Annotated in this window: 45 protein-coding genes and 1 other annotated feature (2 of these 46 cut by a window edge); of the genes, 13 read left to right on the forward strand and 32 right to left on the reverse strand. The window is 57.2% G+C overall.

The features are described from left to right. Positions 1-96 carry the beginning of an MFS transporter gene (locus D7M11_RS24635; RefSeq protein ID WP_120749923.1) on the reverse strand. It extends 1068 nt beyond the left edge of the window, so only the first 96 of its 1164 coding nucleotides appear in the window; it begins with the start codon at positions 94-96; its stop codon lies off the left edge, out of view. A 206-nt stretch (positions 97-302) separates the two neighbouring features. Between D7M11_RS24635 and D7M11_RS24640 the strand changes: the two genes are divergently transcribed. The 4 genes from D7M11_RS24640 to D7M11_RS24655 all read left to right on the forward strand — a co-directional run bounded on the left by D7M11_RS24640 (position 303) and on the right by D7M11_RS24655 (position 5105). Continuing rightward, positions 303-2225, forward strand: a complete 1923-nt coding sequence (locus D7M11_RS24640; protein WP_120749924.1) for an ABC-F family ATP-binding cassette domain-containing protein — start codon at positions 303-305, stop codon at positions 2223-2225. A gap of 39 nt (positions 2226-2264) precedes the next feature. After that, complete coding sequence (locus D7M11_RS24645) at positions 2265-3083, forward strand: helix-turn-helix domain-containing protein (RefSeq protein WP_120749925.1); 819 nt, start codon at positions 2265-2267, stop codon at positions 3081-3083. A gap of 191 nt (positions 3084-3274) precedes the next feature. Then, complete coding sequence (locus D7M11_RS24650; protein WP_120749926.1) at positions 3275-4243, forward strand: Gfo/Idh/MocA family protein; 969 nt, start codon at positions 3275-3277, stop codon at positions 4241-4243. A gap of 28 nt (positions 4244-4271) precedes the next feature. After that, positions 4272-5105: a sugar phosphate isomerase/epimerase family protein gene (locus tag D7M11_RS24655; RefSeq protein ID WP_120749927.1), complete on the forward strand. Its 834-nt coding sequence runs from the start codon at positions 4272-4274 to the stop codon at positions 5103-5105. Between the two features lie 75 nt (positions 5106-5180). Here D7M11_RS24655 and D7M11_RS24660 read toward each other — a convergent pair whose 3' ends face one another. Then, positions 5181-5885 carry a DUF554 domain-containing protein gene (locus D7M11_RS24660; RefSeq protein WP_120749928.1) on the reverse strand — a complete coding sequence of 235 codons (705 nt, stop codon included), beginning with the start codon at positions 5883-5885 and terminating at the stop codon, positions 5181-5183. 220 nt (positions 5886-6105) lie between these two features. On the opposite strand from D7M11_RS24660, the gene D7M11_RS24665 reads away from it, so the two are divergent. Together D7M11_RS24665 and D7M11_RS24670 are read left to right on the forward strand one after the other, a co-directional pair. Continuing rightward, positions 6106-8064, forward strand: coding sequence for an LTA synthase family protein (locus tag D7M11_RS24665; protein ID WP_120749929.1), 1959 nt, complete (start codon positions 6106-6108; stop codon positions 8062-8064). A gap of 114 nt (positions 8065-8178) precedes the next feature. Continuing rightward, the gene (locus D7M11_RS24670; protein WP_120749930.1) at positions 8179-9735 is read left to right on the forward strand and encodes an ABC-F family ATP-binding cassette domain-containing protein; all 1557 of its coding nucleotides are present in this window, start codon (positions 8179-8181) and stop codon (positions 9733-9735) included. A gap of 69 nt (positions 9736-9804) precedes the next feature. On the opposite strand, the gene D7M11_RS24675 is transcribed toward D7M11_RS24670, so the two are convergent. The 8 genes from D7M11_RS24675 to D7M11_RS24710 form a co-directional block, all read right to left on the reverse strand. Continuing rightward, entirely contained in the window at positions 9805-9999 is a 195-nt protein-coding gene (locus D7M11_RS24675; RefSeq protein WP_120749931.1) for a hypothetical protein, read from the reverse strand. 78 nt (positions 10000-10077) lie between these two features. Continuing rightward, the gene (locus tag D7M11_RS24680) at positions 10078-10824 is read right to left on the reverse strand and encodes an ABC transporter substrate-binding protein (protein ID WP_158606812.1); all 747 of its coding nucleotides are present in this window, start codon (positions 10822-10824) and stop codon (positions 10078-10080) included. 180 nt (positions 10825-11004) lie between these two features. Continuing rightward, positions 11005-11826, reverse strand: coding sequence for an AraC family transcriptional regulator (locus D7M11_RS24685; protein WP_120749933.1), 822 nt, complete (start codon positions 11824-11826; stop codon positions 11005-11007). Between the two features lie 349 nt (positions 11827-12175). Further along, a complete protein-coding gene (sigW, locus tag D7M11_RS24690) occupies positions 12176-12823 on the reverse strand; it encodes an RNA polymerase sigma factor SigW (RefSeq protein WP_120749934.1) in 648 nt (215 codons plus the stop codon). Positions 12824-12965: 142 nt separating this feature from the next. After that, on the reverse strand, positions 12966-13646 hold the full coding sequence (locus tag D7M11_RS24695; protein ID WP_120749935.1) for an ImmA/IrrE family metallo-endopeptidase: 681 nt from the start codon (positions 13644-13646) through the stop codon (positions 12966-12968). Next, a complete protein-coding gene (locus tag D7M11_RS24700) occupies positions 13643-13990 on the reverse strand; it encodes a helix-turn-helix domain-containing protein (protein ID WP_120749936.1) in 348 nt (115 codons plus the stop codon). The genes D7M11_RS24695 and D7M11_RS24700 overlap by 4 nt, the downstream gene beginning before the upstream one ends. 74 nt (positions 13991-14064) lie before the next feature. Continuing rightward, positions 14065-15723: a glutamate--tRNA ligase gene (gltX, locus tag D7M11_RS24705; RefSeq protein WP_120749937.1), complete on the reverse strand. Its 1659-nt coding sequence runs from the start codon at positions 15721-15723 to the stop codon at positions 14065-14067. Between the two features lie 67 nt (positions 15724-15790). Then, positions 15791-16032: a binding site (T-box leader), on the reverse strand. Positions 16033-16298: 266 nt separating this feature from the next. Beyond that, positions 16299-17708 carry an extracellular solute-binding protein gene (locus tag D7M11_RS24710; protein WP_158606813.1) on the reverse strand — a complete coding sequence of 470 codons (1410 nt, stop codon included), beginning with the start codon at positions 17706-17708 and terminating at the stop codon, positions 16299-16301. A gap of 370 nt (positions 17709-18078) precedes the next feature. Between D7M11_RS24710 and D7M11_RS24715 the strand changes: the two genes are divergently transcribed. Both D7M11_RS24715 and D7M11_RS24720 read left to right on the forward strand, forming a co-directional pair. After that, complete coding sequence (locus D7M11_RS24715; RefSeq protein WP_120749939.1) at positions 18079-19383, forward strand: ABC transporter substrate-binding protein; 1305 nt, start codon at positions 18079-18081, stop codon at positions 19381-19383. A gap of 38 nt (positions 19384-19421) precedes the next feature. After that, on the forward strand, positions 19422-21140 hold the full coding sequence (locus tag D7M11_RS24720) for a hypothetical protein (protein WP_120749940.1): 1719 nt from the start codon (positions 19422-19424) through the stop codon (positions 21138-21140). A 143-nt stretch (positions 21141-21283) separates the two neighbouring features. On the opposite strand, the gene D7M11_RS24725 is transcribed toward D7M11_RS24720, so the two are convergent. Together D7M11_RS24725 and D7M11_RS24730 are read right to left on the reverse strand one after the other, a co-directional pair. After that, positions 21284-22690, reverse strand: a complete 1407-nt coding sequence (locus D7M11_RS24725) for an extracellular solute-binding protein (RefSeq protein WP_120749941.1) — start codon at positions 22688-22690, stop codon at positions 21284-21286. Between the two features lie 126 nt (positions 22691-22816). Continuing rightward, complete coding sequence (locus D7M11_RS24730) at positions 22817-24235, reverse strand: extracellular solute-binding protein (RefSeq protein WP_120749942.1); 1419 nt, start codon at positions 24233-24235, stop codon at positions 22817-22819. A 293-nt stretch (positions 24236-24528) separates the two neighbouring features. Between D7M11_RS24730 and D7M11_RS24735 the strand changes: the two genes are divergently transcribed. Then, positions 24529-25521, forward strand: a complete 993-nt coding sequence (locus D7M11_RS24735; RefSeq protein WP_158606814.1) for a hydroxyacid dehydrogenase — start codon at positions 24529-24531, stop codon at positions 25519-25521. 100 nt (positions 25522-25621) lie between these two features. On the opposite strand, the gene D7M11_RS24740 is transcribed toward D7M11_RS24735, so the two are convergent. From D7M11_RS24740 to D7M11_RS24750, 3 genes are all read right to left on the reverse strand, one after another. Beyond that, the gene (locus D7M11_RS24740) at positions 25622-26605 is read right to left on the reverse strand and encodes an SGNH/GDSL hydrolase family protein (RefSeq protein WP_120749944.1); all 984 of its coding nucleotides are present in this window, start codon (positions 26603-26605) and stop codon (positions 25622-25624) included. 319 nt (positions 26606-26924) lie between these two features. Continuing rightward, positions 26925-28286 carry a UDP-N-acetylmuramoyl-tripeptide--D-alanyl-D-alanine ligase gene (locus tag D7M11_RS24745; RefSeq protein ID WP_158606815.1) on the reverse strand — a complete coding sequence of 454 codons (1362 nt, stop codon included), beginning with the start codon at positions 28284-28286 and terminating at the stop codon, positions 26925-26927. 205 nt (positions 28287-28491) lie between these two features. Then, complete coding sequence (locus D7M11_RS24750) at positions 28492-29046, reverse strand: helix-turn-helix domain-containing protein (protein ID WP_120749946.1); 555 nt, start codon at positions 29044-29046, stop codon at positions 28492-28494. 157 nt (positions 29047-29203) lie between these two features. Here D7M11_RS24750 and tdh point away from each other — a divergent pair, with 157 nt between their 5' ends. Beyond that, positions 29204-30247, forward strand: coding sequence for an L-threonine 3-dehydrogenase (gene tdh / locus D7M11_RS24755; RefSeq protein WP_120749947.1), 1044 nt, complete (start codon positions 29204-29206; stop codon positions 30245-30247). A 14-nt stretch (positions 30248-30261) separates the two neighbouring features. After that, positions 30262-31449 carry a glycine C-acetyltransferase gene (locus D7M11_RS24760; RefSeq protein WP_240041296.1) on the forward strand — a complete coding sequence of 396 codons (1188 nt, stop codon included), beginning with the start codon at positions 30262-30264 and terminating at the stop codon, positions 31447-31449. Between the two features lie 431 nt (positions 31450-31880). Here the strand turns inward: D7M11_RS24760 and D7M11_RS24765 are convergent, their stop codons facing one another. From D7M11_RS24765 to D7M11_RS24780, 4 genes are all read right to left on the reverse strand, one after another. After that, positions 31881-33341 carry a VOC family protein gene (locus tag D7M11_RS24765; protein ID WP_158606816.1) on the reverse strand — a complete coding sequence of 487 codons (1461 nt, stop codon included), beginning with the start codon at positions 33339-33341 and terminating at the stop codon, positions 31881-31883. 113 nt (positions 33342-33454) lie between these two features. Next, positions 33455-35128: an RNA polymerase sigma factor gene (locus D7M11_RS24770; RefSeq protein ID WP_158606817.1), complete on the reverse strand. Its 1674-nt coding sequence runs from the start codon at positions 35126-35128 to the stop codon at positions 33455-33457. 184 nt (positions 35129-35312) lie between these two features. Next, positions 35313-36623 carry an ABC transporter substrate-binding protein gene (locus D7M11_RS24775; protein ID WP_120749951.1) on the reverse strand — a complete coding sequence of 437 codons (1311 nt, stop codon included), beginning with the start codon at positions 36621-36623 and terminating at the stop codon, positions 35313-35315. A gap of 302 nt (positions 36624-36925) precedes the next feature. Further along, positions 36926-37864: a helix-turn-helix transcriptional regulator gene (locus D7M11_RS24780; protein ID WP_158606818.1), complete on the reverse strand. Its 939-nt coding sequence runs from the start codon at positions 37862-37864 to the stop codon at positions 36926-36928. A gap of 105 nt (positions 37865-37969) precedes the next feature. On the opposite strand from D7M11_RS24780, the gene D7M11_RS24785 reads away from it, so the two are divergent. Next, a complete protein-coding gene (locus tag D7M11_RS24785) occupies positions 37970-39997 on the forward strand; it encodes a hypothetical protein (RefSeq protein ID WP_147433488.1) in 2028 nt (675 codons plus the stop codon). A gap of 165 nt (positions 39998-40162) precedes the next feature. Beyond that, positions 40163-42268, forward strand: coding sequence for an AMP-binding protein (locus D7M11_RS24790; RefSeq protein WP_120749954.1), 2106 nt, complete (start codon positions 40163-40165; stop codon positions 42266-42268). 74 nt (positions 42269-42342) lie between these two features. Here the strand turns inward: D7M11_RS24790 and D7M11_RS24795 are convergent, their stop codons facing one another. The 13 genes from D7M11_RS24795 to D7M11_RS24855 all read right to left on the reverse strand — a co-directional run. Further along, entirely contained in the window at positions 42343-43347 is a 1005-nt protein-coding gene (locus D7M11_RS24795; protein ID WP_120749955.1) for a FecCD family ABC transporter permease, read from the reverse strand. After that, positions 43344-44339 (reverse strand): FecCD family ABC transporter permease, encoded by a 996-nt coding sequence (locus D7M11_RS24800; protein WP_120749956.1) that lies wholly within the window; start codon positions 44337-44339, stop codon positions 43344-43346. Before D7M11_RS24800 ends, D7M11_RS24795 begins: the two co-directional genes overlap by 4 nt. 88 nt (positions 44340-44427) lie before the next feature. Next, positions 44428-46407 carry an AraC family transcriptional regulator gene (locus D7M11_RS24805; protein ID WP_120750007.1) on the reverse strand — a complete coding sequence of 660 codons (1980 nt, stop codon included), beginning with the start codon at positions 46405-46407 and terminating at the stop codon, positions 44428-44430. A 291-nt stretch (positions 46408-46698) separates the two neighbouring features. Then, on the reverse strand, positions 46699-47469 hold the full coding sequence (locus tag D7M11_RS24810) for an ABC transporter permease (protein ID WP_120749957.1): 771 nt from the start codon (positions 47467-47469) through the stop codon (positions 46699-46701). After that, positions 47470-48231 carry an ABC transporter ATP-binding protein gene (locus D7M11_RS24815; protein ID WP_120749958.1) on the reverse strand — a complete coding sequence of 254 codons (762 nt, stop codon included), beginning with the start codon at positions 48229-48231 and terminating at the stop codon, positions 47470-47472. After that, the gene (locus tag D7M11_RS24820) at positions 48228-48599 is read right to left on the reverse strand and encodes a DUF1048 domain-containing protein (RefSeq protein WP_120749959.1); all 372 of its coding nucleotides are present in this window, start codon (positions 48597-48599) and stop codon (positions 48228-48230) included. The genes D7M11_RS24815 and D7M11_RS24820 overlap by 4 nt, the downstream gene beginning before the upstream one ends. Continuing rightward, a complete protein-coding gene (locus D7M11_RS24825; protein ID WP_193556274.1) occupies positions 48592-48924 on the reverse strand; it encodes a PadR family transcriptional regulator in 333 nt (110 codons plus the stop codon). The genes D7M11_RS24820 and D7M11_RS24825 overlap by 8 nt, the downstream gene beginning before the upstream one ends. Before the next feature lie 304 nt (positions 48925-49228). Further along, on the reverse strand, positions 49229-51106 hold the full coding sequence (locus D7M11_RS24830) for an ABC transporter ATP-binding protein (protein WP_120749961.1): 1878 nt from the start codon (positions 51104-51106) through the stop codon (positions 49229-49231). Positions 51107-51116: 10 nt separating this feature from the next. Further along, positions 51117-52880, reverse strand: coding sequence for an ATP-binding cassette domain-containing protein (locus D7M11_RS24835; RefSeq protein ID WP_240041297.1), 1764 nt, complete (start codon positions 52878-52880; stop codon positions 51117-51119). A gap of 271 nt (positions 52881-53151) precedes the next feature. After that, positions 53152-54021 (reverse strand): carbohydrate ABC transporter permease, encoded by an 870-nt coding sequence (locus D7M11_RS24840; protein WP_120749962.1) that lies wholly within the window; start codon positions 54019-54021, stop codon positions 53152-53154. A 12-nt stretch (positions 54022-54033) separates the two neighbouring features. Next, positions 54034-54966, reverse strand: a complete 933-nt coding sequence (locus D7M11_RS24845; protein WP_120749963.1) for an ABC transporter permease — start codon at positions 54964-54966, stop codon at positions 54034-54036. A gap of 61 nt (positions 54967-55027) precedes the next feature. Next, entirely contained in the window at positions 55028-56575 is a 1548-nt protein-coding gene (locus D7M11_RS24850) for an extracellular solute-binding protein (RefSeq protein ID WP_120749964.1), read from the reverse strand. Between the two features lie 204 nt (positions 56576-56779). Continuing rightward, positions 56780-57671: the end of a helix-turn-helix domain-containing protein gene (locus D7M11_RS24855; RefSeq protein WP_158606819.1), read on the reverse strand. Its footprint extends 1376 nt past the window's final position; only the last 892 of its 2268 coding nucleotides appear in the window; its start codon lies off the right edge, out of view; the stop codon is at positions 56780-56782.

Consider the following 57671-nt stretch of genomic DNA (forward strand, 5'->3'; position numbering starts at 1 on the left):
CCTGAACCAAAATCCGAGAAACGGCGAATACGAGGCCGCCGCCGCGAAAAAAAAGAAATAGTACACATGCGGCGCATAAGTGTGCAAACGATTCATGGTGTTTCAGCTCCCTGCAGGCGTCCATCATTGGCACCTAACGATACCACGCGGGTTCGCAGCCCGTCAACGGACCCTCCTCCGATAGTTCGGCTTCCGACTTTTATGCGATTTCCCTGGCTCCCGCCCATCGTTCGGAGTGTCTAATTCGGAGAAATATGCTATGCTTTACCTTACAACAACTATACTTTGAAGGAACTTAAGCGATGAACCTACTTACAGCGGAACGATTAAGCAAAAGCTTCGGCATGAAGATGTTGTTCGAGCAAATATCGCTCGGCATCGCCGAAGGCGATAAAATCGGCCTGATCGGCGTCAATGGTACCGGCAAGTCGACGCTGCTCAAAACGATAGCAGGCGCCGAGCAGCCGGATGAAGGCTCGATTTCCATCCGTAACGGCATTACGATCGAATATTTGCCGCAAAATCCCGCCATCGACGACGACGCGACCGTTCTTGGACATATATTCAGCGGACGCTCTCCGCTCATGCAGGCGCTGCGCGATTACGAAAGCCTGATGGAGCGGCTGGAGCGCGGCGAGGACAGTCCAGAGCTGCAAAAGCAGCTCGTGGAGCTGAACGGGCGGATGGATGCGCTGGACGCCTGGCAGCTCGAGCACGAGGCGAAGCGCATTCTCGGCAAGCTTGGCATAAACGACTTCGGCGCGCTAATGGGCACTTTGTCCGGGGGCAAGCGGAAACGGGTCGCTCTCGCCGGCGCGCTCATTCGGTCGGCGGACCTGCTCATTCTGGACGAGCCGACGAACCATATCGACACCGAAACGGTCGACTGGCTGGAGACGATGTTGTCCAAATCGAAATCGGCGCTGCTCATGATTACGCATGACCGTTATTTCCTCGACCGGGTGGCGACCCGCATCCTCGAGCTGGACAACGGGAAGCTGTTCGGCTATACCGGCGGCTACAGCGTGTTTCTGGAGCAAAAGGCCGAACGGATGGCGCAGCAGCATGCCTCCGAGGAGAAGCGGCAAAACCTGCTGCGCCGCGAGCTGGCCTGGATCAGACGGGGAGCCAAAGCCAGATCGACGAAGCAGAAGGCGCGGATCGAGCGGTTCGAAAAACTGCAGCAAGCCGGGCCGCAAACGAATGGGCAGGAAATGGACATGGCCCTGCCCAGCTCGCGGCTCGGCAAAAAGGTCATCGAGCTGACGGACGTAACGAAACGGTACGGCGAACGCGACATCGTCCGCGCGTTCAGCTATATCGTGCAGCCCGGCGACCGGATCGGCATCGTCGGCCCGAACGGCGCAGGCAAATCGACACTGCTGAAGCTGATCGCAGGCAAGCTGACTCCCGACGCAGGCTCGATCGATACCGGACTCACGGTCAAAATCGGCCTGTTCTCGCAGGAGAACGAAGAGCTGGACGAATCGGCGCGTGTCCTCGAATATATTCGCGATGCGGCCGAGAACGTCCGCACGACGGACGGCGAGCTGATCAGCGCCTCGCAAATGCTGGAGCGTTTCCTGTTCCCTCCGTCCGCGCAGTGGTCCAAAGTCGCCGATCTGTCGGGCGGCGAGAAGCGCAGGCTGTTCCTGCTCCGCATCCTGATGGGCGCGCCGAACGTGCTGCTGCTGGACGAGCCGACGAATGACCTGGACATTCAGACGCTGACCGTCCTGGAGGACTATTTGGAGCATTTTCCCGGTTCGGTGCTTATCGTTTCGCATGACCGCTATTTTCTCGACCGCACTGTCGATGCTCTGCTCGTCGCCGAAGGCGGCGGCGTATTCTCCCAACACGAAGGCAACTTCTCGGAATACCGGGAGCGCACGAAGCAAGCCGAGTCGACGGCCGACAACAAAGCGGGCAAGCCGGCGCAAGCCGCACCCGAGCCACCAAGCGACAACAGGCCGAAAGAAAAGCCTCTACGATTCTCTTTCAAAGAACAGAAGGAATACGAAGAAATCGACCAGCGGATCGCGGAAGCGGAGCAATCGCTTGCCGGGCTCGCTGAAGAGCTCGCCGCCGCACACGACGATTACGAGAAGCTGATGAAGCTTACCGCCCGTCACCGGGAGCAGGAGCTGTCGCTGGACGAGCTGCTTGAGCGCTGGACGTATTTGAACGATCTGGCCGAACAGATCGAACGGCAGAAGAAGGGCTAACGTTTGACGGAAGCTATCGCCCTTGGGAGGATAAGATTCATGGAACAAGCGCCGTTCCATATTCGCAGCTTTATCGGCACGTTTAACGAAGATTGGTATGACGTCGGTTTCCACCAGAATACGACGCTGGAGATCGAAGTCACGCTGGAAGGCCGGGGGCTGTTCGAATGGCCGGAGCGTAAAGTGTTTGTCGAGACCGGGCATATCGTCGTCATCCCGCCCGGCATCTCGCATCGGTTCGCCGCCGTGACGAAGGTTCGGTTCGGCGTGATTCATATGCAAGGCATGCCTCCCGCGCTGCAGGAAGTAGCCGACAAGCTGACCAGGGGGTGCCTTACGCCGCGTATATTCGCTATGTCCCGAATCGACGGCGACCGCTTTGAGAAGCTGTTCCGCGAATGGCTCCGCGTGCTTGCATCGCCGCTGAAGGAGCAGGAGCGCACACGCGCCGTCTGGGCCGAGCTGCTGCTGCTGTACTTGCACGAGCATGCGCAAACGGATATGCAGGCGATGACGATCACGAAAGCGGCCGACTACCTCCGCCAAAATTTGCGCGAGAGCGTTCAGATGACCGACCTCGCGGAGCTAAGCGGCCTTTCCGTCGCCGGGTTTCGGCGGACGTTCGAGAAAATATACCGGCTGTCGCCGAAGCAGTACCAGCAGCAGTGCCGGATGCAGGAGGCCAAATGGCTGCTCAGCGCAACAGACAAAGATCTGAACGAAATCGCCGAGCAGGTCGGGTTTTACCGGCTCCATTCCTTCTCGCAATGGTTCAAAAGCGTCGAGGGCACCTCCCCTTCCCTATGGCGCAAACGGCAAAAAACGATGCGCGGCAGCGATTTGCAAACAACCCCGTAGGCAAAACCGCGCCTGCGATTTATATGTGTTTGGCCCCGACACCTGTCCAAGGTGTCTTTTTGCGTAAATTCCGGTTCCATTTCAATAAATACAATTCCGCTCCCATCCACTATCCTTGTTCGTGTAACGTAAACAACCCCAATACGATAACCTTTGCGGGGAGCCCCGAAATTTAAGGAGGAGAGCCATACATGAACAAAGTGAGAATCGGATTTATCGGAGTCGGCGGCATGGCCGAACATCACATCAAAACGCTGCAAAAGCTGGACAACGCCGAGTTGACAGCCGTATTTGACATTAACGCGGAACGCGCCAAACAAATTAGCGACAGCTACGGCCCCGAAGTGTTCGCGAGCGAGCAGGAGCTGCTGGACTCGGGCAAGATCGACGCCGTTTTCTTGTGCACGCCCCCATTCGCCAGAGGCCTCATCGAGGAGCAGATTGCCGCCAGAGGCATCCATTTGCTGTCGGAGAAGCCGGTCGGGCTCGATATGGATACGGCGAGACGCGTCAGCAAAGCGATTACCGCATCAGGCATCATTAACTCTTCCGGCTATTGCTTGCGGTATCTGGAAAATGTACAGAAGGCGAAAAGCTATCTGGAAGGCAAACAAGTGAACATGGTGCTCTCCTATCGGATCGGCGGATTGCCGGGAGCCAAGTGGTGGGCGCAGCTGGACAAATCCGGCGGCCAAATTATCGAGCAGGCAACGCATCAGATCGACCTGATCCGTTATTTGGCGGGCGATTTCGCCGAGACTCAGTCGTTCTACGCGCAGCGCACGATTCAAACCATCAACCCGGAAGCGACGATTCCGGACGTCGGCGTTGTCGCCTTCACGATGCAATCGGGAGCGGTAGGCTCGTTCGTTAACACCTGCATGTCGCCGCACTTCGGACGGGGCGATGTGGAGTTCATCGGCGCAGATTTTTATCTCGCCATCAAGGGCAGCAGCATCACGATTCACGACGCCGGGCAGAAGCAAACGGACAAATGCGAAACCGACTTCTACCTCGAGCAGGATCGCGCCTTCATCGAAGCGGTCCGCACGGGACGCCAGGAGCTGGTGCTCGGCAGCTTCGCCGATGCCGTCGACACGCTCGAAGCTACGATAAACTTCGGCGAAATCAACTTCACAAAACCTTCGGTCACAGCCTGATTCTAACCAGTGGGAGGAATAAACGTCTATGCTGAAAAGCGTCAATCAATGGTGCTTCCCCGAAGGAACGCCGCTTCCGAAACTGTTCGAAATTAGCCGCGACGCCGGGTACGATGCCGTCGAGCTGAACGTTTACCCGACTGGGCACACGGCAGGCTTCACGCTGGAGACGACACCGGCCGAGGCGGATGCGATCGCGAAGCTGGCCGCCGACTACGGTCTGCAATTGCGAAGCGTGTCCACCGGCCTGATGGGCCGCAACCCGCTCTCTTCACCGGACCCGGCCGTCCGCGAGCAAGGCAGAGCCGTCGTAACGAAGCAGCTCGAAATCTGCGAACGAATCGGAGCCGATACGGCGCTGGTCGTGCCTGGCGTCGTGAATGCCACCTCTTCGTACGACACTTGCTACGAGAACAGCCGGGCCGAACTGGAGAAACTGGTCCCAGAGGCGGAGAAACGCGGCGTCAAAATCGGCATCGAAAACGTATGGAACAAGTTTTTGCTGTCCCCGCTCGAGATGAAGCGGTATGTCGACGAGCTGAACTCGCCCAATCTCGGCGTTTATTTCGACGTCGGCAACATTTTGCTCTACGGCTTCCCGCAGCAATGGATCCGCATTCTCGGCAGCCGCATTTTCAAAGTGCACGTCAAGGACTTTAAGGCGACTGTCGGCAACTACGGCGGCTTCGTTCCGCTGATGGCCGGCGAAGTGAATTGGACGGAAGTCGTCGCCGCGCTGAATGAGATCGGTTACACCGACACGCTCACCGCCGAGATCGGCATTTACGGCTCGAATCCTTATCAGGCGGTATACGATACGGCCCGGCAATTAAACGCCATCATTACCGGCACTGCCGGCTAAAACAGCGGTTTGAAAAAACAAGGAGCCAAGCGGCATTCTCGCTTAGCTCCTTGTTTTTCGCTATCCGTACACACCCTAATGCATAAGGCGCATAACCGCCATAATCGCCGCCATTATGACCACGGACGGCAGCATAGCCGCCACCCCGATTTTTTTGATCTCGAGCAGATTGATGCCGACCCCGATAATAAGCACGCCGCCCACGGCGGATATTTCCTGCGTCATCTGCGCGATCGCCTCGGCGCTGAACAGGGAAGCGAGCAGCGCGGCAAGCAGCGCAATGGCTCCCTGATAGACGAGAACCGGTATAGCCGAGAACGCCACGCCGACTCCGAGCGCCGATGCAAAGAGGATCGACAGAAAACCGTCCATCAGCGACTTGGCGTACAAAATCGTATGATCGTGGCGGATGCCGCTGTCGATCGACCCGAGAATCGCCATCGCCCCGATGCAATACACAAGCGTAGCGGTGACGAACGCTTTGCCCACCTTGCCCTCTCCCCGCACCGCCACTTTGCTTTCCAGCCATTCGCCAAGCCGCTCCAGCCTGCCCTCGAGTCTGAGCAGCTCGCCTGCGATGCCGCCGATGACCAGACTAACGACCATAGCCAAATATTGCTCCGACTTCAGTGCCATCGTAAGCCCGAGCACACAAAGCGCCAGCCCCATCCCCTGCGTCGCGATCGTCCGCAAATTGGCGTGAAGACGCGGCAGAAGCAGGCCGGCGAACGTCCCCGCCGCGATAGCGGCGGCGTTTACAATTGCTCCCCATAACACCATAAACGATGCATTCCCCTAACTGAGCCTGTATGAAAAAACTACTATTCAAAACTGTTGCAAGCGATCCTACCTTATTGTACATCGGCCCGTCCGAATGTAAAGGGCGGAATTGCACGGCGGTCACAGGCAAAGATTGCCTTTCTTAAGGTTATATTAAGGTCTCCTTTCTACAATAGACAAATAGGCTTCAGGCTTTTCGGAAAGGAGACTTGGATTACTGATGTTCGATCTATATTTACTGCGAAGACGGATGACGCACCGTCTTACGGGGAAACGTACAACCAAATACGCTATCATTACGGCCGCTCTGGTCTTGTACCCTATTATGCTCGCGTATGGCGTGGAAACGATCTCGCGCGGCTCCTTCGCGGATGCGTGGACGTGGATCGCCTCCAGTCCCGCTTTATTCGCGCTTAATGCGCTGTTGTACGCATTCCTTTTCCTTCTTGTGTATTGTGTGTTCGGATCCTTACTTCCATCGGCCGGAATGTCGATGGCGATCCTGTTTATCGCCGCGCTTATTACTTATTTCAAGACAAAACTGATCGGCCAGCCCTTCTACCCGTGGGATATTTTCCTTCGCAAAGAAGGCACTAACATTATTCCGATCGTCACGAGCCGCACCGTTGTCATCCGGGTGGCGGTCGTCGCCGCCATTGTCGCGGCCGTGTTCCTGCTCAGGCTGCTGCTCCCCCGGTTCCGCCTTCCCGTATGGAGCCGGATCGCGTTAGGCGTTCTGTCGATCGCGGCGTTATACGGAATGGCGGAACGCTCGCCTATGGCCCAGCGTTTGTTCGACCGGGCCGGCGTCGGCGAGATCGTCTGGAACCAGCAGCTAAACTATGGCAGCAACGGATTCGGCATCGCCTTCACGCTTAATATCCAGAATGCGGTCGTGTCGAAGCCGCCGGGTTATTCGGACGCGTCGATCGCTACTGTGGCGCAGCAAATTACCGATTATCGGGACCGCATCCCGGCCAAAAGCGCTGATAAACAGCCAAACGTCATCTTCATTATGAACGAGGCGTTCTGGGACCCTACACTGCTGCCCGGAGTCACGTTCAGCGAAGATCCGGTGCCGACCGTCCATAGGCTGCAGCAGGACTCTACGTCAGGCTATCTGCTCTCCTCCCAGTTCGGCGGGGGCACGAGTAATGTGGAATTCGAGGTGCTGACCGGCAATTCCATGAGCTTTTTGCCCAGCGGTTCGGTTCCGTACCAGCAATATATTCGTCAGCCGGTTCCGTCGCTGGCCAGCTATTTTGGTTCAATGGGTTATAAAAGCATGGGCATCCACTCGTACGACGGCTGGTTTTGGAACCGGGATACGGTGTACAAGTGGCTAGGCTTCGAAAGCTTCAAGAGCAAGGAGTATTTCACCGATCCTGAAATCAATGGAGCGTTTATCTCCGACGACGAAGTATCGCGCAGCATTATTCAAGCGGTCGACGAATCGGAACGCCCGATGTTCATCTACGCGATCACGATGCAGAACCACGGTCCGTACGACGATAACCGTTATGGCGTCAACGATATTTCCGTGAGCGGCGATTTGACGCCCGATGCCAGAAACATCCTCGAAACGTACACGCAGGGGGCCCGCGACGCCGATCGAAGCCTGCAACTGCTGATCGATCATTTCGAGCAATCCGACGAACCGACGATGATCGTGTTTTACGGCGATCATCTGCCGATGCTTGGGCTTGATTACGACGTTTACAAACAAGGCGGCTTCATTAGCACGGGTGACTCGAACCAATGGACGCTTGACGAAATGAAGAGCATGCACAGCGTTCCTTTCGTCACCTGGTCGAACTTTGCGCTCCCGGCGGAGCAAATCCCGATTTTGAGCGACTCGTTTCTCGGCGGTTATATACTCGACCGGCTGGACCTGGATCTTCCCGCCAACTTCGCGTTCGGTTATAACGTTTCGCAGCAAATTCCGGGACTTATGTCCGGCCTCGTCGTAGATAGCGAATCGAATCTGAGCAGAACCGTGCCGGAAGCGGTACAGCCGCTTATCGATCAATACCGCGATTTGCAGTACGATCTGCTGTTCGGCAAACGTCTTCTCGCCGGCTACGTGGATGCCGATTATTTGAACCAGATCGAGAGATCCGATTACAATGAAGAGTTCAAAGCGCCGAAGGACCCTGCCCCGGTAGACGAATCGGCGTGATGGAAAGCGGCGTCCTAAGCTTGAATGGCCATTGTGTTCATAGCCCGGCACAGACTATAATAGGTGAGTGAAAAAACCAGAAAACATTCATTACGATCATGCAAAGGGTGCACAATGAGCATACTAACTGTTAAAAACTTGAGTCATGGGTTCGGCGATCGCGCAATTTTCAATGACGTCTCGTTCCGGTTGCTGAAGGGCGAGCATATCGGGCTGATCGGGGCAAACGGCGAAGGCAAATCGACGTTTATGAATATCGTTACCGGCAAGCTTCAGCCGGATCAAGGCAAGGTGGAATGGGCGAAGCGAGTCCGGGTCGGCTATCTGGACCAGCATGCCGTTCTGCAAAAAGGTATGTCCATCCGCGACGCGCTCAAAACGGCGTTCGGCTATTTGTTCGGGATGGAAGCGGAAATGAACGGCCTTTACGAAAAAATGGGCGAGGCTACGCCGGAACAGCTCGAGAAAATGCTAGAGGAAGTAGGGACGATTCAAGATACGCTGACGAATCACGACTTCTACATGATCGATGCCAAGGTTGAGGAGATTGCCCGGGGTCTCGGCCTGGAGGATATCGGCCTGGAGCGCGACGTTCACGATTTGAGCGGCGGGCAGCGGACGAAGGTGCTGCTCGCCAAGCTGCTGCTCGAGAAGCCGGACATTTTGCTGCTGGACGAGCCGACCAACTATTTGGACGAGCAGCATATCGAATGGCTGAAGCGGTATTTGAACGAATACGAGAACGCCTTTATTGTGATTTCCCACGATATTCCATTCCTGAACAGCGTCATCAACCTGATCTACCATATGGAGAATCAGGAACTGAACCGCTACGTCGGCGACTACAACGTATTCCAGCAGCAGCACGAAGCGAAGATGCTTCAACTCGAATCGGCCTACAAAAAGCAGCAGCAGGAAATCGCCGATCTGAAAGATTTCGTCGCCCGCAACAAGGCCCGCGTCTCGACGCGGAATATGGCGATGTCGCGCCAGAAGAAGCTCGACAAGATGGACGTTATCGAGCTGGCGAAGGAAAAACCGAAGCCGGAGTTTCATTTCAAGGATGCGCGCGCATCCGGCAAGCTTGTAGTGGAGACGAAGCAGCTTGTTATCGGCTACGACGAGCCGCTGTCGCGACCGCTCGATCTGCGCGTGGAGCGCGGGCAGAAGATCGCGCTAGTAGGCTCGAACGGCATCGGCAAAACGACGTTGCTGCGCAGCATTCTCGGCGAAATTGCGCCAATCGGAGGTACGGTCGAGAAAGGCGAATATTTGTACATCGGCTACTTCGAGCAAGAGATGAAAGGTTCCAACAGCCATACGTGCATCGACGAGGTGTGGAGCGAGTTCCCGTCCATGTCGCAGTTCGAGGTGCGGGCGGCCTTGGCCAAATGCGGGCTGACGACCAAGCATATCGAAAGCCGCATCGACGTGCTGAGCGGCGGCGAGAAGGCGAAGGTAAGGTTGTGCAAGCTCATCAACAAGGAAACGAACCTGCTTGTGCTCGACGAGCCTACGAACCATCTGGACGCCGATGCGAAGGACGAGCTGAAGCGGGCGCTGCGCGCTTACAAAGGAACGATTCTGCTCATCTCCCACGAGCCGGAATTTTACCGCGACGTCGCCACCGAGGTATGGAACTGCGAATCTTGGACGACGAAGCTGTTATAGGAACAAAAAAAGACCTCGGTTTCCGCAAATAGCGGAGACTGAGGTATTTTTGTTCTGCTGTTGCGAGAGTTATTTCCCCATGGCCTGGATAAGCGTTTCCAGCCCGTATTGCTGACCGATCGGACCCAACCCCATGGCAAGCTCGCCGTTTAACGAGTATACATGGTTGTTCTTCACCGCCTTGAGCGATTTCCATACCTCGCTCTTCTGCCACTCTTCCGTCAAGGCCGGCGCTTTGTTCGTGTAATTGAAGAAGCCCAGCACGAGATGATCCGGATTGATAACGCTTAATCCTTCCAGTGTAAGCTGTCCGTTCGGCGGAATATTTTCCGATATTTTGGGCTACGTCAAGCCCAGTCCGTTATAATATTGCAGCAGCGTGTTCGGCTGCATGACGTAAACCGCTTTTTCCCGAACCTGGACGAACAACACCGACTCGCCCTGTTTCGGAGCGAGCTTTTGCTTGCCCGCCTTCTGTATGTCCTCCATTTTTGCGATCAATTGTTCCCCGTTCTTCTCTTGTCCCAGCACACTGCCGATCAGCTTTACGACTTTCGGCCATTCCGTCCGTGTATTGATCGCTTCCTCGTCAAGCCAGACCGTCTGGGCGATTTGCTCCAACTGCTGCTTGATCGCCTCATTCGTTTTGCTGCCCGCAATAATCAGATCCGGACCGAAGCTCAACAGCGCCTCCAGATTGACCTTCGTCCCTTCGCCGACAATTTTGAATTCCTTGAACTTACTGACATACGGCTTGAGCTGCTCGGATTCCAGTACCGAGTTGGCCGCGGCGAAAGGAAGCGTAACGCCCACAGACGGCAAATCGTAAGGCATAATCATTTCTACCAGCTGCCAGGAAGCCAGCGCGACCTTCTGAGGCCGCTTCTCTATCGTAACGCTGCCTCCGGCGCTTTCCACCTTGCGAGGAAAGGCATCATCCTTCTTCGCGGCCTCCTTCGCCTGCCCCGAGGTTCCCCCGCTTCCCATTGTCGTATCGTTCTGCTTCTGTGCTTCCTGATCGGATGAGCACGCAGCCACCAGCATAATCATCATGATCCATACAAGCATTCCGGTCCATTTCCGCCTCATGTTCCCTCTCCTGCCCCCTCTGCTCCCAAAAAGCTCAATAATGATAACCATTCTCATTATCGATATTAGCGCACAGAAGCCCGAAATGGGAATGGCATATTTGCTGCAATTTTGATGTGAATAACGCGGTAACGGTTTCGCCGCCGGCGAGCCTTCTCGGCTGAGGCACTACAGAAACGATCAGTTCGATCGGCCCGCCGTTTTCAGCTCGCTCGGCGACACTCCCCTGTATTTCTTGAATATTTTGCTGAATTGATACGGATCGCTGTAGCCTACGCTTTTCCCGATTTCCCGGATCGACGCGTTTGTCGTCAGCAGCAGCTTCTCCGCCAGATGAATCCGATGCCGTATAATATAATGAATCGGGCTTACTCCGGCCACCTTATAGAACAGTTCGGCAAAATATTTCGGACTCATCCCGCAGCGGCTGGCCAAGCTGAACAAGGAATGCGTTTCCTGGATATGAAGATGAATGTAGGCGATCGTTTCTTCGATCAGATCCCGGTGCTCCCCCGCCTGCAGCTTCCGGGAAGCGAGCCGTATTTCGTTGAGGAACTGGTAAAACAGGGCTTTGAGCTGCAGCTCGGACTGGATGTCTCCCCGCTCCGCCGTCTCGCACATTTGATCCAGCAGGGCATACAAATGCGGGCACTCCCCAATCTCGAGCCGGTAATGCTTGTAAGCCTCCTTGCCCTGCCAGCCGGGAGGGAAATACCCCGTATATAACACTCGGTAACATTCGAAGGTTTCGTCTCCTATATTGCAGGCATGAACCCGCATATCGGCAGAGCCGTGAACGACGGTACCCGGCGCCATCTCATAAGTAATCTGGTCAAGCGTATGCTTGCCATGCCCGCGCTTCGTAATCGTAAAGGACGGGGTTGCGCTCACATAAGTGGTGGACAAGGCGTTCGGTCCTATAACAAAATGGGCGATCGGACCGACCTGGAAGCTGTAGTCGGCCCACATTTTCGAAAGCACGTTCCAATCCAAAACCGTCATTCCATACGCCGCCTTTCATCAGCCTCGTTACTTCAATTATAAATGATAACAATTCTCATTCAAAGACAAACAGGAGGTCATCGCGAAAAAAACGAGTCCTTTTTTTGGCAAAAGCGAGCAGCTTCGCCAGAAACTCCGCTTTTCGAAAAAAAGACCTCAGCCTCCGCTTTGCAGCGGAATTTGAGGTCCCCTCTTTTGAATGTTTGGCAGGCTTCCATTTTGTGTGCGAAGCAGAGACTGGGAGCGGAAGTGAAAGTTCCGCTAAGCCGCCGTCGCTCATCACTGAATTACGTCGATAGACGTTTTCTTTTATAGGTGCGGATCTTCCTTGGATGCGCTATGGGCCGGGCTATGCTCGAGCCGGCATGCCGCCGCCGCCGCTCCAATCGAGCTGGAACAGCATGCCGAAGGCGATCATCATAACGCTGACGGTTAGCGTCATGCCCCACTTCTTGCGCAGCTGTTCCCTGCCGCGGTACAGGCGGGTTTTGACCGTAGTAACCGGCAAGCCGAGCACTTCGCTGATTTCCTCCAAAGTAAGCTCATTCAAATAATACAGCGTGACGATCGTTTTGTATTTGACCGAAAGCTTGTCGATCACCTTCAGCAGCTGATCCTGAAATTCGCTCAGCAGCACCCGATTTTCGGGACTGATCTCGTCGCTGGTCAGCTTGTCGTAATAAATGACTTCCTTATCGTCGTTGTACCCGGTATCGAGAGAACGCACGTCTTTCTTTTTGCGCAGCAGATCGATGCACAAGTTTTTGCCGATCCGGAATATCCAGGTCGAAAACTTCTGCTTCTCGTCATACTGATTGAGGTTCAAATAAACCCGCATGATCGTCTCTTGAACGATGTCCTCGGAGTCGTGCTGGTTATGCAGCATCCGGTACGCAAGCCGGTGCAGCTTATCCCGGTACATCTGAATCAGTTCCATAAAAGCAGCGGAATCTCCGGTGCGCGACAGCTGAACGAGCGTAACTTCCGTAGCATTCATGACGCTTCCCCCTTAAATCGAAAGCCGATTCAACCCTATACCCAGTATACCACAACCTTTACGGTTTCTTAAAATCATTCCAAACACTTTTTGAAGGCGCTTACTAACCTCCATCGCCCTAAGTGCGGAAACACACAGCCGGTCACAGTTCAAGCGTCATCTGCTCGCAAGCCGGCCTTCCCGCTCCCGGACGTCGAACCTCCCCGGCATCGTTGATATGGAGCAAGCGGAGCTGTGCAAGACGCACGGACAAAGCGGATACCGACACCTTCAAGCAATCGGCCAGCCCGTACAGATGATGCAGCCGAATCGTCCCGTTCATGCCGAGCTGCTTCACGGCCCGGACCATCATCGCTTGCGGCATAAGCAAGCACCCGGCGAACAGATCGGCTTGTACCTCCTCGGCCGGTTTGTGCGAGCTGCTCCGGCAGTAATATACCGGCGCTTCCTTCCGCCCGCGTTCCACAACAAACGTTCCGCCGCTTCGCCTATACAGCGGTTCCCCCGCATGCAGCACCCAGTGGCCGAGCTCGTGCGCCAGCGTAAAATGATACGTGCCGATTTTGCGGATAAACAGCTCCCGCTGCGTCTCGTTCAGAATAATCCGCCTCTCGCCCGGAACGATCGCCGCCATGACGATGCCGTCCGCTGCCAGCTGATCGATCGGCTCCCAGCATAATTGCAGATCGAAATGAAATTCGACGATTTCCTCGATCGGAACGGGGCGGACGCTTTTGTCGTCGGGACGAAATCCATAGTCCTCCAGTATTCGCTCCGTAATGCGCTCCATCTGCTCGCGGGTTATATAGGCCGGCCGGCTCATCGCGATCCTTCCTCTTCGTCCGTATCGATGATCGCTTTAATTTTCTCCCATTGTCCGGGGGACAAGCGGGATGCTTTACGCAGAAACATCGGAACGTCGCTGTTTTCGGTAATCAGCCTCTGAAACGTCGTCGGCACCTTTTTGGCCGCCAAAATCAGCGACTCGGGCTCGACATGAAGCACCTCGGCGATGCCGATCAGCTTGTCCTCGGCCGGCGGGTCCATCGTGCCGCTCTCGATTTTGCTGATGTACGTGAAGTCGATGCCGACCAGCTCGGCCAGCTGACGCTGCGTTACTTTGTGCTGCTTGCGAAGACCGCGGAGCAATTCGCCAAACTCGCTCATGGCCGTCCCCTCCCCTCCTATACGAATAAAGCCCCTTGCCGTGCGTAAACCGCTCTACAAGGGGCTATGAAGCGTTAACCGATATAGCTGCTCAGGCGGCTACGTACTCGGCCCTCGCCCATGACATGCATCATATCGTACAAATCCGGCGCCTGCAGCCGGCCGGTGAGTACGCTGCGAATGACGGCGGCCACGTCGCCTACGTGTCCGGCATACGACTCCGGATTTTTTTTGAACAGCTTCATCTCTTTGGCGAAGCCGTGCTTGTCGGCGACTCCCTTCATCTTATCGAACCACGTTTCCCGGTCATCGCCGTAATCGAGCGATTCGAGGAACGAAGCGACGAGCTGCTTCGCGGTATCGCCGGACACGGCAGGCGGCAGCGGGATTTCGCCGGCGGCTGCGGCATACCATTCGTCGTTATAGTAGGAGATCGACTCTCTCACGTCCGACCATTTGGCGAAGTCTTTGCGCGGCTTCTCCGGCGTCCGCCCGATCCCGAATATACCGAGCGCATACGGCTCGTTGCCGCTCAGCCAGGCATAAAACCCCTCGTCGTAAGCTTGCGCCCACTCCGTTACATCGCCGTAAACCCGCCGGGCATCGAAACGCGCGATGACGTCTTTGCCAATATCGTTCAGCTTGTTCATATCGAACAAAGCACCGCTGACGTTCATCTTGCCCGCATCGAGGCGGAACGCCGTGAACGGCTCGGCCGGATGGGCAAGCCGCCATTCTTCGTAGTCGGAGTTGATCAGCGTCATGAAATATTCGCACAGCGCTACGTTCGGATACCCTTCGCGCCGGTAGTAGGACGCCGTGAAGTCGCGGTCCTTGCGCTTGCTGAACTTGCGCTTCGACGTTCCTTCCATCTTCATGAGCGGAGCGAGATGTCCGTATTCCGGCCTGCGGAAGCCGAGCACATCGAACAGCTGAATATGGATCGGCACGGACGACAACCATTCGTCGCCGCGGAACACATGCGTCGTCTTCATAAGATGGTCATCGATCGCATGGGCGAAATGATACGTCGGAATCCCGTCGGACTTCAGCAGCACGATGTCCTGATCGTTCTCCGGCATTTCGATCTCCCCTTTGATCAGATCGTTGTAGCGGACCCGGTTGTCCGGGGAGCCCGGCGATTTCAGCCGGATCACGAACGATTCGCCCTTGGCGAGCTTTTCCTTGATCTCCTCCGCCGTCAAATTCCGGTGCACCGCCCACTGCCCGTAGTAGCCGGGGTTCAGCTTCTCGGCCTGCTGCTTGTCGCGGATCGCCTGAAGTTCCTCTTCGGTGCAGAAGCAAGGGTATGCCAGATCCTGCTCAATCAGCCGTTTGGCCCAGGCCTGATACAGCTGGACCCGGTCGCTTTGCCGGTACGGTCCGTATGCGCCGACTTCTTCCTCCCCGGCTGCGATCGGCCCTTCATCGATCACGATGCCGAACTGGCGCATCGAATCGATCATATCTTCGGCGCTGCCTTCCACTTCCCGTTTGCTGTCCGTATCTTCGATCCGGATGTAAAACACACCGTCGCTCTGGCGTGCCATCCGCTCGGATATCATCGCGGCGTACAGTCCTCCGATCGTCAAAAAGCCGGTCGGGCTCGGCGCAAAGCGGGTCACATAAGCGCCCTCGGCCAGCTTCCGGTCCGGATACTTCGTTTCAATTTGCTCCGGCGTCACGGACACTCCGGGAAGCAGCAGGTCGGCAAGCTCGCTGCGGTTTGTCATTCTCATCTACTCCTTTTCCAAATAACGGCGTTGTGTGCAAAAAAACGCAAAAAAAGCCTTCCATCCCGTCAAGGACGAAAGACTCGGCTTCCGCGGTACCACCTGAATTGGCCGTAATCGGCCCGCTTCGTTCGCGAACGGAAAATAACCGCTCGCGCTCTTCTGTAACGGGAAGGCCCGCCGGACGTACTCCAACTTTCGGTCCGGTGCTCGAAGGCTTCTTTCGTCAAGTCCGAATATCCGCTTCCACCTGCGCGGACTCTCTGCAATTCGGGGCGCCTGAGTACTCTTCCTCTTCATCGCATGTCGCTAGACGAATTAGTTATCAAAATATCATAACCGGAACCCGGAGTCAATAGGTGCCGTTGCTCAGGGCAGTGAAGATGGTGGAAAAGGCACTCCGGAGGGCTAATGATCCTCCACTCGCTCTTACAATCAGATTCCTTAATCGAACATTATTAAGGTAGGAATCCGATTGTAAAGGCGACCGCTTCGCTGTTCCGGATTCATTAGCCCTCCTCCGCTCCTTTTGCATTACCGGAAATCCAAAAGAAAATGTCCTCGCGGCCATATCGTTACCGGCCCGGCTTTGCGCCGCCGCGGCGAACGCGGTCGCTGACGCGCTCGCGGATCTGGCTGCACAGCGCCGCTTCATCGATCATATGGGACCAATACGCTTTCAGAATGTCCCACAGCTGCCCGAAGCCGGCGTTGGTCAAGTTCAGCTCGCGATGAAACCGCATCGAAGGCAAAATGTCGCGGAACAAATCGAACCCGCGCGGCCGGTTCCACTCGTCTTGAACCGCCGCTTCGGCCGCCGATTTGAGCGCCGGAATGCTCAGCGTTTGCCGGCGGATGAGCATTTGCGCTTCCTCCGAGATCAAGTAGTCGACAAGCAGCCGGGCCGCCTGCTTGTTAACCGAGCTTTTGCGGATGGACGCGGCCATCGCGACCGTAAGCGTCCGGGGCTCCCGAACATAAGGAAGCGGCGAAATATCGTACCGGATGCCGGTATGCTTCAACTCGTTCAAGCTCATATAGCTTGTCATCATCATCGAGACTTTGCCCGTCACAAACAGCCTTCCGATATCGTCGTTGCTTTCGGTCAGCAGCCGGGGAAACAGCTCCGGATCGTGAATGATCCGGTCGCACTGCCGGATCGCTTCCAGCATCGGCGTCCCCTCGATATCGCATACGCCGCTCCGATTCAGGCAAAACGACGTGCCGCTTTGCAGCAAAAAGACGGGCCAGCGGTTGGCCGACATTTCGAAAAATACGAAGCCGAATCGCTCCCGCTCCCGCGTCAATTTCCGCCCCTGCTCGGCGCACTCCCGCCACGTCCAGCCGCTGTCGGGCTCCGGCAGTCCGGCATCACGAAAATGATCTTTGTTGTAGCAAAGCACGATGGGCGAAAAGAGCAGCGGCTGCCCGTACAAAACGCCGTCAGCCGTAAAGCCTTCTACAAGCAGTCGGTACGCTCCCTCCGCAGGACTAAGCGGCTCTAGCGTAGGGAGAAGCCCGCTTTCCTCCATCTCCTGATAAAACTGATGGTTCATAATGAAGGCGTCCAAATGCGCCGACTCCGTATATTCCTTCACGAATTGGCGGGAATTGCCCGGAATCGTAATCGTCTGCACGCGCACCGACGGATAACGCCGCATGAACGATTCCAGCAGCGCCGACATCGCCATATCGCGCTCCAGACTGCTATTGATGCCGAGCGTAATGGTCGTATGATGCTCTTTGACCGCTTCCGTCACCTGATTGCCGACGCGCGGTATTTTGCGGATCAGCCCTTCCGCGACGAGCTGATCCAAGCCTTGTCGAACCGACTTGTTGCTGAGGCCGAACTGCTCCGCCAGCGCCGATTCGGACGGCAAAAAATCGCCGGGCGCTAGCGCGCCGCTCTGAATTTCGCTTTTCAATTGATCGATCATTCGCTCCAGCCGGGCGCGAAACAATCGTTGACTCGTTTTCCCGCTCACCGCCATACATCCTTCGTCCAGTCCAGATTGACCTCTAGTATAACCTGATCGCCGCGGCGAAAACAACAAGCCCCGCCGTGTTTCAAGAGGATTCGGCGCCTCCCGTACCAGGCCAAACGTGAACTTCCCGTCTCTTCGCCTGTCCGGTTCGAAGCACCTGACGGAACCATTATACTACAAAATTAATGTAATTGTAATGTTATTGACAGCGATTTCAATGTGATTGTATAGTAATAAGGAATTACATTTACATTAGTGACAAGGGGGCGCTCGCTTTGCAAGACCAGCTTGCCCGATATTTATTCGGTGGGTCGTTAGGTGATTCAAGCTGCAAGTTATCCATTACATCGGAATCAGGAGGTATAGGTCCATGACGAAGAAAGGAATTGCGCTGTCGCTTGCAGGCGCACTGCTTCTGCTCCCCGCCTGCGGCAAAAGCGGCGATCCGGCAAGCACAGACGGTTCGGCCGCCGCCGGCAAACAAGCGGTCCCGGTGCAACTGAAACTTTTTCTCGCATCCAAGTCGTCGATGCTGCCGGAAGAACTCAAAGCGACATACGAAGAACCGATCCAAAGGAAATATCCGCACATTTCGCTGGAGTTTATTAACAACGACAAGGGAATTGACGCGTTTATGGCAACCGGCACGAAAGCCGACATCGTAATCGGCTCGTTCAACGTGCTCAGCAGCATTAAACCGTACGGGCTGTTCGGCGATATGACGGACCTGGTGCAAAAAAACAAGTACGATACCAGCCGCTTCGAACAGTCGTATCTCGATGCGATTACCGGCATGGGCGACGGCAAACTGCCGGGGTTCCCCTTCTACGACCTGAGGCTCGCGCTGTACTACAACAAAGATCTGTTCAACAAGTTCGGCGTGCCGTACCCGAAAGACAGGATGACCTGGGAACAGGTATATGATATTGCCAAACGGCTGACGCGCGAGGACGGCGGCGTGCAGTACCGCGGCTTTGCCGGAGGCCCCTCCAATCTGGTCGCGGTTAACCAGTTCTCACTCGGCTTCGTTGATCCGAAGACGAATCAAGCCAACTTCAGGCAAGATACGTGGAAAACATTCATGGATACGCTGGTCCCGCTGTACACGCTGCCCGGCTACGGCGCAACGAAAAAGCTGCTCGCGGTAGCCGACCAATCGAACTTGTTCTACAACGAAAAAACGGCGGCCATGCACGTGGCGTTCAACAACGGCGCCCAGCTCGCGAACAAGAGCAATCTAAGCTGGGATCTTGTCAGCTTGCCGGAGATGAAGGGCGCGCCGGGTACCGGCTCCCAGCCGTATCCGGTATATTTGACCTTATCGTCAAACAGCGAGCATCGCGACGACGCCTTCCTGGCGATTACGCAGCTCGTCTCGGATGAGGTGCTAATGGATCGAAGCGCGAATCAGGCTTTCCTCTCCCCGCTGAAGAACGCCGCCATTAAAGCAGCCTACGGCAAAAACGTAAGCGACTGGACCGGAAAAAACATCAGCGGCGTCATAGCTCAGAAAACGGCTTCGCCGATGCCGTACAGCACGAATAACGTAATCGGCCAGACCGAGATGACGAATGCGATGCTGGCCGTCATCGTCGGCGAGAAAGACGTCAACACCGCGATCCGGGAAGCCGAGGAGCAAACGAACAAGAAGGTGCAGGCGTTAGCCGGCAAGTAAGTACGGACGAACCCATCATAAAAAAGGCGGTGTTTGGAATGTCCAGTGAAACGATGAGCAGAAGACAGTTGTTGACGGTGCTTGGCGCAGCAAGCATAGGGGCGGTCGGCGCCACATTTGCCGCAACCGCCGCTGCGGGAATGGCGTCGGGGGCGTCGCTTTCGCAAAGCACGGTAACCCGCGACACATACGGCGGTGAAGAGGAGCCTTGCGAAACGTTAGCCTGCACACTTGGCAGCATGCTGGATTTGGTCGGTCTGGAGGGCGAGCGGGACGGGATGGCGGTATACGTCCGCGGTTACCGCCTTGGTACGGGACTGGGAGGCGGACCGTTTCACTGGGATTCCAGCCGCCCGAGGTCGGCGCATAACGGCGGCACGATCGTCAGTCCCACCGTCCCGCTTCTGCCCGATTTCTCGAATCTGAGCGGCTACTTGAACGGTGTTGGCGATACGGCTCCGTCCGCAAGCGGTTGCTGGGTGAGGCCGGTAACGGCGGAAATTCCGCTCGAGCAGTTCGGCATTGACCCGACGGGCCTAACCGACAGCTACGACGTAATCGTAAAAGCGGCCGCCTATGCCGCCACGCTGAATCATAACCCGCCCGGACAGTCGTATCAGACGAACGTCGGCGCGACGCTCGTATTCCCGCGGGGAAGCATCCGGCTCGACCGCGAGGTAGTGTTCGCGGGCTGGGGCATCCATCTGCGCGGCCACCGGCTGATGACCCGCATCTGCAACGGCGGCTCGTTTACCGGCGAAGCTTACTTCCGCTTCTACAATGCGGCGACGTACTTGTCCGATGTGTCGTGCCAGGACATGGCGTTCGACGGCTGCGGGCAAGCCGTGAAAGGTGTCGTCTTCCAGAGGTGCCGCAACCCGGTTATCGCCAGCGGTCTAAGCGGCCAGTATATGGGAGGGGCTCTCGTCAGGACCGTGCAGTGCGACATGTGGCTCATCGACGATATCTTCTTCATCCCGCTCGTCCCCGGATCCTCGGCCAACGGAGTCGAAATTATCGACGGCAACGAAGGCGTCCTGTCCCGCGCGAAGCTGTTCGGCTGGAACAATACGGCGGGCACGGAGAAAACGAACGGCTCCGCCGTTTACATCGAGGATAACGAGGAAGTCAAGCTGTTCGCGGTCGAGATCGCCTTCTTCGGCCGATACGGTCTGGAAGCCAAGGGCACCTTCGCGATGAAGTCGTACGATTTGCAGGCGGAGAGCTGCGGCTTGGGAGGGGTGCTTATTACGTCGAGCGCCGCCCGCAGGGCGATTTACTGCACGTTATCCGGCACGAATCTCGACGGCGTCGGCAATCAGAAAAAGATGTATATCGACGATGCGCTCGCCTGCCGGGTATTGGATCATACGGCGGGACCGATCGAGCTGACGGCAAACTCGGAGAAATGCGTCGTCGATATTTGCGCAGGCGGCCGGGGCGCCGCCGTTACGAATCTCGGAACGAACAACGTCGTCATCTCCGACTTTTTCGGGCAGTGGAAAGTAACGGGCGGCGTTCGCATCGCCGGCGCGACCGGCAAAGTGACGGCGGAAGGAACGCTGGCGCTGGAAGCGGCTACCTCGATCGTGCCAAAGAAGTATATGACGTTCCAGTCCGCCTGGTCGACGCTGGATGCCGGCGGGCTCCGGCTCGGGTCGTACCGGCTGTGGGTCGACGGTACGGGACGGCTGCGTATGAAGAACGGCGATCCGGCCAGCGATACGGATGGCGACATTGTAGGGGCGCAGAGCTAGAGAGCTGCTAAGCCGCACCAGCCGCATAAAGGCGCCGCCCTCGTCGAGCGACAAAAAAACCGTTTCTTGCCCGGTTAGCCGGCCTGCTCCAGGGCCGCCAACACGCGAGAAACGGTTTTGTTTTCTTCATCTGCTTCTATGCCCTATCCTTGTGCCTCCTGCCGGATATGTTCGCCCAGATTTTCGCGAATATCCCGGCAGAGCGTCTCCTCGTCGATCACGCGCGACCAGTACAGCTTGAGCATTCTCCACAGCATGACGAACCCGGCGCTTGTTAAGTTCAGATCGTGATGCATCCGCATCGACGGCAAAATATCGCGGTACAGATCGAACCTTGGCGGCCGGTTCAGCCCATCCTCTGCGGCCGCCTCCGCAGCCGATTTCAGCGCCGGAATGCTGAGGGTTTCGCAGCGAATCATCCGCTGCGCTTCTTCGGACGACAGAAAATCGACCAGCACGAGAGCCGCTTCTTTTCGCGGTGAAGGCGAGCTTTTGCGGATGCACGCCGCGATCGGAACCGTTAACGTACGGGGCTCGCACAAGTACGGCAACGTGGAAATATCGTAAGCGATTGCCGTATGCTTCAGCTCGTTCAAGCTCGTATAACTCGTCAAAATCATCGACACTTTGCCGGTCCTGAACAAGTCCTCGATATCGTCGTTACTCTCCGACAACATGTTTGGGAAGATGACCGCATCGTGAATGATCCGCCCGAACAACCGGATGCTGTCCAGCAGCGGCGTTCCGGCAATATCGCACTCGCCGAACCGGTCCCGCTCAAACCTCATGCCGCTCTGCAGCAGAAAAACCGGCCAGCGGTTGTAGGACCGTTCATAAAAATAAAGGCCGTAGCCTCCGCGCTGTTCGGCCAATAGCCGGGCGACCGCCAGGCAGTCGTCCCACGTCCAGCTGCTGTCGGGACCGGGCAAGCCCGCCTCGCGGAAATGTTCGGTATTGTAACAGAGCACGACGGGCGAAAACTGGACCGGCCTCGCATACAGCAAGCCGTCCGCCGTAAACGAATCGTTCAGAAACCGGTACGCTCCCGGATCGGCCGAAAGCGGCTCCAGCGTAGGCAGCAGCCCGCTCTCCTCCATGCTCTGGAAATATTGGCGGTTGATCAGGAACGCATCGGCAAGGCCGTTGGCCGCGTATTCTTTCACAAAATTAGCGGCGTTGCCGGGAAGCGTCATCGTCTGAACGCGGAGGGAGGGGTGTTCGCGGTGAAACTTCTCCAACAGTGCGGATAACGCGATATCGCGCTCCAGGCTCGTGTTGACGCCGAGCGTAACAGTCGCGGCCGGCTGCACGGGACGTTCGGCTATCTGGCTGCCGACCCGTGGAATTTTGCGGATCAGCCCTTCCTGGGCCAAAACATCCAGTCCCTGGCGCACCGATTTGTTGCTCATCCCATACTGCCGCGCCAAATCCGACTCCGACGGCAGGAAACCGCCCGGCGTCAGGACGCCGCCGGTAATCTGCTGCCGCAGCTGCCCAACCATTTGCTCCAGCCGGACGCGAAACAATCGCTGACTCGTCTTTCCGCTCATCTGCTACATCCTTCGCCGATTCAAGTTAGTACCAAGTATACCCCGCCCCGAGCGGCAAAACAACCTCCCGTCCCGCCGCTGCCCCCCTCTTCGCGGAACTTCCGAACGGACCGCGCCGGGCCGCTACTAAACATCGCCGGATTCCGCTGAGGCAGGCCCGCTTGCCAGCTCCGCAAGCTGATCGGACAGCGACTGTTCCTCGATCAGACCGGACCCGTACAGCTTCAGCAGCTCTCGCAGGGCAAGAAACGATTCCGGAGGCAATCCCAGATCCCGGTACCGGCGATACCCCGGTACGATGTTGCGGTACAGATGGAACCTGGACGGCCGGTTCAGGCTGTCGTCTTCGGAAATCGGATGATCGGCGGCTTTTCGCATCGCCGGAAGGGTGAGCGTCCGCTTGCGAATGAAACGCTGGGCGTGCTCCGACGCCAGGAAGTCGACCAGACGGCCGGCCGCCTCCTTGTTGCCGGATCGCTTGTTCACCGAAATGCCGATCGTCGTCAGCAGCGTTCGCGCTTCGCCCCGGTACGGCACGGCGGATATGTCGTAATGCAGCCCACTTGCTGTGGCGAAGTCGTTCAGCGAATTGTACGTCGTCATGATCATCGAGGCGTGACCCTTGCGGAATAACGCCGCGATATCCCGACTGGACTCGGCCAGATGGTCGGGGAAAAAGTCGCGGTTGCGGATGATCGATTTGTACAGCCGAATGCTGTCCGGCAGCTTCGTCCCTTCGAGCCGGAAGCGCCCGCTGTTATCGGCGGCGAACGTGTCGCCGCTTTGCAGCAGAAATACCGGCCATCTGTTGTTCGACAGCGGATAAAAGCATAGCCCGTACCGCTTCCCGGGCATGGACAGCCGGATCGCGTGCCGGATCGCGTCGTCCCAGGTCCAGCTTCCATCCGGCTCCGGCACCCCCGCTTCGCGGAAATGGTCCTTGTTGTAGGCGAGGATGACGGGTGTAAACACGAGCGGCCGCACGTACAGCGTCCTCTTGCAGGAGAACGACTCGTTCAGAAAAGAGTACGTCCCCTCGCGGACAACCTGCGGCTCAAGCGGAATGTCCCGGCTGTTCTCCGAAATCTGCCAGAACAGCTCGTCGTTGATCATAAGCGCATCCACCAGCCCGGCATTCAAATGCGCTTCGATCGCCCCGGCATAATAGTCCGAATGAAACTTCACCGTCTCGATCCGAATATCGGGATTGGCCGCTTCGAACTCGGCGATCAGCTGCGACAGCAGCATATCCCTCTCGAGCGAATGCATCGAGCCGAGCCGCAGCGTCACGGTGTCCGGCTTTGCGGCTCCGGCGATGACCCGGGTGCCGACTCGCGGTATTTTTTCGATCAGGCCTTCCGCCGCGAGCTGGTCGAGTCCTTTACGAACCGTTTTGTTGCTGAGGCCGAACTGCCCCACAAGCGCGAGCTCGGAAGGCAAAAACTCCCCAGGAGCGTATTTGCCGCGGAGCACGATATCGTCTCTGAGCTGTTTCGTCATATCGGTAAGCCGGAACGGCTTTTCGTTGGAACGGGTCGAGTTCATCTGTTTATCCAGCCTTTATGTCCGAATTTTCTTCCGTTTCTATGAAGATCATACCGAATCCGCGAACGATTGTACAGCAATTTGCTGTACTTTTACCGGAAATCTGCGCCTTAAAATTAAATATTGACAGAAATAAGGTTAAATTTTATGATTTGTACATCTGTTGTAAATCACAAATCCACCGTATTTCTGTATGTTTTCCCGAGCAATCTTGGAAAGCGAAGCCGCCCGGGACCTTTATCTTACATGTAGAGTACAGCAGACAAACTCAACGAAGGACGAGGTCGAGATCGATGACATTGAAGATTGCCATATTGCCGCCTGCGGGGGCCAGACAGAGAGTGCTGGCGGAGAAACACTTGGAGCAGCTCCGGGCATGGGGAGAAGTCGTATGCAATGAAGCGGGCTCGAACGCCCCGGATGCGATCCGCAGCACGATCGAAGGCGCCGACATCGCCATTTCTTCCTGGGGAACCCCGAGTCTTGACGCGGGCATCTTGGAGGCCGCTCCCGGACTGAAGGCGGTCATTCACGCCGCCGGCACCGTGAAGCCGATCGTAACGCCCGAGCTGTGGAGCAAAGGGATTCGCGTATCCAGCGCCAACGGACCGCTTGGCAAAGGCGTAGCGGAAACCGCCCTCGGCCTGACGATCACCAGCCTGAAAAATATGTGGAAGGTGTCCAAGGATACGCGGCAAGGCGGCTGGGGCGAAGAGAAGCAGCGGGTACGCGAACTGTTCGACGTGACGATCGGCGTCATCGGAGCAGGGAAAGCGGGCAAGCACTACATCAAGCTGATGCAAAACTTCGACGTTACCGTCCTGCTCGCCGATCCGTTTGTCAGCCCGGAGCAGGCGGCAGCGATCGGCGCGACCAAGGTGGAGCTGGAGGAGCTGCTGAACCGCTCCGACGTTGTCTCGATTCACGCCCCTTCGCTACCGTCTACGTACAAAATGATCAATAGCGAGCGGCTCTCCCAAATGAAGGACAACGCGATTCTGATCAATACGGCGCGCGGCTCCATAATCGACGAACCGGCATTGATCGAGGAACTGAAGAAAGAGCGGATTTTCGCCTGCATCGACGTCACCGATCCCGAACCGCCGGAAGCGGATCATCCGTTCCGCAGCTTGAACAACTGCGTGCTCACTTCCCATATCGCCGGCTCCGTCACGAACGGCCTGTACCGGATCGGCAAATATGCGGTCCAGGAAATCGAGCTGCTGCTGGGCGGCAAACGAATGGACGGCGAAGTGGAAGAGAAGGATATGGCTTTCCTGGCTTGAGGCCCGCATGTCCATTCGATGACCGCATGCAAAAAACTGCCGGGGCCAAACGCCCCGGCGGTTTTTCACGTTCGCTTAGCAATAGGATACAGCGACTCGTTTACATGTTCCCTTCTTCGATTGCGCGAACAATGCCGCTTGCCATGTACTGAAACCCTTCGTCGTTAGGATGTACACCATCGCCCATAAAGAGAAGCTGGTGCGGCACGAGCTTGAGTCCATCCAAAACTCGCACTTGCGCATAACTCGCGGCAATGTCTCCGAGTATCGTGCAGAGCTGTGCAAAAGTTCCCATCGGCTTCGGTTCGTTCCAGTCTTTGCGCCAAATCGGCGTCAAAAACAAAACGGGCACACCCGGATACGTCTGCGTCAGCTTGTCCATATAGGCGATGCACGCTTCGCGCAATGCATCGATCGTCTGGTAGGAATTCCAGTCGTTTGTCCCGTACGCGACTGTAATCAAGTCTGGTTGGTAGGACATGGTCGGATCAATGCTGCTCGCGTTAAACACATAACCGCCCACGCCATGGTTAAGCACGTGCATATCAAGCGCTTGCGCAACCAGCAGCGGATACGCAGCCGCAGGGCGCTTTGCGTCCATCCCTTGCGTAATGGAATCCCCGAGGGCAAGCAAGTTTTTGGCACGAGGCGCAGCCGGTTCGGCAGACGCACCTGCGGACAGCTGAATGTTGAACAGCGTCATTTCTACGAGATGCGGCAAGTAGAGCGAGACATGGCGTTTGTCTGCCGAAGTGCCGCAAAAGTTCGTCAAATCAACATGGAATGTCCCCTGCTTGTCGGTAATCGGCGCTTGCCCGCTGCTCTGCACAAACATGCCGTCGATATACAAATCGAAATACAGCCAATTGCGGGCAGCGCCGCCAATGGAATAATCAAACGTAAGCGTGGCCGAATCGGTGACAATATCGATCATGGCTCCGGATGCGCACAGGCTCCTGATGTGCCGCGCCTCACTGCTCCTATAAGCATCGAACTGCGCTTCGGTAAACCGGATCGGCCACAGGCCGCCATCTTCTTTTTGGATGACCCTCAAACAGTTTTTAAACCAGGACGTTTGCGACATGTTTAGGACACTCCTATCGGTGGTGAGTGGAATCTAGCAAAATTATACAACGATAGGCAAGAAAAAAGTCAAGCCCGGGCTCTGGTCGATCAGCGCCCGGGCAATGTTGCGAATAGACGTTATTCCAACGAATGAAGCAAGAGATTCCCCATAGCCATCAATTCCGCAAACGGCGTCCAGCATTGTCTGGGAGCTTGGCGCGGGCTGCGGGCTATCCGGCATGTGCTGGCCCCGGTCAATTCCCGCATTCCCGACGCGCCGGAGGACACTTATTCGTTCGGGCTGGATCTATCCAAATCGGGAAACGGGGAGACAAGCTTTACGCTTGCAGCAGCGCAAATACGATCTGTTCCATCTCCAGCCCTCTCGAGCCTTTTACAAGCACGGCATCGGACGGCGTGATGACGGAGAGGATACAGCGAAGCGCCTCGTCCCGTTCCAGAAACGCGTGGACATGCCCTGCCGGAAAATGCGGCGCCGCTTCCGAGGCGATATCCTCGGCAAGCTCACCAAGCGTAATGACGTATCGAATCGTATCCGGGTCAAGCATACGGCCGACGTCGCGGTGGTATTCCCGTTCGTCCGCCCCCAGCTCGCGCATGTCGCCGATAACCAGCAGCTTGCCCGCAAACCCTTGCAGCCCGGCGAACGTGTCGAGCGCCGCCTTCACGGATACGGGGCTGGCGTTCCATGCATCGTTGATAACCGTGTATCCGGCTGGCGCGCGGGTTACCTCCATTCGCATCCCGGTTACGCTTACCCGCTCCAACCCAATCCTGATTCGCTCCCCGGGAACGCCCACCCACTCAGCGACAGCTATTGCGGCTAACGCATTCAGCGCGTTATGCTTGCCGAGCATCGGGATGCGGTACTGGTCCGCTTGCAGGCGGAAGCTAACTCCCCCGTCATCCGCTTCAACCGAGGATGCCCTGTAGCGGCACGGCTCCGACATGCCGAAGCTCACCGTCCGGGGCGGATGCGGCATAGCCTCGAGTCCCTTTGCCAGCAGCGGCTCGTCGCCATCCCACACGAGCACTCCGTCTTCCTTCATCCCCGAGACGATTTCCAGCTTGGCGGCGGCAATCTGCTCCCGCGAGCCAAGGGTGGACAGATGGGACATGCCGATCATCGTGATGACCGCGATGTCGGGCTTTGCCAGCTGCGACAGCTTCTCGATCTGGCCGCGTTCGCTCATCCCCATCTCGATGACGGCATACTCCGCATCCGGGGCGATGTCCAGCAGCGTGAGCGGGACGCCGATCTGGCTGTTCAGGTTCCCCTTCGTTTTGTGCACCTTATACGTCGTCCGCAGGATCGAGTCGATCATGTCCTTCGTCGTCGTTTTGCCGTTGCTTCCCGTTATGCCGATCACTTTGACCGGCAGCGTGTCCCGGTAATGGCTAGCCAGCCGCTGAAGCGCCGTCAGACAGCATTCTACGCGGATGAAAGGGATGTCCGCCTCCTCCGGCGGATCGGCATGGTCCGCCTGCCATAGAGCGGCTGCGGCCCCGCCGCGAATCGCCTCCCGGGTAAAGTCGTGTCCGTCCTTGACGCGGACGAGCGGGATAAACAGATTGCCGGAGACGATCGTCCGCGAATCGATCGACACACCGCTAACAACCGTTTGTTCGTCCTGCCCGGCGTCACCGCTAACTCCGGCCCCTACACACGTTCCCCGCACAATCTTCTCTAACTCCTTAATCGTTAAGCGAATCGTACGAATCCCCTCTCTTCCCTGTCTATACCTTCACATTATTCGGGAAAAGACGGGATACGTCTACCGGCTTTTGGAAAAAAGGAATTTGGGCCAAGATCACATTGCGATGACAAGACAAAAAGCCGGGCAAGCATTAACGTTCCATGCTTGCTCGGCAGCTGATCCCGATTTAGAACGGGTAGCGGATAATGATCTGAAGCCATATGGTGGAATCCGTATTGTTCACATACAAATGCCCCTGGTCCGCGTTGAACCGGATCGCATCTCCCTGCTCGGCGATGTGCACGTCTTCGCCGATATGCAGCTCGAGACAGCCCTGCGTCACGAAGACGAATTCCTCCACGCCTTCCTGATGCGGCTCCGACTCGTGGCTTACGCCCGGCTCCACCTTGACCGTATACACTTCGAAATGCGTTTTCGAATCGAACGGGATGACCGGAAACGCCTGATACCGTCCTTCGTCTTCCGTGAATGGCTCCAGCTCGGCGAAGCGGATAATTTTGACCTCCGGCGCTTCTTCCGCGATCAGCGTCGTGACGGAGACGCGCAGACCGTTGGCGATTTTCCACAGCAGCGATATCGTCGGATTCGAATCGCCCCGCTCTACCTGCGCCAGCATGGCCTTGCTCACGCCGGTCAGCTCGGCCAGTTTATCTAAACTAAGGTCTCGCGATTTGCGAATCGTCCTTAAGTTTTTGCCTACCTTAATCGGAATATGATCCATGTACAAGTTCTCCTTCATTCGAAAAAAATTCGTACACTATATTGTATAAAAAAAATACTATATTGAAAAGACCATTGACATCAAAACGCTTTCTTGTATGATATAACATATACATGTTCAATATGTTGTACATATTATCAAAAAGGGGGGCGCGAACATGGGCGCAACGATGATGGCATTGGTAAAGGAATATCGCGCTTCGGGACTTTGCTTCAAGCAAGTGCCAATCCCGGCCATAGGGCCGAACGACGTCTTGATCAAAGTACGTTCCAGCTCGATCTGCGGAACGGATATGCATATATACAAATGGGATGCATGGGCGGAAAATACGGTCGTAACGCCTAACGTCGTCGGTCACGAGTTCGCCGGCATTGTCGAAGCGGTCGGCTCGGAAGTGACGAATGTCCGGGCGGGCGACTACGTTTCGGCGGAAGGCCACGTCGTTTGCGGCGTCTGCCGAGCCTGCCGCAGCGGCAATGCGCACGTATGTCCCCATACGCGCAGCTTCGGCATTACGATACCCGGCTGCTTCGCAGAATACGCGGTCGTTCCGGCGACGAACATCGTGCATAACGATCCGCGCCTGCCGGCCGAGCTCGCCTGTCTGCAAGACCCGCTCGGCAATGCGGTTCAGTCGGTCATGGCCGGAGACATAACCGGCAAAAGCGTCGCCGTCATAGGCGCCGGGCCGATCGGCCTGATGGCCGTAGCCGTAGCGAAAGCGTGCGGAGCCTCCAGCGTTATCGCCGCCGACATTAACGACTTCCGGCTGCGCATGGCGAAGACGATGGGTGCGGACGCCCTCGTCAACAGCGCGACCGAGACGCTTAGCCAGCGGCTGAAGGAGCTGACCGGCGGCGAAGGCGTCGAGGTGCTGCTGGAAATGTCCGGCCATCCGGAGGCGATCCGACAAGGTCTTGAAGGCACCGCGAACGCAGGCCGGGTATCGCTGCTCGGCATTCCGGCGGGCAGCGTGGAGCTGGATTTGTCGCGCAGCATCATTTTCAAAGGGCTGCGAATCGAAGGCATCACCGGACGGCGGATGTACACGACGTGGTTCCAGGTCAAAGGACTGCTGGAAAGCGGACGCATCGATCTGTCCCCGCTCGTCACCCACCGCTTCCGGCTGGATCAGTACGAGGAAGCGTTCGAGCTGATGCGCAGCGGAAATTGCGGCAAAATCGTATTTATCCACGAATAGAAGAAGGAGGAACTATGATGCCAAAGGCTTCATTCGAATATTTGAACGGCGAGCTGGAAAGATTGCAGCAAAAAGGGATGTACCGCCTCCCGACTGTCTGGTCCGGAGCGTCCGGCCCCTGGATGGAAACGGACGGCCGCAAGCTGCTTCAACTGTCCTCGAACAACTATTTGGGCTTTACCGGACATCCCGACATCAAGAAGGCGGCGATCGAAGCGATCGAGAAGCTCGGCGCGGGCAGCGGCTCGGTCCGGACGATTACCGGCACGCTGGACATCCATGACGAGCTGGAGCGCGAGCTGGCCGACTTCAAAGGAACGGAAGCCGCGCTCGTGTTCCAGTCCGGCTTTACGACCAATCAGGGCGCTTTGTCGCTGCTCGGCACGGACGATCTCGTCATCAGCGACGAGCTGAACCACGCCAGCATTATCGACGGCATCCGGCTGACGAAGGCGGAGCGCGCCATATTCGCGCATAAAGACATGGATCAGCTCGAACTGCGTCTGAAGGAAAACGACGGACGGAAGCGGGCGTTTATAATTACCGACGGCGTATTCAGCATGGACGGCGACATCGCCCCGCTGCCCGAAATCGTGGAGCTTGCCGAGAAATACGGCGCTTTCGTTTATGTCGACGACGCCCATGCAAGCGGCGTGCTCGGCCGGAACGGCAAAGGCTCGACCGATCATTTCGGCTTGCATGGACGCGTCCACATTCAAGTCGGCACGTTATCGAAGGCGGTAGGAGTCGTCGGCGGTTATGTAGCCGGAGCGGATGTGCTGAAACGTTACCTCATTCATAAAGCGCGGCCGTTTCTGTTCAGCACGTCCCAGCCTCCGGCGGTCGCTGCCGCATGTCTAGCCGCAATCCGGCTGCTGCGCCGCAGCCAGCCGCTGATCGACCGGCTGTGGGACAATGCGAACTTTTTCCGCACGCGGCTGCAGGAGGAAGGCTTCGACACGGCCGGCAGCGAAACGCCGATCGTGCCGATTCTGATCGGGGCGCCGGACAAGACGGCGGAGTTTTCGCGGCTGCTGCTGGAGGAGGGCGTGTACGCCCAAGGCATCGTTTATCCGACCGTGGCGATGGATAAAGGCCGGGTACGCTGTATCGTGACGGCCGCCCATACGAAGGACGATCTGACGTTTGCGGTAGACCGGATTGTCGCCGTGGCGAAACGAACCGGCCTGCTGAAAGGCTGATAGAATACCAGGCGCGGAATAGTTTTCCGCGAGAAAAAGGACCCCAGGTTCTCACTTTGCACTTCAGTGAGGGCTTGAGGTCTTTTTGCTTTAGTAATTGGGGGCTTCCGCAACATTCAGGTATGCCCCCATCTCCGGCGCATTCTCCGTCTGACGGTCTGGTCCACTGTCGCACGCTCGAATATACATTAGCGGAATGGATTTCCGCTATCGGGTCATTTCCCGATTATTTCCCACACATAGCGGAACGGAAATCCGTTAGCGAAGCAATTTCCGCCACATGGCGCCTTTTTGCCCGCCTATAACGGAAGCCAGTTCCGCTATAGGCTTAAAATGCGGCTGCACGCCTGACTTAACGGCATTTTATTCCGTTAACAGGTGCGGCTCCGGCAACGATATACCGGCTAGAGCGCAGCGCAGACAACTGCGCCTCACGCCATCGTTTCGATCCGAAAAGAACGGACTACGGCCGCACTGCCGATGTCGGCGCCGATTCCGAACGCGAACCGGCAGGCCGCATAGTCTCCCTCCCGCTCGAACCGCAGTTCCCCGTCGACGTATACGTACGTCCGGCCCGGCTCCATCACCCAGCGCACCGAGGAAAAACCGCCGCCAAGCGCTCCTGCTCCTGCTCCCGCTCCTTCCGACCAGATCTCCTCCCGCGTAACCGGATCGAGAAAGCTGAGCGAGCCGTCCGGATGAAACTTGACCCGGGCCGACGTTCCGCCGTACAGCACCACCGAATTCGTGTCGCTTCGAACGACCGTCTCCGCCGCGAAAGGAACCGGATAGCTGTTCCTTGTGCGGGCATTCCCCCATTGCTCGTTATGCGTTAGCCACAGTCCGTCGCCGGTCATAAGCGGGTAGCAGGAGGCGTCGGGGATCAGCTCGTCCACTGGAGCGCCGTTACGCGTTACCGTCAGGCGCGGGAGCGTCTCTTCCTCGTTCAGAGCTTCGACGACAAACGATTTGACCGTTATTTTCGCGTTGTCGCAGCCGATTCCCGCCTTCCCGATCAAGCTTCCGAAATAGCCTTCCTGCTCATGGAACAGCTCTCCATTCACCCGGACCGCCATCGCTCGCTCCTGTATCGTCCAGCTCAGCCGCACCCACTCCCCAGACGGGATTGTTCCTTTCCCTACAAAGCCGATCTCTTTGTCGGCAGCAGGATGTCTCACGTAAAACTCTTCGCCCGTCCCATTCGCAGACGATGGGCCGTAATTAAACGTAAGGCAGCCGTGCTTGCCGTACAAAAGGCGCAAGCATCCGCTCTCGATCCGAACGTTCGCTTCGATTCGCAGCGGGGCTGCGTACACATCCTCCGTATAGGCGCGGCCCGTCAATTCCAACCCTTCGCGGGTCAAGGAGGCGTGGTAAGAAGCCGGCGTTACAACCAGTTCGCAGCCTCCTCCGTCGTACCGGACCGGCACCTTAACACCCGCTGAACCGGGCAGAGCATTGCCCGGCTCCCCCCCGCTCTCCTCACGGTTCCCCGGCTTCCCGCATACCATAAGCAGATTGCCGTCCGGGTCGCGAAACGTGAAAAAGGCCATACCCGGGTATTCCTCGATGCTCCATTCGGGAGCGATGCCGATCGATTGAATAAAGCGGTAGGCGGCATGCACATCCGGCGAATCGAACATCAGCAGCGGCCTGTCCTTCGGCGCCAGCTTCCGGTCGTAACCGTGCTGATCGAGGACGAAGCCGTGATTCCCCTGCATCGCAAGCGCATGCACCTTATCCGTGACGCTCGACCTCTCGGGCATGGCAAACAGCCTGTGATACCAGTTAACCGAACGTTCCATGTTGCTGACATGCATGAACACGCCGCCTACCCGATTCGTGATCGGATGCGGGACTTGCTCCGGACTTACTGCAGCCGTTTCGTTCATCTTATATTCCTCCCGGTTTACGAATAGTGACGTCCTTTTCGGATCAAACGCCATCGGTAAGGTAGATGCTCCTCCCGCGAAATGTCTTACAGCTTTTTTGAAAAAAGTTTCGGTTAACAGCCCGTCCGACGACGTGCGAGATGGGCTGCGGCTTCCGCGAGCGCGTCCGCGGCCGCCAGCTCCGCCTCGCAGGCCCGCTCCAGCAAACGGGCCGCCCGATCCGCAGGGCCCGGCGAAGTAGGATCGGCGCCGTACGGGAGCGGGAACAGCCTGCATACTTGCTCCCACATGCCGGCTATTTGCCGGTACAGTCGCTCGGCGTATGTTATAGCCGGAACCGCGTTCGCGCACAGCGAAATCCCGCCCGCGCCCGATACGAGTCCGCGCAAATAGGCGGACGCATGTTTTCTCGCTTCATAAGCTACGGCCGCGTTGTAGGCAACTCCAAGCGGGTCGGTTGCCTGTTGCCGGTTCATCGTCTCTATCCATACCCGGTAGGCGGCCGCTCCTTCGATTCCGTAAGCGGCGGCGTTTGCGGAGCTGCTCCGCCCGCTGCCGCGTATATGCCCGGCCGTCTGCTCGAACAGTTCGATCAAGCAGGCGGTACGGTCAACCTGAAACCGGCCTGTCGGAACGGATACGAACCATTCCGCATCGTCATGCAAGCGGCCCAGCTTGGCGTAAGACAGCCGTTTCCCTGCCGCCGCCGTGTCCGTCACCGTCCATTGCCGCTTCCTGTCATCGAACCCTTCGATCAAACCGAACTCGGTGTTGTTTAAGCTCCACCCGATGGCCGGAATGCCGCTCTCCAGCCGCTCGAGCAGCACGTCCATTGCGGCGGCCAGATCGCACGGCTGACCGATTCGTTCTCCCGCCCCGCCGTATATGACGGCGACGTAGCCAAGACGTCGCCAGCCCGCTCGCAGCGTCGCCGCCCAATTGTAGCCGTACGGGCCGCTCACGCCGAGATCCGGCGCCGTCTGAATGCGAAACGCGTGTCCGGTCGCCGCCATCACTTCCGTAAGCGATACCTCCTTTGCGCCTGCGGCGGCCAGCGTTACGGCCATCGTCGATGCCATCGTGTTGTAAGCGCCGAAGGAAGTGTAGTACCTCGCCCGCTCGCAGCGTTTGGCCGCCGGCTTCCCTCTTCTTCGCCGCGCTTCCATATAGTGCTCGATTTCGTTCTCGAAGCGGGCTTCCGTCATTTTTTGGCGCGATCGGGAAACGGCCGTGTAGACCGCGCCAACCGTCATGCCGAACCGCTCGGCTACATCTCGAACCGGCAGCCCGCCGAACAAAGACGCCTCCGCGATCGAACGATCGCGCCCCGATAAGCAGGCAAGCAAGCTTTGCATTTCGCGCAAAGCCAGCCTGCCGAAAACCGCCGCTTGCGGATCGCCGTCCTGCTGCTGCAGCCACGCCGTGCCTCCCGCTAAAGCTAAAGCGGCTTCGTATTCCCCGCTGCCGCTGCCGTCGCCATCCGCGCCAAGCGCCAGCTCCCGCCGGTTCGAAGATCGGCGAATCGACATAAGCGCCTGATTGCGTACAAGCGTCCTAAGCCACGGTACAAACTTGTCCGGCTGCTCAAGGCTGCCGATTTTGCGCAGCGACTGCATAAGCGCCTCCTGCACGATGTCCTCGGCTAACTCGCGGCTGCGTACGACGCCTAACGCCCAGCCGAGCATACGGCTGCGATGATGGCGCACCAGTTCGCCGAACGACTCCGCGTCGCCCTTTCTCGCTTTCTCCACAAGCTCGTGCTGCCTGGCAGCGTCACGATCGGTCATCCTCACAACCTCTTGTCCGCAGCTTTCGCTGCCTCGATAAACTTCCTGTCGAATGTACGATTCGCCCCCTGTGCTTCCAATTCCTTTCATGCGGCTTACGATCAGCGCAAAAAAGAAGGCGGAACGGGAATCCGTCGCCTTCTGCCACTCATCCTATTCGCGCCTTCGTTCAGTGAAAAGCGGCTTACTTCATCTTCTCGGCCGCGATCCAGTTGTTCGCCTCTTCTTCGCTTTGCCGCATAAACGTATTGATATCGATCGTATCGCTGCGCACCTGCGCAAAATTTTTATCGATGATCCGCTTGATCTGATCGTCGGCCTTCGTTTCGTCGCGGACGGGAGCCGGCTTGCTTTTGAAGACGGCGGCGATATTTTTCCCTTGCAAATACGGGATGTCCGCCCCTAGCTGCTCCTCGATTTGCCGGTTGTCGAGCGCCGAGGCGCGGCCCGTTTTGCGCGCGCTGATCAGCTGTACATCCTCGGACGTCATCACCTCGATAACCCGTACGGCCTCCTCCTTATGCTCGCTCGTACGCGAAACCATCAATTCATGCAGATCGACAGGAGGAGCGACATGCGGCTTCTCCCGATTACTCGGGAATTCGGCCAGGTTCCAACGGAATCCTTGGCTGGACGCCTGCTTCAGCAGCGGAAACAGATTGATCGTGCCGACCATCGCCAGCGTGCGATCGTCGGTGAAAGCTTTGGCGTACGACGGCGATTTCTGGTTGCCGGGAATGTCGTCGAACGATTTCATCAACTGGAATACCTGCTTCCAGCCTTCGGTACTGATCGCCGCCTTGCCCGTCGTTTTGTCGATAAAGGGCAGCGACATCTGGTAGCCGAGCCAGTAGTTCATAAAATAATCGTAGCCCTTGTATTGCACGCCACCCTCCATGCGGGTCATTTTCCGGGCGAGGGAGAGAACGTCATCCCAGTACAAACCGTCCTTCGGGTAGCTGACGCCGAATTTATCGAACAGCTCCTCGTTGTAATATAGCGCATTGGTGTTGGTCGCATATGGCAGGCCGTACACTTGCCCGTTGTCGGAAAAGCCCTCGACCACGCCCGGCCGGAAACGGCTCAAATCGATCTGATGCTTCTTCAGCAAAGGCAAAATATCGGTTGTAAGTCCCAGCTCCTTGTACAGATCTTTGCTTGCCCGCGATAAAATCATCAGATCGGGCACCGTTTTGGCTGCGATCAGGTCCTGGATTTGCGTGCCCGTTCCCGGCCGGATCAAGTCGACGGTAATGTGCGGATACTTTTTCTTGAGCGGCTCCACGAGCAGGAGCTGAAAGTCGTCGTTATATAAATAAGCTTCGCTTGCCAGCAGCGTCAGCCGAACCGGCTTGTCCGCCGTTTGCGTCTGCTCCTGAACGTTCGAGGGGGATTCCGCCGTGCCGGAACCCCCTTCCTTGCCGCCGCAGCCGGCCAAAACGATCGACCCCAGCAATACGATAACGCTTGATGCCATGAGCGAACTGTTTTTCATAAAGATTGCCTCCCCGTTTCTGTATCGTTGTTCCGTACCCGGCTTCGGTTCGTGCAGCGTATGCGGGCAAGCCGAATTTTCGGCAATCGATTACTATCTTCGATGCTTCCGCTTGATCGAACCGCCCGGCCTGGAATTATCATAGGGGATGAACGGGGAAAAAGTCGTTGTTCATATCGCCGCAAGTTTTGCAATTATGGACAAATACAAGTAACCCCACAAAACAAAAAAGCTCGCGCCTGAACGGAGCGTGAGCGGAATGACAGACGTTTGCCGGGCGCCTCGCAAGCCAAGCCGCCACGCTACAGGGGGTCTCCGCCGAGCAGCAGGACGGACTGCGGAGCCCGTTTACGCGTCGTTTTGCCGGCGATCGTCCTGGCGTATTCGGTCGGAGCGAAGCCGGTCGCTTTTTTGAAATGCTTCGAGAAGTAGTGTACGCTGCTGTAGCCGAGCTGGTCGGCAATTTCTGTCATGCTGTAGATCCCCTCGCGAATTTGCCGCTTTGCGTATTCCAGCTTCAGCATGCTGTAATATTCCATGACCCCGGAGTTCGCCCGGCTTTTGAACAAATTTTTCATAATGGTGCTGCCGACGGCGAATTCGCCGCATATTTGCTCGAACGACAGATTGTTTCTGACGTTCTCCTTCAAGTACAGCACAATCCGCTCGAACAAATCCTCGTTCCTCGTGGCGAGCAGCGCCGATTCCGGCCTAATCTTGCCGGCCCCGGCCGTTTGCTTGCGTATGAGCCGGATCAGCAGCATTTCCAGCATATTTTTGATCATTTGCTCGCTGCCGAACAAAGCGCCGTCCTTAGACTGCGGGACCATCATCCGGGGATGTCCGACGGGCGGGTCGAACGCCTCTTTTCCTTCCGAAAGGAGCTGGTACAGTATGTCCTGCTCGGCTTGCTCCAAATGCAGCACTTTTCCCTTGAAATAATCGATCGCGGGCGAGTGGCAAACAAACGACATAATGACCAGATTGGGCGCGGTCCCGCCCGCCGCATGGCCGGTATGGAATTCGTTCGGGGAATAAAAGATTATATCGCCCTGGCTCAAATCATGGCTCCCCAAATCGGTAACGAAAAAAACGTCCCCTTTATCGACGTAAACGAACTCCCAAAAATCGTGTTTTTCGCCGGTAGCCTGAAAATGTTTCGGCAGTTCCATGTACAGAAACGAAATCAGCCGTTCGATAACTACCTCTTCCTTCAAACGTAACATGCTCCAGTCCGTCACGGGTGCGCTGCCTCCTCTGGCTGATAGTACAAAACTTGCGACTGTCGCTGCAAATACCGTAAGCGGTTTCACCTGTATTATACAAGCAAAAGGAGGGATTTGTATATGTTGGATCATTCGCCGGATACCGCTCCGATCCTGTGGAGCCGAAGAAAGGTGCTCGCTTCTCTGGGGGCGGCCGGAGCCGCCTTCGCGGCAGCAACATGGAACAACACCACGCTAGCCAAAAGCGTTTCGCAAGCGGTGTACGAGCCGCCGGAGGTTTGCCCTCCGCCGCCTTGCAGCAAGGCTGTTCGGAAGGTCGACACGATTGCGGAGCTCGTCGCTTGGCCGGACCCGAATCCGCCGGAGGACGGTTTTGCCGCGGAAGTGCTGGGTTACTACGCCAAAGGAGACGGAGGAGGCGGACGGCTGTATTGGGATGCGGGTTCCGCAGAGCCCGACAATGGGGGAACGGTATTCCGGCTCACCGGAACGACCGGGCCGGGTCGCTGGAAACGAACGGGCTCGAGGATGCTGTACCCGGCTCAATTCGGCTGCGATGCTGCCGGCGTGACCGTGGACGATAACCGGCTGAATGCGCTGTTCGCTTACGCGGCGTCCGTTCGCAAAGCCGTCTACGTGGCCCGGGGTGAGGTGTTTCGCTATCGCAAGCTCGTTTTTCCCAGCCACTTCACCTTGCTCGGCGAAGGCACTTTTTTGCTCGACGACAACCAGAGCGGCTCCAATTCGGAACCGAGCATTCGAGGCGGCAACGCGGCACAAAACCAGACGTCGTATCCTTCCGTCCGGGTCGGCGACATTTACATCGGCGGGATTACGTTTGACGGCAACCTGAGCCGCCAGACGGCAGGAGCGAAGCTCACCGGGGTGCAGTTCTGGGCGGTTGACGGCCTAACGCTGCAAAATACGCGCTTTGTCGGCTGGGCGTGGATGGGCCTCCGCGTGCTGGGCTTGCTCGGGGCGGTGACGGACCCGCAAGCGGCGCCGGAGGCGCTAGACTACTGCACGCGCGTCTTTTTGCAAAACGTGCATTTCGAGTTATGCGGCTATGCCGGCGTTCAGCTGTACTGCGTCAAGCACGGAGCCGTCCAGCAGGCGACGGGGTACGATACCCCCATGCTGATTAATGGAGACGTCGAGCTGCGCGATTTCCATATTACGGATTGCCTGTCCGTTTGCGAGCATGTTGCGAATCCCGGAACAGCGTTTACGATCGACCAGGGGTCAAGATTTTGCTCGATTACGGACTGCTCGGCCTGGGGGCATCTCTCTTGCACCTTTGTCGAGGCGGCGTTCGACATTCTCATTGCCCGCAACAAAGCCTACTCCTGCACAGGAAACGGGCATCTGTCCTACCCTTCTTCCATCTACGGAGTTACGCTGCAATCCGGCAGATTGTTTTATGTCGATAACGAAGCGCATCAATGCTACGAAGGCTTCCGCATCGGCACAAGCAGTACGGCCACGAGCCAGGTGACCTTGATCGGCAACAAATCGTTCGGCCATACGAACCCTTACTCTAGCGGGTTTCTCCTCATTCGGATCGCAGGCATCGCGTTTGAGGGCAACCTCACCTCCGGCTCCTATACGGGCGTTAATACCCAAGCCGTGACCGGCATGACGGGAGGAAACAATCGGATTCACGGAACGAACGTCGCTTACCGCCTGCAAGCGGCCGGCGACTGGCGTCTGGACCTCGATACGCTGAGCGGCGGCAGCTCGGCGCAAGTTTATGTATACAATACCGCCCCGCTGAACGGATCGGTCACGTTTCATCAGCCTCGCCTCGGAACGGGTAACCTGGTGTACAAGGACGAGACCGTATCGCCCGGACTGCTGCAACTGATCGACTACAGCACGGATACCAGCGTGCCCCTGTATGCCGTATCGTTTGCCTCCGCCGTCGTGGCCGCCCAATCGGCTGTTTCGCAGACGTTTACCGTGAGCGGAGCGATATATGGCTGGCAAGTCGAAGCCTTGCCGCTTGCGGATATCGCGCCGCTGCTTGCAAGCGCTTGCGTGGTAGGCGCCGATTCGGTTCGCGTCACCGTGCTCAACCCCGGGACTTCTTCCGTGACAATGCCGGACACAGCGGTCCGGCTTCGGATCGTGCGCCATTTGGTGAAATAGGCGCGAAGCGGCGGATGACGAGGCGGAACAGGTACAAACGCCCCGGTACTAGACGAATATAGTACTACCATTTTGCGGCATTTCGCATACAATGGAATTGGGACCTGGTCTTAAGGGTTTGTAATCCGGGCCATGTACCTGTTGTGCGATAAGGAGTTGACCGCCGTGAAGGTGATAGTTCCCCTGCTTCGTTGGATCTTGTTTCGCTTGTTCCGCACCCGCATTAGCGGCCTGGAGCGGTTCGATCCGTCTGGGCCGGCGCTGCTGCTGCCGAATCACGTCTCGCTGCTGGACGGTTTGTTTCTGATGCTCGCACTGCCGCGGGATGTCGTGTTCGTCGTGAATACGCAGATCGCTACACGATTTGCTTTTGTGCTGAAATATTGCAGGATCGTGACCGTCGATCCGCTCAATCCGTATTCGGTGCGCAGCATGATCAAGACGGTCCAGAAAGGAAGCCCGCTCGTCATTTTTCCCGAAGGCCGTATTACGACGACCGGCAGTTTGATGAAAATGTACAGCGGCGTCGGTTATATCGCGCTCAAAACCGGCGTTCCGATCCATCCGGTCGCGATCAACGGACTGGAGCGGTCGAAGCTGAGCTATCTGGGCGGCATGGTCAAACGGCGGCTCTTCCCGGAAGTCCAACTAATGATCGGCAGCCCGTACCGGCTCCGGTTCGATCCGGCCCGTTCCGTCAAAGCGCAGAAGGAACAGGCGGCCGCACAGATCGATCAAATGCTGCGCCGGGAGCTGTTCGAAAGCCGGATGAAGCCAGACGTCAATCTGTTCGACGAGCTGCTCGCAGCGGCGGAGCGAAACGGCGGCGGTTTCCCGGTATGCGAGGATGCCTCCGGGCAAAAGCTCAGCTACGACCGGCTTGTGCTTGGGACGTGCGTGCTCGGTCAGAGGCTGTCCGGTATGCTTCGCGGCGAGACGAACGTCGCGCTCCTGATGCCGAACGCAATCGCTCATGTTGTCGCCTTTTTTGCGCTCGTGAAGATCGGCAAAACGCCGACAATTCTCAATTTCTCCAGCGGCGCCTCCGTTATGCTGGACTGCTGCGAAACCGCCTCCATACAGACGATCGTTACCTCCCGCGAATTTGTGGAGAAGGCGAAGCTGCACAGTGTCGTGGAGCTGTTCGGGCAGCAGCGTATCAGGGTGCTTTATCTGGAAGATGTGAAAGCGTCCATCGGCGCCGGCGACAAGCTCGGCGGCTGGCTCGATTGCCGGCTCAAGCGGCCGGCGCTGCCGGGACCCGGCGAGGTTATTCTGTTCACCTCGGGCAGCGAGAGCAAGCCGAAAGGGGTCGTTCTGAGCCACCGCAACCTGTACGCCAACATCCAGCAGGCGCGATGCTCTATCGATTTTACGGCGAAGGATAAAGTGTTCAACGCGATGCCGATGTTTCACTCGTTCGGCCTTACCGCCGGCACGCTGCTGCCGATAGTAAGCGGCATGAAGCTGTTTCTGCACCCGAGTCCGCTTCATTACAAAGCTATTCCCGAGCTTGTATATGCGAGTAATGCAACCATCCTGTTCGGAACGTCCACGTTTCTCGCCGCTTACGGGCGGGTTGCCCATCCTTATGACTTTTATTCGCTGCGGTATGTAGTCGCCGGGGCGGAGAAGCTGAAGGAGGACGTGCGCCAGCTCTGGTACGACAAATTCGGCATCCGCATTCTCGAAGGCTACGGCACGACCGAAACGGCGCCAGTGCTTGCGCTGAATACGCCGCTGGCGTTCAAAAAAGGCACGGTCGGGCGGCTGCTGCCGGGCATCGAATGCGTGCTCGAGAAAGTGCCCGGCATCGAAGGAGGCAGCTTGTACGTACGCGGCCCGAACGTGATGAAGGGTTATCTGCTGCATGGCGAAGGATTCGTGGCGTGTCCGGACTGGTACGATTGCGGCGACATCGTGGACATTGATCGGGACGGCTTCGTCACTGTTCTGTCGAGGCGGAAACGATTCGCTAAAATCGCCGGAGAAATGATCTCGCTGAACGCCGTCGAGGAGCTTGTCGCGAAGTGTATACCAAATATGGAATCGGCGGCGGTCAGCATCCCCGATGCGCGCAAAGGCGAACGGATCGTGCTGTTCCATACGTCGCCGCAGTTGACGCTCGCGGAACTGAAAGAAGGAATTCGGGCGCTCGGCGGGTCTCCGCTGCTCGTTCCTTCGCAGCTGCGTTACACGGAGAAGCTGCCCTTGCTCGGCAGCGGCAAGACGGACTATGTGACGCTGAAGTTATGGGTCGAGGCGGAATGAGGGGCAGACGAAGGATGCGACTGTACAAATAAAAAGCAACGCCGCGCGGTTTGCGGGCGTTGCTTCTTTTGATTCTAGGCCCCTGGCCTTTTGCGCCTGAACAAAAGATACAGGAAAAAAGGCGCTCCCACGCCGGCGGTGAACACGCCTGCAGGAATATCGAGCGGCTGGAACAGCGTTCTTCCCGCCAGATCGGCAAGCAGCAGCACGATCGCGCCGATAAGCGCCGCCGTCGGAATAACGATGCCGTAGCGATTGCCGACGAGCCTTCTCGCCATATGCGGCGCTAGCAGGCCGATGAAGGAAATCGTGCCGGCGATGCCCACCGCTACCCCGGCGAGGGCGACGCTGAGCAGCATCGCGGCCAGCCGGCTCAGTTGAAGCCTGCTGCCGAGGCCGACCGCCGTTTCTTCGCCAAGCGCCTGAATATCCAGCTCCTTCGCATACAGCAGCGATAGAGGGATCAGAGCGACGATCCACGGCCAGATGGCCTTGATATAGCTCCAGTTCGTTCCGTATAAGCTGCCCGTCATCCAGTTCAGCACCTGGGCCGCAAGATAGGCCGGCCCGCTGAGCAGCAAAAACATCGTTAAAGCGCTCATCGCCGTCGAGATGCCGATACCGATCAGCACGAGTCTGGACGGAGTGACTCCCTTCCTCCAGGCGAACAAATAGTTGACCGCAGCCGCCGCGAAGGCGCCGGCTATCGCGATGACCGGCACGAAGTGAATGCTGTAGCCGGTAAAAACGGTCATAAAGGCGACAACCGCCACCGAAGCGCCGCCCGTAACGCCGAGCAGATCCGGCGAGGCGAGCGGATTGCGGATGACCCCCTGCAGCAGGCTGCCGGACACAGCCAATGCCGCGCCGATCAGCAGCGCCGCCACGATACGCGGCAAACGAAACTGTCTAATAATCAGATCGTTTCCTTCCCCGTTCATGCCGAAAAGAGACAGTAACACGTCCCGAATCGGAACGGATACGCTGCCGATCGACAGGCACAAGACGGCCAGGACGAGCGCCGCTGCTGCAAGCGTACTTATGATCGCTGCATGTTTCCATGCCGGACGTCTGCTCATGGGTTCCTCCTTCTCGCTACAAAGATTAGGAACGGAACACCGATGATTGCCGTTGCGACGCCGACCGGAACTTCCTTCGGCATAAGGACGAAACGCGAGGCGAGATCGGCCACTACCAGCAAAATCGCACCGGTTAAGGCGCTATAAGGAAGCAGCCAGCGGTGATCGCTGCCTACTGCGTACCGGCACAGATGCGGTACGATCAGTCCGACGAAGGCGATCGGTCCCGCCGCCGCTACGGAGCCGCCGGCCAGAAGGACGACCGCAAGCGCGGCGACAGCCCGGATCAGCGTTAGCCGCTGGCCGAGCGACTTCGCGCTGTCGTCTCCGAGCGCCATTACGTTAAGCGAGCTCGCGATCAGCATCGCGAGAAGCCAGCCGGCGCACAAATACGGCAGGACGGACAGCAGATGGCTAAGCTGTCTGCCCGATACGGAGCCGATCATCCAGAACAGCGCCGTTTCCAGCGACTGCTTGTGAATAAGCATGATCCCCGAGGTGACGGAGGAGGCGAAAGCGGCGACAGCCGCTCCGGCCAGCGTCAGCTTGACCGGCTCGAAGCCGCCGCCCCCCTGCATGCTCAGCGCATAAACGAACAGGGACGTTATCGCCGCTCCGCCGAAAGCGACCCAGATCATGCCGCTCATAGGCAGCGCCGTACCGGTAAAGGCAAGTCCGACAACAATAAACAAAACAGCGCCGGAATTGATTCCGAGCAGAGACGGCGAAGCCATCGGGTTTCTCGTGAGCACTTGCATAATCGCTCCGGCTACGGCCAGGCTCGCTCCGACGGCGGCGGCGATCAGTACCCGGGGAACGCGTGTAGTCGTCAGGATCAGATGCTCGTTCGAGCCGTTAAACTGCGTATACGCGAGCCATAGGTCGCGGAGGCCGAATTGCTTCAGCCCGAACAGGACGCCGGCCAGCATCCCGAGCAGGAGGATCGCACACCCGGCGGCAAGTCCGATCACCTTCCGCCTTCGGCTTTGCATCACTACCCCATTGTCCCCACCTCTTTCATGTCCTGAACAGGAAAAAAAACCGGCGTCACCATCGAGCCGACGCCGGCTAGCGTTTAGGTTACTTCACTCCGAAATAAGCGGCAAGCTCATCCAGCAGCAGATTCGCTGCTTTGTAGCCGCCTGCCGAGTTCCAGATCCCTTCGTCCACCTGGATCACCTTGTTCGTTTTGGCGACGTTCAAGTTTTTGAACATTGGATCGTTCTTCCATTCCTCTACAACCTTCGCCGCATCGTTCTTCCCAGCCACTTCCGATACGAAATAAAACATGACGTCTCCATCCATGCTCGGGATCGTTTCCTTCGTCATTACCTCGATGAAATTATCTTTATCCTGAGCGGCCGGGCGAGCGATTCCGAGCTGGCTCAGCAGTACGCCGGAGAACGTCTGCTTCTGGTAAATGCGCACCTGCGACGCGGAGAACCGGACGATCGACACTTTCGTTGCCGCCTTGCTGCCCAGCTTCGCCTTCACATCGGCCACACGTTTGTTGAAGGCCGCCATCGCCTTATCGCCTTCGTCCTTCTTGTTGATGGCTTCCATGTACAGCTTGAAATTGATCTGCCAGTCGCCGCCCAGATCGGCCGCGAATACCGTCGGCGCGATCTGCTTCAGCTGCTCGTATATTTTCTCCTGCCGGACTTTGTTCCCGATAATGAGATCCGGCTTCAAGCTTGCGATCATTTCGATATTCGGCTGCAGCTCATCGCCGACGACCGTAACGTCTTTCATCTCGTCCTTGATATGGTCGTACCACGGCGTCCCGATCCACGATTGGACGGCGCCGACCGGCTTCACGCCGACCGCAAGCAGCGCCTCCGTTCCTTCGTTGGTTAGAATGACGACTCTCTTAGGCGTGCCGTTCACCGTCGTTTCGCCCATCGCGTGTTTGATGACACGAGGCGTTTCTTTATCGGTGGAAGGCTTGGTCGCCGGTGCCGTAGCCTCCGTATTTTGTTGTTGTCCTGCCGTCCCCCCGGCCCCCGTATTCGGATTTGCCGTACCTCCCGAGCATGCGCTAAGCAGCAAAGCGAAGCAAACGAGCAGCGTAGCGGCCATAGATGTTCCGGTCCTTCTGCGCATCGGTAAATGTCCCTCTCCCTCATACTGATAATGATTATCAATTCCATTAACACTATAACGTCGAAGCCTTCGCGCAGCAATGGGAGATGTCGACAGGAAGGATGGATTATTTGGACGCGGCTCCCGCTTTTGCGTTTTTTCCTTGAACGCAGTCGGAGAAACGCCCTCGTTTTTTTTGAACAGGCGGCTGAAATAGTAGCTGTCCGGGTAACCGACGCTTTCCGCAATTTCCTTGAGCGTGCAGTCGGTCCGAAGCAGCAGGTCCTTCGCTTTAGCCATTCGAAGCCTGATTAAATAATCGATCGGGCTCGTCTGGTGCCGGCTTTTGAACCATCTTAAAAATTGCCGCGGATTGCAGTCCAGCATCTCCACGAGCGATTCGAGCGTAATCGGACGCGCGTAATGCTGGTTCATGAACAGCACCGCTTGGGCGACCGGGTCCGGCTTGACCGGCTCGATCCCTTGTCGGTCGAGCTGCCGCATAATCTCGTAAACGAACTGATAAAATAGCGACTTCGTGTGAAACTTGCCGAGCAGACCGGCTGCGCTCCATTCCTTCGCCATCCGCTGGGCGATATCTAGCAGCAAAATCGGGTAATGCGGCTCGAATCCGTACTGCATGCGAAACGGATCGCCCGTCTCCGCTTGCCGCATAAATTCCTGCCGGCTCGGAAAGGAGGCCGACGCCTTGTACATGATCATGTAATATTCGAACGATGGCTGGGCCGCAATATCGAGGCAAGCGCCCTTCCCCCCGTGTAGGACATGAAATCGCTGCGCCTCATGCGGTACCCCGTCAATCCGCACTTGCGCATTTCCGCGGGTCGCATACAGAAACACGTTGGCCGGCAGCCGGTAGCCGAGCAGCTCCTCCCCGCGCTCCATGCTTCTATGCCTTATATCCATCACTTTGACAGATGCCTGATTCCACAGCAACAGATGGTCGTCCAGTTTCATTCGTTTCGCCCAGCCCTTTCCAATTCCAAACTGCATGTCCATAACGTTCGTCGCTATTCATTATATTGATAATCATTCTCAATTACAACGGCTATTCCGCATAAGCACAAAAAAATCTGCGCATAGCGCAGATTTGGAGTCGGAAGCCCGAAACAAGAATAAGGCGAAGTTCCAGAAGGTGTGAACGTTTTACAAGAATGCTGTTAAAAAGATTCGGTCTTGCCTATACTAGGTTTGCCGGTTTCGCGCAGCCGCAGATCGGAAAGAACAATTACAAGCGTGAGGTTCATTTTATCGTACTTGCTTTTTATACGCCCTCATCGCAAAGAGATAAGCCACAATCGTAATCCCGACGCACCACACTATGGCGATCCAAATATCATTCCCCAGCGGCTGGCCCGACAGCAAGGCACGAATAGCTTCCACGATCGAGGTCACCGGCTGGTTCTCGGCGAAGGCGCGAACGATAGACGGCATCGACTCGGTCGGCACAAACGCCGAGCTGATAAACGGCAGGAAAATGATCGGATAGGAGAACGCGCTTGCCCCTTCCACCGACTTGGCAGACAGTCCGGCAATCGCCGCGATCCACGTCAAAGCCAGCGTAAACAGGATGAGTATTCCGGCTACGGCAAGCCAAGACAGTACCCCCGCCGACGAGCGAAAACCCATAATAAGCGCTGCAAGAATGATGACGACAACAGAAATGGCATTGGATACAACCGAGGTCAGCACATGTCCCCATAGCACGGCGGAACGCGCAATCGGCATGGAATGGAACCGCTCGATAATGCCCCGCTGCTTATCCAGAAACAAGCGGTAAGCCGTATAGGAAATACCGCTTGCTATCGCAATCAGCAGGATGCCGGGCAGCAGGTAGTTCACATAGTTATCCGTACCGGTTTGGATTGCGCCGCCAAACACATAAACAAACAGCAGCATAAACGCAATCGGCATGATGCAAACCGTGATGATGGTGTCCATGCTGCGCAAAATATGGCGCATGGAGCGTCCGAGCATTACGCTCATATCGCTAAAGAAGTGATTCTTTGCCGTTTCCATTTATATGGCCTCCTTCTTGCCGACGATGGCGAGGAAGATCTCCTCTAGCGACGGCTGTTTGGCAACATACTCCACCTTCGCTTGCGGGAACAGCTTTTTCAGCTCCGATAACGTGCCATTAGCAATAATCCTGCCCTCATGCAAAATGGCGATTCGATCCGCAAGCTGCTCGGCTTCCTCCAAATACTGCGTGGTCAGAAACACCGTTGTGCCGCCTGCGGCAAGCTCCTTGACCACCTTCCAAACCTCGATGCGTACTTCGGGATCAAGACCTGTGGTCGGTTCGTCGAGAAAAATAAGCTGCGGTTTACCGATCAGGCTCATGGCGATATCGAGCCTGCGGCGCATACCGCCCGAATAAGTGGAGGCCCTGCGGTTGGCGGCGTCAGTCAAGCCGAATCGTTTCAGCAAATCGTCCGCAATCTGACGCGGTTGTTTCAGATGCCGAAGCTTGGCGATCATAATCACATTTTCCCGCCCGGTCAAAACCTCGTCCACGGCGGCAAACTGCCCGGTCAGGCTGATCGACTGCCGTACCGAGTCCGGCATTGACGAAATATCGAAGCCATTAACAGTAGCGGTTCCGTCATCATGCTTCAGCAGCGTAGAGAGAATTTTGACAATAGTAGTTTTGCCCGCTCCGTTGGAGCCCAGCAGAGCGAAAATACTGCCTTTTTCCACCTCAAAATTTACACCTTTCAACACTTCCGTATCTTTGAACGATTTTCTTAAATGGTTCACTTGAATGGCGGGTTCCTTCATTTTGCATCGTTCCCCTTTCCAAGCTTTTTCAGGATGTCGCGGTTGAGCGCCTCACGCCAGTTTTCCGTATAAGTCTGGGCGCTGCGCAGAAGCTCGTCGCAGAACCCCGCCACGTCCTCGCCGGTAATGTCCAGAACATGCTTGCCGTCCGCCGCGCCGGACTCGAACAGTTCGATCAGGTCATAATGGATCTTCATCATGTCATAGCCCGATCCCGCCGCGAACATCCACATATGTCCCTGGATTTTCTTAAACACGTATTGATAGTCTTTCGGCAGAGCCTCCACCCTGGCCATCTGCTGCTTGTACTCGCGCTTGCTCTGGATCATTTTTTTGATATTGAGATAATTATCGAAAAACTCAGACATTGGATTGCTCCTCCTTTAATTGGTTGAGTTTCAACGCGACGAACTCCCACTTTTCCCAAAACCTTCTCAGCTCCTCGCGCCCCGCATCGTTGAGCGTAAAAAACTTTCGCGGCGGACCCATATCGGAAGGTTTCTTGGCAATCTCCACCAGCTTGCTTTTTTCGAGCCGGAGCAGGATCGTATACACCGTTCCTTCCACAACATCTGTGAAGCCAAGGGCATTCAGCCGCCGCGTGATTTCGTAACCGTAGGTTTCGTTGCGGCTTATGATTTCAAGGACGCAGCCCTCAAGCACGCCTTTGAGCATTTCCGTTAGGTTTTCCAGCACAATCACCCTTCGCTATTCTGTATAACTGGTATCCTGTATTACTTACTACTGCTATATAGTATTACATAATAGTCGACCTGTCAATGGCGTTTATCAAAATGGGCCTTTCTCAAAAGCCTGTTCCAGCAGCTTTGGAGCAAAACTGAGCGGTTACGGTTCTAAAAACAGCAAAAAAGCTCCCCTCTGCGGAAGAGGAGAGCCATGTAAAGGATCATGCGATTTCATGGAACAAAATAAACATATCGGGGCCTTATTCGGACCAAGACATCCTGCATACGGAGCCGGATGCTACGGCCCCGCCTTAGCCCCGGTACCACTCCGCCTGCGCGCGAAACATGGACGCGTACTCGCCGCCGGCCGCCATAAGCGCGTCGTGCGTTCCTTCCTCGGCGATCGCCCCGGCCTGCAGCACGACGATCCGGTCGGCAAAGCGGGCCCAGCCGAGCCGGTGCGACACGAACAGCACCGTCCGCCCTTTCGCCAGCTCGCGAAACGAGCGGTACAGCTCGCTCTCGCGCTGCGGGTCGAGCGCCGCCGTCGGCTCGTCGAGCACGAGCAGCTGCGACTCCCGAAACGCGGCGCGCGCGATCGCCAGGCGCTGCCACTCGCCGCCGCTCATACTGCGACCGCCCTCCGTCAGTTGCCCCACGCGACCGTCGAGCCCTCCCGCCAGCCGCTCGGGCGAATCGATGCTCGCCGCGCTCAAGGCGCGCCGCAGCGATTCGTCGTTCGCCCCCGCTTCCAGGCGCCCGAAGGTGACGTTATCCCGCAGCGTCGTTTCGTACCGCACGAAATCTTGAAACAGGGCGGATACGCGCCCGCGCAGCTCCTCCGGCTCCAGCTCCCTGTAATCGACGCCGTCCCATAAGATCCGGCCGCCGGTCGGGCGGTACAAGCCGAGCAGCAGCTTGACGAGCGTCGACTTGCCTGCGCCGTTATCGCCGACAAGCGCCACCGTTTCTCCCGGATGGAGCGTCAGCCGGATATCTCGAAGCGTCTCGCTCGCCGCGCCAGCGTACTTGTAGCTCACTCGCTCCAAATCGATTCGCCCAGTACGTCCTATGGCAGCGGTGGCGGCACGAATGACCGGCGTCTCCGCTCCTCCTTCTCCATCGTCCTTCCCTGCGGTCGCAAGGGCCGGACGACTGGGATCGCCCGTCTCCTGCTTCGCCTCGCGGAGAAATTCAATCAGATCGACGATTTTGGCGCTCTGGATATACATTTTCCCGACCGGAAACGCGGCCCGGCTCGATATGCCGTACGCTCCGCGCATCGCCTGAAAGACGACGATAATCGTACCGGCCGTCATAAACCCGTCCGCCATCCGCGAGGCCATCCACACGAGCGCCCCGAACAAACCGGCGATCTGCGCGGCGGACGAGGCGATACCGCGGCGGATTTCCCGCCGGTTGGCGTTGCCGCGGAGCACGAGCGACCGGAGCATACCGCCGGCGAACTTGTCTGTCAGATACGGGATCGATCCGGCGATCCGCATATCCCGGATCGTCTCCGGCCGTACGATCGTCTCGCGCAAGTAGTCCGATTCCCGACCGGAGCGAGTCAAGTCGCGGTTCAGCCGCCGTTTGACCATATCCGCCTCGAGGCGAATCGTAAACGAAAACGCGAATACCGCCGCCAGCAGCAGCGCGATACCAGGCCCGGCAGCGGAAGCTACGGCGAGCAAGCCGAGCAGTTCGGTGGCAAGCCGCAGCGCCGAGAACGCGTTCTGGAGCACGCCGAACAAATCTTCCCCGGCGACGGCCCGGGCCCGCTGCAGCCGGTCGTAGTAGACCGGATCGTCCATCTTCTCCAGCGGCGCGCGAACGGCGCTTTGCTGCACAAGCGATTGCACGAGCATCGAGGCTTTGCCGCGAAAATGGGAGTCTGTCACGTTCTGCGCGCTCGTTACGATAACGCGAAGCAGCGCGGCGCCAAGCATCAGCGCGAGAGGTGTCAACGCCTCGCGGGCGCGCTCGGACCAGGACCCGACACCTGCTCCTGCGCCGGAGACAAACAGATCGATAAGCTGCTTCTGCGAGGCGAACAGCGGAACAAGCAGCGCCCCGAGGAGCAGCGGAAGCAGCAGCCATACCGCCGTCAGGACGGGCATGCTGCGCCCTATGGTTACAAGCAGCGGAACGACTCCGCGGACGACGGCCGCTAGCGAATTCGACTTCATCTTCTCCTCCTCACTCGTACCAGCTCGATTGCAGACGGAACATCCGGCTGTACACGCCGCCGAGCGCCATAAGCTGCTCGTGCGTCCCTTGCTCCGCAACCGTCCCGTCCTGTAACACGATAATCGAATCGGCCAGCTTCGCCGCCCCGAGCCGGTGGGTGACGAGCAAAGCCGTCCGCCCGGCCGTCACCTCCATAAACATCTCGAACGCTTCCTTCTCGGCCAGCGGATCGAGCGCGGCCGTCGGCTCGTCGAAGAAGACGAAACCGGAGTCGCGCAGCAGCGCCCTTGCGGTGACGAGCTTTTGCCACTCGCCGCCCGACGGCTCGAAGCCGCCGAACATGGCGCCAAGCTGGACGTCCAGATCGTACGGCTTGCTTCCGGCCAAACGAAGCGCCTCGTGCAGCGCCGCATCGTCCGCCAGCGCATCCAGACGGCCGATCGCCGTATGCTCCCGCACCGAAATGTACAGCTTTGCGAAATCCTGAAACACCGCGGACAGTCCGCCGCCCTCCGCCACACCCATCAATCGCCGACCTGAGCCGTCCTTCCAGACGACCTCGCCGCCGGTCGGGGCGTACAAACCCGCCAGCAGCTTGACGAGCGTCGACTTGCCCGCGCCGTTGTCGCCGACGAGCGCCACCCGGCTGCCCGCCGTTATCGTCAGATCGACGCCGCGAATCGTTTCGCGCTCCACTCCCGGGTAACGGAACCGGAGCCCCGTAATCTGCACCGCCATTCCACCGGATGAGGCGGCAGTCTGCCCCTCGTCCGTTATCGGTGCGTCGTCTTCAAGCGACATATAGGCGTTGTAGTCGTCCCACCTCATCTGCTGCCTTCGCAGCGTAACGCCGCTTCCGATCAAGCCGGGAAGCCCGGAGACGAGCATGGCCCCGCTCAGCAGCAGGATGGAAAAGTCGCCTGCGCCAAGCCGGCCTGCACCTGGCAGCAGAACAAGCAGGGCCGCGAGCAGAGCGCCGACGACGGCCGATAAAAACTCGGGGCCCAGCTTGCGCAGCTCGGCCGACCGGACCGCCGCGCCCGTTTCCCGGACTTGTCGCTCGGACAACTCGCGCCAGCGCCCGCCGAGCAAGCCGCCCAGCCCGAAAAGCCGAATTTCTTTGGCCGCCTCCCGCTTCGTCAGCAGCGAACCGTAGTAAACCACCAGCCTGCGGTCCGGGGTTTGATCGCGGGCGAGCCGCTCCATACGGTCCGCCGCGCGACCGGAGACGAACGCCAGCAGGAGCGAGGCCGCGCATACGGCGGCGGCCGGAATCCACTGACCGTACAGCAGCAAAATCGCCAGCAGCGCCCCGTTCTGTAACGCCGATGTCAACAGCTGAATGCCGGTATTGTAAATGTCGTACAACGATGCCTGCATCGCCCGCTCGCGCAGATCGTGCACAGCCGGCGACTCCGCTGCGGCGAGCGGGAGCCGGCCCGCCTTTTGCAGGATGCGCCTCTGTCCTTCAACCGTCCCGATCTCGTTCAGCCGCGTCTGCGCCATCGGCATCGGCACGCCCAGTATAATATTGCCCATAACACGCAGCGCGGCGATCAAGGCGGCTATCGCCACGATCGGTCCGAGCGAATCTTGCGCCGACCAGGTTCCGACGCGGTCGACAAACGTTTTGACCAGCCATAGCTCGGCTGGCATAACCGGCAGCGACACAAGAGCAGCCAGCGCCATCACAAGCACAGGCTTCCGTTCCAGCGCGTACAACACAGCGGTCGCTTCGCGAAAGCATCGAACATAAGAGCGTATACGGTTCAACCTCCGATCGTTTGCGTCCAGAGCGGTATTTTCGTGTAAAGCCCTGGCAGCTAATAGCGGCATTCCGGTTCCGCCTGCAACCGACTGAAGAGCTTTTCCATTATACTTCCGCCGTCATCCGCCCGCTACGGAAAGAACCGCCTTAACCGTTCTTTCTGCTGCGCACCCGCCCCAAACCCAAAAAAGCTTACGGCAGCCGCCCGAAGGCGGAGCTGTAAGCTTCCTCGTTTGCTAACGCGAACTTCACTTGCCGCACGGCTTCCGCCTGCCGTTACCCTTTCAGCGAGCCGATCAGCGCGCCCTTGGTGAAATATTTTTGCAAAAACGGATAAACAAGCAGAATCGGCACCGTCGCAATGATGATCATGCTGAACTTGACGGTAACGGCAATATTCGGAATCGGCTCCTGCAGCATCGTATCCAGGTCTTGGGACGACATCTGGAACAACAGCTGCCGAAGCAGCACTTGCAGCGTATATTTCCCTGCATCGTTTATATACAGCACCGCTTGCATGAACGTATTCCATTGGCCGACCGATGTAAACAGCGTAAGCGTCGCGATGATCGGCAGCGAGGACGGCACGATGATGCGGAACAGCAGCCCGATGTCGTTGCAGCCGTCGATTTTGCCCGAATCCTCCAATTCGGACGGAAACGAGCGGAAGAAGGATACCATAATCATCACGTTAAAAGCGCCGACGGCGTTCGGCCAGATGAGCGCCCACAGGCTATTGATCAGCCCCAGCGACTTGACGACGAGGTACGTCGGGATCATGCCGCCCGAAAACAGCATCGTGAAAAAAACCATAAACAGCATGGCGCTCGAGCCGGAGACCCTTTTCTTCGACAACGTATAAGACATCGTAATCGTCATCAGCATGCCGACCGCCGTTCCGACAACGGTAATCCACACCGTGTTATAAAACACCCGGACGAAATTTTCCGTCCCGAACACGGTCGTGTAAGCGGCCAGCGAAAATCCTTTCGGCCAAAACAAAATCATCCCCTGATGAACCAGATGCGGCAGCGACAAAGAGCCCATGAGCACGTTCCATAAAGGATAAATCATAATTAGCGACAATAACCCGAGAACCGTATAAATGATGAAATCGTTCAGCTTGACGACTAAACGGCTGGACATTCGCTTCCCACCTTAAAAAAGCGCATATTCGCTCGTCTTGCGAGCGACGTAGTTGGCCGACAGGACCAAAATCAATCCGATCACCGATTTGAACATGCCGATCGCCGTCGCATAGCTGAAATTGCCCTGCATCACGCCGACTTTGTACACATAAGTGTCGAACACCTCGGCCACGCTTAAAACCGCCGGGTTGCCCATCAAATACAGCTGATCGAACGACAAATCGAGTATGCCGCCGAGACGCAAAATAAGCATCAGCACGATCGTAAACATAATTTGCGGCAGCGTGATATGCAGCATTTGCTTCCAGCGGCTGGCTCCGTCGACGCGGGCCGCCTCGTACAGCTCGGGATTGATACCGGCGAGCGCCGCCAAAAAGATGATCGTGCCCCAGCCCATTTCCTTCCAAATCGACTGCATCGTAACGAGTCCCCAAAAGTAGGACTCATCCTGCAAAATTTGCCCTTGATAGCCCAGACTTGCGAAGAAGGCCATCCCCGCTCCCTTCGAGTCGAGGAACGTGATCGTAAGCGAACCGATGACGACCCAGGAGACGAAATGGGGCAAGTACATGACGGTCTGGACCGCCCGTTTGTACAGCATGTGGCGAACCTCGTGCAGCAGCAGCGATAATAGAAGCGGCGCCGGAAAAAAGAAAATCAAATTAAGCAGGCTGATAACGATCGTGTTGCGGAATATTTTCCAGAAGTCGGCGTAATGGAACAGCCGCTCGAAATGATAAAATCCGACCCAGTCGCTTTTGAACATGCCGAGAAAAGGATTATAGTCTTGAAACGCAATCAAAATCCCGTACATGGGCGCATATTTGAAAATTAGAAAATAACAGATGCCGGGCAGCGCCAGCAAATACAACAGCCGGTCCTTCGCGATTTTTTTGCAGTATTCCCCGAAACGCGATTTCGCGGTTTCCGTTCTGGCCAGCATGTCCGAAGCTCCTTCCTGAACCAAACGGCGAACGGGTCCCAACGAACCCGCCCGCTCGCGCCTACATCTTTTTCATAAATTCGGTGACTTCGTCGACGATTTTGTCGCCTTCAAAGCGCGAGTACCAGTCTTTGACGACTTGGTCCCACTGGCTCAGCTGGATTTTGCCGATAATCGCCTTCGAAACGTTCTCGACGATAAAGCTCTGAATTTCGCTGCGATATTTCGTCAGTTTAGGCGAATACGCTTCGGAGGTCGTCGTGTACTTCAGATACGGCTCGTTCATGACGGCCGCTTTGCTGACCAGCTCCTGCGTTTCCTGCGATGTTTGCTTGGACACACCCACTTCGGCGGTCGGCTGCAGCGTTCTCGTATAAAGAAGCGTGCTCGGCTTGTTTTTCGCATACGCGTCCTTGTTGACGTTGATATTCCTGCTCGCGTCCTTCGTATAATCGACGCCTTCGACGCCGTAATTGGAGAACGCTTCGCCTTCCTTCGTCGTGCCCCATTCCAGCCATTCCATTATCTTTTTCATCTTTTGCGGATTGCTAGCCGCCGATTTGGATATAAAAATGCCTGCGAGCGATACCCGCGCCTTCGCCCCGCGGTCGCCGTGAGGACCGACAATCGCTTCCATCGGCACGAGTTTTGCGTTCGGATCTTTTTTCTTCAGCCCGTTCGGCTCTTCCAACGCGTTGATTAAAGTCCCGTACGAAAATATCAGGCCCGCCGTCCCCTGCGAGCTGATCTTCGAATTGCTGCCCGACGCGTCCGTCGTAATAAAGTCCGGATCGATCGCCCCGGCCGCATACGCCTTCTGCATCCAATCCAAAAATTCCTTGAACCGGGGATCGGCGATTTGCGGAACGTATTTTCCGTTCGCCTGCTTCATGAAAGCGTTATCGAGACCGAACGCTTGAGCGATCCCGTTCGTCCCTTCCAGACCGGGCTCCAGGAAACCGTTCGATAACGTAATGCCGTACGTATCGTTTTTGCCGTTTTTATCCGGATCGTTTTTGGCGAAAGCCGTCGCCACTTTCAGCAAATCGTCGGTCGTTTTGGGCATCGGCAGCTTTAGGCTTTCGAGCCAGTCCTGCCGGATGAGCGGGATGTCGCTCGAATTAACCGGATTGATCGCCCCCGTAATCGCCCATATTTTGCCGTCGTATCGGACCCGGTTGTACTTCTCGAGCGACTTCAAACCCGGATACTGTGCGATGTACGAATCGAGCGGCACGATTTTGTCCGCCTGGATGAGCGACATGACCAGGGAATCGAGTCCCAGGTTCCAGACGAACGCGTCGGGAATGTCTCCGCCGGCCAGCTTCACTCTTATTTTTTCTGCGTACAGATTGCTCGGGTACATCTCGAATTTGAACTCCGCCCCGATCTTGTCCTGCAAATACTTGATCGCCGGGTTTTCCTCGGTGAGCACGGCCGGCGGATCGGCGCTTCTTGCTACAGTGATCGTTACTTTCTGCGCCGCTGCGCCCGATTGCGAATCTTTCGTAGCCGTTCCGCTTGAACCGGACGAGCAGGCCGACGCGGCCAACAGCGTGAGCGCGAGCGGCAGCACGTACAGCCTCCGCATCGTTTTAGTCCTTGCCATGTATGGTGGCCCCCTTCTTTGGTGTATGTCGGGACGCTCGGAGCCTGTCGCTCGTTCTTCATCCCAAGCCGATCATACCGGTATCTGTCCGGCGCGATCCATAATCAATTCCGCCAAACGGGCCGCTTTCGGGCAGGTGAAACGATGTGTCATTTTCGTCAAAAGCCCGATTTGCGCCAAATGACCATCGATCGGCTCGGGGGTTTAGCCGTTTTTTAGCGCCTTTGCGGCGGAGCGGTACTGCCCGGGTGCTACGCCGACTTCCTTTTTGAACATGCGGGAGAAATTTTGCGCGTTGCTGTATTGCAGCCTTCTCGCCACCTCTTCCACACTGCAGTCCTCGTTCTCGAACCACAGCTTCGCCCGTTCGATCCGCAGCTGCAGGACCAGCTCGTTAAACGTGGCGCCCTTCTCCTCCTTCAGCGCCTGCTTCGCAAACGATACGGGGATGCCGAGCTGCTTGCAGCACGATTCGATTTGCAGATCGGATTCGATATGCTCTCTCGCGTGAGCCTCCAGCTTCGCGGCAGCAGCGGCCAAACCCGTCCGGTGCTGCTCCTCCAGCCGCGAGATCAGCCTATCGATGCAATCCCGCTTGAACCAGGCCGCCCACGCTTCCAGCGACGAAATCTGAAGCAGTTCGTCGAGCTTCGGTTCCGGCACTTCCAGCCCTTTCGCGTAGGCATAAAATTGGTGGTATACCGATTGCGCCAGCTCGACCATATGGCTTTGAAACCACTTGTAGTGGACGTTCTCCTTGTCCTTCAACTCGAATATCGGCCCAAGCGCCTTGTAGGCAAGCTCGCGGTCCCGCGTTCGTATCCCGTAAAAAATATCGCTCCCCATCTCGCGTAACGGGAAGCGGATCGCCTCGGCTTCCTCGTCCGGCACGTTCGCCTCATATATTTGATTCCCGCCGGAGATCAGCTTCCTGTCGAGCATCTCGTGCGCTTCGCTATAGCAAACGTTCAGATGGCTAACGTCGGAACGTATTCTGCTGACGCCGATCGAGACGGTGACCGGAAAATGTTCCTCGATAAACCGGTGCAGCGTGCGCGTAATATGCCGCGTCGTCTCCTCCAGCGCCCCGGCCGCC

Origin of the sequence: Paenibacillus ginsengarvi (genome assembly GCF_003626695.1) — a bacterium.
GTDB classification, from domain to species: Bacteria; Bacillota; Bacilli; order Paenibacillales; family NBRC-103111; genus Paenibacillus_AB; species Paenibacillus_AB ginsengarvi.

Excerpts from the sequence above, each read along its gene's own strand:
- D7M11_RS24640 (WP_120749924.1), top strand. The coding sequence starts at position 303 with ATGAACCTACTTACAGCGGAACGATTAAGCAAAAGCTTCGGCATGAAG.
- D7M11_RS24645 (WP_120749925.1), top strand. The coding sequence starts at position 2,265 with ATGGAACAAGCGCCGTTCCATATTCGCAGCTTTATCGGCACGTTTAAC.
- D7M11_RS24650 (WP_120749926.1), top strand. The coding sequence starts at position 3,275 with ATGAACAAAGTGAGAATCGGATTTATCGGAGTCGGCGGCATGGCCGAA.
- D7M11_RS24655 (WP_120749927.1), top strand. The coding sequence starts at position 4,272 with ATGCTGAAAAGCGTCAATCAATGGTGCTTCCCCGAAGGAACGCCGCTT.
- D7M11_RS24660 (WP_120749928.1), bottom strand. The coding sequence starts at position 5,885 with ATGGTGTTATGGGGAGCAATTGTAAACGCCGCCGCTATCGCGGCGGGG.
- D7M11_RS24665 (WP_120749929.1), top strand. The coding sequence starts at position 6,106 with ATGTTCGATCTATATTTACTGCGAAGACGGATGACGCACCGTCTTACG.
- D7M11_RS24670 (WP_120749930.1), top strand. The coding sequence starts at position 8,179 with ATGAGCATACTAACTGTTAAAAACTTGAGTCATGGGTTCGGCGATCGC.
- D7M11_RS24680 (WP_158606812.1), bottom strand. The coding sequence starts at position 10,824 with ATGAGGCGGAAATGGACCGGAATGCTTGTATGGATCATGATGATTATG.
- D7M11_RS24685 (WP_120749933.1), bottom strand. The coding sequence starts at position 11,826 with ATGACGGTTTTGGATTGGAACGTGCTTTCGAAAATGTGGGCCGACTAC.
- sigW (WP_120749934.1), bottom strand. The coding sequence starts at position 12,823 with ATGAATGCTACGGAAGTTACGCTCGTTCAGCTGTCGCGCACCGGAGAT.
- D7M11_RS24695 (WP_120749935.1), bottom strand. The coding sequence starts at position 13,646 with ATGAGCCGGCCGGCCTATATAACCCGCGAGCAGATGGAGCGCATTACG.
- D7M11_RS24700 (WP_120749936.1), bottom strand. The coding sequence starts at position 13,990 with ATGAGCGAGTTTGGCGAATTGCTCCGCGGTCTTCGCAAGCAGCACAAA.
- gltX (WP_120749937.1), bottom strand. The coding sequence starts at position 15,723 with ATGACAAACCGCAGCGAGCTTGCCGACCTGCTGCTTCCCGGAGTGTCC.
- D7M11_RS24715 (WP_120749939.1), top strand. The coding sequence starts at position 18,079 with ATGACGAAGAAAGGAATTGCGCTGTCGCTTGCAGGCGCACTGCTTCTG.
- D7M11_RS24720 (WP_120749940.1), top strand. The coding sequence starts at position 19,422 with ATGTCCAGTGAAACGATGAGCAGAAGACAGTTGTTGACGGTGCTTGGC.
- D7M11_RS24725 (WP_120749941.1), bottom strand. The coding sequence starts at position 22,690 with ATGAGCGGAAAGACGAGTCAGCGATTGTTTCGCGTCCGGCTGGAGCAA.
- D7M11_RS24730 (WP_120749942.1), bottom strand. The coding sequence starts at position 24,235 with ATGAACTCGACCCGTTCCAACGAAAAGCCGTTCCGGCTTACCGATATG.
- D7M11_RS24735 (WP_158606814.1), top strand. The coding sequence starts at position 24,529 with ATGACATTGAAGATTGCCATATTGCCGCCTGCGGGGGCCAGACAGAGA.
- D7M11_RS24740 (WP_120749944.1), bottom strand. The coding sequence starts at position 26,605 with ATGTCGCAAACGTCCTGGTTTAAAAACTGTTTGAGGGTCATCCAAAAA.
- D7M11_RS24750 (WP_120749946.1), bottom strand. The coding sequence starts at position 29,046 with ATGGATCATATTCCGATTAAGGTAGGCAAAAACTTAAGGACGATTCGC.
- tdh (WP_120749947.1), top strand. The coding sequence starts at position 29,204 with ATGGGCGCAACGATGATGGCATTGGTAAAGGAATATCGCGCTTCGGGA.
- D7M11_RS24760 (WP_240041296.1), top strand. The coding sequence starts at position 30,262 with ATGATGCCAAAGGCTTCATTCGAATATTTGAACGGCGAGCTGGAAAGA.
- D7M11_RS24765 (WP_158606816.1), bottom strand. The coding sequence starts at position 33,341 with ATGAACGAAACGGCTGCAGTAAGTCCGGAGCAAGTCCCGCATCCGATC.
- D7M11_RS24770 (WP_158606817.1), bottom strand. The coding sequence starts at position 35,128 with ATGACCGATCGTGACGCTGCCAGGCAGCACGAGCTTGTGGAGAAAGCG.
- D7M11_RS24775 (WP_120749951.1), bottom strand. The coding sequence starts at position 36,623 with ATGAAAAACAGTTCGCTCATGGCATCAAGCGTTATCGTATTGCTGGGG.
- D7M11_RS24785 (WP_147433488.1), top strand. The coding sequence starts at position 37,970 with ATGTTGGATCATTCGCCGGATACCGCTCCGATCCTGTGGAGCCGAAGA.
- D7M11_RS24795 (WP_120749955.1), bottom strand. The coding sequence starts at position 43,347 with ATGAGCAGACGTCCGGCATGGAAACATGCAGCGATCATAAGTACGCTT.
- D7M11_RS24800 (WP_120749956.1), bottom strand. The coding sequence starts at position 44,339 with ATGCAAAGCCGAAGGCGGAAGGTGATCGGACTTGCCGCCGGGTGTGCG.
- D7M11_RS24805 (WP_120750007.1), bottom strand. The coding sequence starts at position 46,407 with ATGAAACTGGACGACCATCTGTTGCTGTGGAATCAGGCATCTGTCAAA.
- D7M11_RS24810 (WP_120749957.1), bottom strand. The coding sequence starts at position 47,469 with ATGGAAACGGCAAAGAATCACTTCTTTAGCGATATGAGCGTAATGCTC.
- D7M11_RS24815 (WP_120749958.1), bottom strand. The coding sequence starts at position 48,231 with ATGAAGGAACCCGCCATTCAAGTGAACCATTTAAGAAAATCGTTCAAA.
- D7M11_RS24820 (WP_120749959.1), bottom strand. The coding sequence starts at position 48,599 with ATGTCTGAGTTTTTCGATAATTATCTCAATATCAAAAAAATGATCCAG.
- D7M11_RS24830 (WP_120749961.1), bottom strand. The coding sequence starts at position 51,106 with ATGAAGTCGAATTCGCTAGCGGCCGTCGTCCGCGGAGTCGTTCCGCTG.
- D7M11_RS24840 (WP_120749962.1), bottom strand. The coding sequence starts at position 54,021 with ATGTCCAGCCGTTTAGTCGTCAAGCTGAACGATTTCATCATTTATACG.
- D7M11_RS24845 (WP_120749963.1), bottom strand. The coding sequence starts at position 54,966 with ATGCTGGCCAGAACGGAAACCGCGAAATCGCGTTTCGGGGAATACTGC.
- D7M11_RS24850 (WP_120749964.1), bottom strand. The coding sequence starts at position 56,575 with ATGGCAAGGACTAAAACGATGCGGAGGCTGTACGTGCTGCCGCTCGCG.